Origin of the sequence: Cohnella massiliensis (assembly GCF_900169535.1) — a bacterium.
In the GTDB taxonomy this organism is placed as follows: domain Bacteria; phylum Bacillota; class Bacilli; order Paenibacillales; family Paenibacillaceae; genus Cohnella; species Cohnella algarum.
The window spans coordinates 794,919-852,589 of the sequence record NZ_LT821259.1 but is presented as its reverse complement, the minus strand read 5'-3'; the positions used below and the strand labels follow the sequence as shown (position 1 = coordinate 852,589).

Annotated in this window: 49 protein-coding genes, 2 tRNA genes and 1 pseudogene (2 of these 52 cut by a window edge); 8 read left to right on the top strand and 44 right to left on the bottom strand. The window is 59.5% G+C overall.

The window, feature by feature from the left end; genetic code table 11:
* From lon to B7E11_RS17625, 15 genes are all read right to left on the bottom strand, one after another.
* A protein-coding gene (gene lon / locus B7E11_RS17695) for an endopeptidase La (RefSeq protein ID WP_080836975.1) crosses the window boundary here: on the bottom strand, positions 1-1,082 show its start. It extends 1,354 nt beyond the left edge of the window; 1,082 of the gene's 2,436 nt are visible here — the first part of the coding sequence; the start codon lies at positions 1,080-1,082; its stop codon lies off the left edge, out of view.
* A 143-nt stretch (positions 1,083-1,225) separates the two neighbouring features.
* Positions 1,226-3,019, bottom strand: coding sequence for an ATP-dependent protease LonB (gene lonB, locus B7E11_RS17690; protein ID WP_080836973.1), 1,794 nt, complete (start codon positions 3,017-3,019; stop codon positions 1,226-1,228).
* A gap of 280 nt (positions 3,020-3,299) precedes the next feature.
* Positions 3,300-3,761 (bottom strand): DUF2269 family protein, encoded by a 462-nt coding sequence (locus B7E11_RS17685; protein ID WP_080836972.1) that lies wholly within the window; start codon positions 3,759-3,761, stop codon positions 3,300-3,302.
* The gene (locus tag B7E11_RS17680; protein WP_080836970.1) at positions 3,758-4,372 is read right to left on the bottom strand and encodes a TetR/AcrR family transcriptional regulator; all 615 of its coding nucleotides are present in this window, start codon (positions 4,370-4,372) and stop codon (positions 3,758-3,760) included. The genes B7E11_RS17685 and B7E11_RS17680 overlap by 4 nt, the downstream gene beginning before the upstream one ends.
* A gap of 182 nt (positions 4,373-4,554) precedes the next feature.
* Positions 4,555-5,118 (bottom strand): PCYCGC motif-containing (lipo)protein, encoded by a 564-nt coding sequence (locus B7E11_RS17675; protein ID WP_080836967.1) that lies wholly within the window; start codon positions 5,116-5,118, stop codon positions 4,555-4,557.
* 10 nt (positions 5,119-5,128) lie between these two features.
* Positions 5,129-6,226: a flavodoxin-dependent (E)-4-hydroxy-3-methylbut-2-enyl-diphosphate synthase gene (gene ispG / locus B7E11_RS17670; RefSeq protein WP_080836965.1), complete on the bottom strand. Its 1,098-nt coding sequence runs from the start codon at positions 6,224-6,226 to the stop codon at positions 5,129-5,131.
* 118 nt (positions 6,227-6,344) lie between these two features.
* Positions 6,345-7,601, bottom strand: coding sequence for an ATP-dependent protease ATP-binding subunit ClpX (clpX, locus tag B7E11_RS17665; protein ID WP_080836963.1), 1,257 nt, complete (start codon positions 7,599-7,601; stop codon positions 6,345-6,347).
* A 12-nt stretch (positions 7,602-7,613) separates the two neighbouring features.
* Positions 7,614-8,204, bottom strand: coding sequence for an ATP-dependent Clp endopeptidase proteolytic subunit ClpP (gene clpP, locus B7E11_RS17660; protein ID WP_080836960.1), 591 nt, complete (start codon positions 8,202-8,204; stop codon positions 7,614-7,616).
* Between the two features lie 191 nt (positions 8,205-8,395).
* Positions 8,396-9,685, bottom strand: a complete 1,290-nt coding sequence (gene tig / locus B7E11_RS17655; protein WP_080840874.1) for a trigger factor — start codon at positions 9,683-9,685, stop codon at positions 8,396-8,398.
* Between the two features lie 169 nt (positions 9,686-9,854).
* On the bottom strand, positions 9,855-10,763 hold the full coding sequence (locus tag B7E11_RS17650) for a hypothetical protein (RefSeq protein WP_080836958.1): 909 nt from the start codon (positions 10,761-10,763) through the stop codon (positions 9,855-9,857).
* Positions 10,764-10,926: 163 nt separating this feature from the next.
* Positions 10,927-11,000, bottom strand: a tRNA-Gly gene (locus B7E11_RS17645).
* Between the two features lie 234 nt (positions 11,001-11,234).
* Positions 11,235-11,459 (bottom strand): alpha/beta-type small acid-soluble spore protein, encoded by a 225-nt coding sequence (locus tag B7E11_RS17640; RefSeq protein ID WP_080836956.1) that lies wholly within the window; start codon positions 11,457-11,459, stop codon positions 11,235-11,237.
* Positions 11,460-11,565: 106 nt separating this feature from the next.
* The gene (locus tag B7E11_RS17635) at positions 11,566-13,434 is read right to left on the bottom strand and encodes an ABC transporter ATP-binding protein (RefSeq protein WP_080836954.1); all 1,869 of its coding nucleotides are present in this window, start codon (positions 13,432-13,434) and stop codon (positions 11,566-11,568) included.
* Positions 13,418-15,160 (bottom strand): ABC transporter ATP-binding protein, encoded by a 1,743-nt coding sequence (locus B7E11_RS17630; RefSeq protein ID WP_080836953.1) that lies wholly within the window; start codon positions 15,158-15,160, stop codon positions 13,418-13,420. The genes B7E11_RS17635 and B7E11_RS17630 overlap by 17 nt, the downstream gene beginning before the upstream one ends.
* Positions 15,161-15,300: 140 nt before the next feature.
* Positions 15,301-16,770, bottom strand: coding sequence for a cobyrinic acid a,c-diamide synthase CobB (locus B7E11_RS17625; protein ID WP_080836951.1), 1,470 nt, complete (start codon positions 16,768-16,770; stop codon positions 15,301-15,303).
* Positions 16,771-16,958: 188 nt separating this feature from the next.
* Between B7E11_RS17625 and B7E11_RS17615 the strand changes: the two genes are divergently transcribed.
* Positions 16,959-17,035: transfer RNA gene (locus B7E11_RS17615), tRNA-Arg, on the top strand.
* A 104-nt stretch (positions 17,036-17,139) separates the two neighbouring features.
* On the opposite strand, the gene B7E11_RS17610 is transcribed toward B7E11_RS17615, so the two are convergent.
* A complete protein-coding gene (locus B7E11_RS17610; RefSeq protein WP_080836948.1) occupies positions 17,140-17,337 on the bottom strand; it encodes a hypothetical protein in 198 nt (65 codons plus the stop codon).
* A gap of 175 nt (positions 17,338-17,512) precedes the next feature.
* On the opposite strand from B7E11_RS17610, the gene B7E11_RS17605 reads away from it, so the two are divergent.
* Positions 17,513-17,797, top strand: coding sequence for a hypothetical protein (locus B7E11_RS17605; RefSeq protein WP_080836946.1), 285 nt, complete (start codon positions 17,513-17,515; stop codon positions 17,795-17,797).
* 37 nt (positions 17,798-17,834) lie between these two features.
* Here B7E11_RS17605 and B7E11_RS30335 read toward each other — a convergent pair whose 3' ends face one another.
* Entirely contained in the window at positions 17,835-18,185 is a 351-nt protein-coding gene (locus B7E11_RS30335; RefSeq protein ID WP_139787237.1) for a copper amine oxidase N-terminal domain-containing protein, read from the bottom strand.
* Positions 18,186-18,284: 99 nt separating this feature from the next.
* A pseudogene (locus tag B7E11_RS30330) lies at positions 18,285-18,546 on the bottom strand (M23 family metallopeptidase); the annotation flags it as partial.
* A gap of 362 nt (positions 18,547-18,908) precedes the next feature.
* On the opposite strand from B7E11_RS30330, the gene B7E11_RS29060 reads away from it, so the two are divergent.
* Positions 18,909-19,013 carry a sporulation protein YjcZ gene (locus B7E11_RS29060; RefSeq protein ID WP_139787353.1) on the top strand — a complete coding sequence of 35 codons (105 nt, stop codon included), beginning with the start codon at positions 18,909-18,911 and terminating at the stop codon, positions 19,011-19,013.
* A gap of 499 nt (positions 19,014-19,512) precedes the next feature.
* On the opposite strand, the gene B7E11_RS17585 is transcribed toward B7E11_RS29060, so the two are convergent.
* From B7E11_RS17585 to B7E11_RS17550, 8 genes are all read right to left on the bottom strand, one after another.
* The gene (locus B7E11_RS17585; protein WP_080836939.1) at positions 19,513-20,502 is read right to left on the bottom strand and encodes a Gfo/Idh/MocA family protein; all 990 of its coding nucleotides are present in this window, start codon (positions 20,500-20,502) and stop codon (positions 19,513-19,515) included.
* 283 nt (positions 20,503-20,785) lie between these two features.
* Positions 20,786-22,423 (bottom strand): extracellular solute-binding protein, encoded by a 1,638-nt coding sequence (locus tag B7E11_RS17580; protein WP_080836937.1) that lies wholly within the window; start codon positions 22,421-22,423, stop codon positions 20,786-20,788.
* On the bottom strand, positions 22,420-23,817 hold the full coding sequence (locus B7E11_RS17575; protein WP_080836935.1) for a response regulator transcription factor: 1,398 nt from the start codon (positions 23,815-23,817) through the stop codon (positions 22,420-22,422). The genes B7E11_RS17580 and B7E11_RS17575 overlap by 4 nt, the downstream gene beginning before the upstream one ends.
* A complete protein-coding gene (locus tag B7E11_RS17570; protein ID WP_080836933.1) occupies positions 23,774-25,558 on the bottom strand; it encodes a cache domain-containing sensor histidine kinase in 1,785 nt (594 codons plus the stop codon). Before B7E11_RS17570 ends, B7E11_RS17575 begins: the two co-directional genes overlap by 44 nt.
* Before the next feature lie 121 nt (positions 25,559-25,679).
* The gene (locus B7E11_RS17565) at positions 25,680-27,470 is read right to left on the bottom strand and encodes a type 2 periplasmic-binding domain-containing protein (protein ID WP_240353432.1); all 1,791 of its coding nucleotides are present in this window, start codon (positions 27,468-27,470) and stop codon (positions 25,680-25,682) included.
* A 101-nt stretch (positions 27,471-27,571) separates the two neighbouring features.
* On the bottom strand, positions 27,572-28,465 hold the full coding sequence (locus B7E11_RS17560; RefSeq protein WP_080836930.1) for a carbohydrate ABC transporter permease: 894 nt from the start codon (positions 28,463-28,465) through the stop codon (positions 27,572-27,574).
* A 22-nt stretch (positions 28,466-28,487) separates the two neighbouring features.
* Positions 28,488-29,444 carry an ABC transporter permease gene (locus tag B7E11_RS17555; protein WP_080840872.1) on the bottom strand — a complete coding sequence of 319 codons (957 nt, stop codon included), beginning with the start codon at positions 29,442-29,444 and terminating at the stop codon, positions 28,488-28,490.
* Positions 29,445-29,621: 177 nt separating this feature from the next.
* A complete protein-coding gene (locus B7E11_RS17550) occupies positions 29,622-30,479 on the bottom strand; it encodes a serine/threonine protein kinase (protein ID WP_080836928.1) in 858 nt (285 codons plus the stop codon).
* Between the two features lie 142 nt (positions 30,480-30,621).
* On the opposite strand from B7E11_RS17550, the gene B7E11_RS17545 reads away from it, so the two are divergent.
* Positions 30,622-30,897 (top strand): hypothetical protein, encoded by a 276-nt coding sequence (locus tag B7E11_RS17545; RefSeq protein ID WP_080836926.1) that lies wholly within the window; start codon positions 30,622-30,624, stop codon positions 30,895-30,897.
* 175 nt (positions 30,898-31,072) lie between these two features.
* On the opposite strand, the gene B7E11_RS17540 is transcribed toward B7E11_RS17545, so the two are convergent.
* From B7E11_RS17540 to B7E11_RS17505, 8 genes are all read right to left on the bottom strand, one after another.
* Positions 31,073-31,966 carry a fumarylacetoacetate hydrolase family protein gene (locus B7E11_RS17540; protein WP_080836925.1) on the bottom strand — a complete coding sequence of 298 codons (894 nt, stop codon included), beginning with the start codon at positions 31,964-31,966 and terminating at the stop codon, positions 31,073-31,075.
* A gap of 36 nt (positions 31,967-32,002) precedes the next feature.
* Positions 32,003-32,773: an SDR family NAD(P)-dependent oxidoreductase gene (locus tag B7E11_RS17535; protein ID WP_080836923.1), complete on the bottom strand. Its 771-nt coding sequence runs from the start codon at positions 32,771-32,773 to the stop codon at positions 32,003-32,005.
* A 39-nt stretch (positions 32,774-32,812) separates the two neighbouring features.
* Positions 32,813-33,577 carry an SDR family NAD(P)-dependent oxidoreductase gene (locus tag B7E11_RS17530; RefSeq protein ID WP_080836921.1) on the bottom strand — a complete coding sequence of 255 codons (765 nt, stop codon included), beginning with the start codon at positions 33,575-33,577 and terminating at the stop codon, positions 32,813-32,815.
* A 68-nt stretch (positions 33,578-33,645) separates the two neighbouring features.
* On the bottom strand, positions 33,646-34,302 hold the full coding sequence (locus B7E11_RS17525) for an RraA family protein (RefSeq protein WP_080836918.1): 657 nt from the start codon (positions 34,300-34,302) through the stop codon (positions 33,646-33,648).
* Positions 34,303-34,339: 37 nt separating this feature from the next.
* Complete coding sequence (locus B7E11_RS17520; RefSeq protein WP_080836916.1) at positions 34,340-35,338, bottom strand: Gfo/Idh/MocA family protein; 999 nt, start codon at positions 35,336-35,338, stop codon at positions 34,340-34,342.
* On the bottom strand, positions 35,335-36,336 hold the full coding sequence (locus B7E11_RS17515) for a Gfo/Idh/MocA family protein (protein WP_245809756.1): 1,002 nt from the start codon (positions 36,334-36,336) through the stop codon (positions 35,335-35,337). The genes B7E11_RS17520 and B7E11_RS17515 overlap by 4 nt, the downstream gene beginning before the upstream one ends.
* A gap of 74 nt (positions 36,337-36,410) precedes the next feature.
* Positions 36,411-37,403: a zinc-dependent alcohol dehydrogenase gene (locus B7E11_RS17510; RefSeq protein WP_080836915.1), complete on the bottom strand. Its 993-nt coding sequence runs from the start codon at positions 37,401-37,403 to the stop codon at positions 36,411-36,413.
* A 1,308-nt stretch (positions 37,404-38,711) separates the two neighbouring features.
* Positions 38,712-40,145, bottom strand: a complete 1,434-nt coding sequence (locus B7E11_RS17505; protein WP_080836914.1) for an extracellular solute-binding protein — start codon at positions 40,143-40,145, stop codon at positions 38,712-38,714.
* A 178-nt stretch (positions 40,146-40,323) separates the two neighbouring features.
* Here B7E11_RS17505 and B7E11_RS17500 point away from each other — a divergent pair, with 178 nt between their 5' ends.
* Together B7E11_RS17500 and B7E11_RS17495 are read left to right on the top strand one after the other, a co-directional pair.
* Positions 40,324-41,301, top strand: coding sequence for an aromatic ring-hydroxylating oxygenase subunit alpha (locus tag B7E11_RS17500; protein WP_080836913.1), 978 nt, complete (start codon positions 40,324-40,326; stop codon positions 41,299-41,301).
* Positions 41,298-41,522, top strand: coding sequence for a hypothetical protein (locus B7E11_RS17495; RefSeq protein ID WP_080836912.1), 225 nt, complete (start codon positions 41,298-41,300; stop codon positions 41,520-41,522). The genes B7E11_RS17500 and B7E11_RS17495 overlap by 4 nt, the downstream gene beginning before the upstream one ends.
* A 106-nt stretch (positions 41,523-41,628) precedes the next feature.
* Here B7E11_RS17495 and ggt read toward each other — a convergent pair whose 3' ends face one another.
* The 6 genes from ggt to B7E11_RS17465 all read right to left on the bottom strand — a co-directional run bounded on the left by ggt (position 41,629) and on the right by B7E11_RS17465 (position 51,178).
* Positions 41,629-43,179 carry a gamma-glutamyltransferase gene (gene ggt, locus B7E11_RS17490; protein WP_080836911.1) on the bottom strand — a complete coding sequence of 517 codons (1,551 nt, stop codon included), beginning with the start codon at positions 43,177-43,179 and terminating at the stop codon, positions 41,629-41,631.
* A gap of 838 nt (positions 43,180-44,017) precedes the next feature.
* Positions 44,018-45,139 (bottom strand): glycoside hydrolase family 88/105 protein, encoded by a 1,122-nt coding sequence (locus tag B7E11_RS17485; protein ID WP_139787236.1) that lies wholly within the window; start codon positions 45,137-45,139, stop codon positions 44,018-44,020.
* A 107-nt stretch (positions 45,140-45,246) separates the two neighbouring features.
* Positions 45,247-46,749 (bottom strand): extracellular solute-binding protein, encoded by a 1,503-nt coding sequence (locus tag B7E11_RS17480; protein ID WP_080836909.1) that lies wholly within the window; start codon positions 46,747-46,749, stop codon positions 45,247-45,249.
* Positions 46,750-46,781: 32 nt separating this feature from the next.
* On the bottom strand, positions 46,782-47,654 hold the full coding sequence (locus B7E11_RS17475; RefSeq protein WP_080836908.1) for a carbohydrate ABC transporter permease: 873 nt from the start codon (positions 47,652-47,654) through the stop codon (positions 46,782-46,784).
* Positions 47,655-47,690: 36 nt separating this feature from the next.
* Positions 47,691-48,611, bottom strand: coding sequence for an ABC transporter permease (locus tag B7E11_RS17470; RefSeq protein ID WP_245809850.1), 921 nt, complete (start codon positions 48,609-48,611; stop codon positions 47,691-47,693).
* Between the two features lie 209 nt (positions 48,612-48,820).
* Positions 48,821-51,178: a helix-turn-helix domain-containing protein gene (locus B7E11_RS17465; RefSeq protein ID WP_080836906.1), complete on the bottom strand. Its 2,358-nt coding sequence runs from the start codon at positions 51,176-51,178 to the stop codon at positions 48,821-48,823.
* Between the two features lie 161 nt (positions 51,179-51,339).
* Between B7E11_RS17465 and B7E11_RS17460 the strand changes: the two genes are divergently transcribed.
* Entirely contained in the window at positions 51,340-52,788 is a 1,449-nt protein-coding gene (locus B7E11_RS17460; protein WP_080836905.1) for a transposase, read from the top strand.
* 131 nt (positions 52,789-52,919) lie between these two features.
* Here the strand turns inward: B7E11_RS17460 and B7E11_RS30325 are convergent, their stop codons facing one another.
* Positions 52,920-53,477: a hypothetical protein gene (locus B7E11_RS30325; protein ID WP_240353433.1), complete on the bottom strand. Its 558-nt coding sequence runs from the start codon at positions 53,475-53,477 to the stop codon at positions 52,920-52,922.
* A 160-nt stretch (positions 53,478-53,637) separates the two neighbouring features.
* On the opposite strand from B7E11_RS30325, the gene asnB reads away from it, so the two are divergent.
* Positions 53,638-55,491 (top strand): asparagine synthase (glutamine-hydrolyzing), encoded by a 1,854-nt coding sequence (gene asnB, locus B7E11_RS17450; RefSeq protein WP_080836903.1) that lies wholly within the window; start codon positions 53,638-53,640, stop codon positions 55,489-55,491.
* Positions 55,492-55,539: 48 nt separating this feature from the next.
* Here asnB and B7E11_RS17445 read toward each other — a convergent pair whose 3' ends face one another.
* From B7E11_RS17445 to B7E11_RS17435, 3 genes are all read right to left on the bottom strand, one after another.
* Complete coding sequence (locus B7E11_RS17445; protein WP_080836902.1) at positions 55,540-56,229, bottom strand: non-canonical purine NTP pyrophosphatase; 690 nt, start codon at positions 56,227-56,229, stop codon at positions 55,540-55,542.
* Positions 56,226-56,972 carry a ribonuclease PH gene (gene rph / locus B7E11_RS17440; protein WP_080836901.1) on the bottom strand — a complete coding sequence of 249 codons (747 nt, stop codon included), beginning with the start codon at positions 56,970-56,972 and terminating at the stop codon, positions 56,226-56,228. Before rph ends, B7E11_RS17445 begins: the two co-directional genes overlap by 4 nt.
* Positions 56,973-57,291: 319 nt before the next feature.
* On the bottom strand, positions 57,292-57,671 hold the final stretch of the coding sequence (locus B7E11_RS17435) for a GerMN domain-containing protein (protein WP_080836897.1). It continues 853 nt past the right edge of the window; only the last 380 of its 1,233 coding nucleotides appear in the window; its start codon lies off the right edge, out of view; the stop codon is at positions 57,292-57,294.

The following is a 57,671-nucleotide window of genomic DNA, read 5'->3' as shown; positions in this document are numbered from 1 at the left end:
CCGACGCCGGGAGGGCCGACCAGGCACAGGATCGGGCCTTTCAGCTTTTTGACGAGTTGCTGGACCGCCAAATACTCGAGCACCCGCTCCTTCGGCTTCTCGAGGCCGAAATGCTCCTCGTCGAGCAGCTCCTCCGCTTTGGCCAAATCGAGGTCGTCTTCGGTGCTCTTGCTCCACGGAAGCGCCAGCAGCCACTCGACATAAGTGCGGATAACGGCGCCTTCGGCCGACGAGGCGGGCATTTTCTCCAGGCGGTCGATTTCCTTCGCGACCCGGGCCGCGATTTTCTCCGGGAGCTCCGCCTCCTTCATCTGATTGCGAAGCTCCTCGGCTTCTCCCGCCCGGCCTTCCTTCTCGCCGAGCTCCTTCTGGATCGCCTTCATCTGCTCGCGAAGGTAATACTCCTTCTGGGTCTTCTCCATTTGCTTCTTGACTCGCTGGCTGATTTTCCGTTCGAGCTCGAGCACCTCGCGCTCGTTGTTCAGGAAATCGAGCAGCTTCTCGAGCCGCTCGCGCACGTCGACCGTTTCGAGAATTTCCTGTTTGTCCTTGATCTTGAGCGACAGATGGCTCGTGATGACGTCCGCGAGCCGCCCGGGCTCCTCGATGTCCGAGACCGCGGCCAGCGTCTCTGGGGTCACCTTTTTCGACAGATTGATGTAGTTCTCGAATTGGCTGAGCACGGCCCGCATGAGCGCGTCCAGCTCCGAATCCTCGGCGGGCGGCTCGTGCAGCTCGCGGGCCACGACTTCGTAAAAGCGGTCGTTCGGCAAATATTGCTCGATTTCCGCGCGGACGACGCCTTCGACGAGCACGCGTATCGTTCCGTTGGGGAGCTTGAGCATTTGCCGGACTTTCGCGATCGTGCCAACCCGGTATATATCTTCTTCAGTCGGCTCCTCGATGTTGATTTCCGACTGCGAGCAAAGCAAAATCATGTGATCGTCGACCATGCATTGTTCCAGCGCCTTGACCGACTTCTCGCGGCCTACGTCCAGATGGAGCACCATACTGGGGTAGACGAGAAGCCCGCGCAAGGGCAGCAGGGGCAGGGAACGGCTTCTGGATTTGTTCAAACCCATGTCCGGCACCTCCTGGGTTGTAGTGAACCGCTAAATTGAATACTCCGTCATTGTATCAAATGTTACCGCCCGCCGCAAAATGGACACAAAAACATCGCCGCCCCGATGAAGGTCGGCGATGCGCGACAGCGGCCGGAACCCGGTTATCCCGAAACCGGCCTCGAGATCGATCCGGACGGCGGAACGTGTCCTTCCCTTTGGCTCTGCGGGCGCGGCGATTCCGGATGGACGGGGTTCGCGTGCAGCACCGAAACGGGCGCGGCGGCAAAAGGCGTTTCGGCGGCGACCAGGCGATCCGCCGCCTCCGTTTCGTCCGCGGCGGACGGCCGCTCGCCGAACACGCGCGAGAACACCTCGTCGACCGTTTCGACCGGGACGACGGCGACGCCTTGCAGGCCCTCGAAGATCGCCTGCCAGTTCTCCTTCGGAATGAGCACCGTTTCCGCCCCGGCCTGCAGCGCGGCCTCCACCTTGGCGATGACGCCCCCGACGGGCTTGACGCGGCCGTGGATGCTGACCTCGCCGGTCATCGCCAGCTTGTTGTCGACCGGCCGGTTCAACATGGCGGATGCGATGGCGACCATCATCGCCACTCCCGCCGACGGCCCGTCGACCGGCGTGCCGCCCGGGAAATTGATATGCAGGTCGAAATTTTCCGGCTTCAGGCCGAGCCGCCTCAGCACGGTAAACGCATTTTCGACCGAGCCTTTGGCCATGCTTTTGCGGCGCAGCGTGCGCGCGCCTCCGCCCAGCTCTTCCTCGTCCACGACGCCGGTAATCGTAAACTGCCCTTTGCCGGGCGCCGCGGGAATCGCCGTCACCTCGATTTCCAGCAGCGCGCCCATGCTGGGGCCGTACACGGCCAGCCCGTTGACCAGCCCGACTTGCGGCTGCCCCGGAATTTTGCGGTCCGGACGCGGCGGCAGCTGGCTGCTGTTGACGACCCATTCCACGTCGGCCGCGGAAATGCTGTCGCGGCTTTCCGAGAGCGCAAGCCCGGCCGCCAGCTGAATGATGTTGACGGCTTCGCGGCCGTTCGTCGCATACTGCTTGACGACCCCGACCGCTTCGGGCTGCGGCGGAAACCCGATTTTGGCGATCGCGTTCTCGGCGATCTGGCCGATTTCGTCGGGAAGCAGCGGCCGGAAATAAATTTCCATGCAGCGGCTTCTCAGCGCCGGCGGCAGTTCGTTCGGCGAGCGCGTCGTCGCCCCGACGAGGCGGAAATCGGCGGGCAGGCCGTTTTGAAAAATGTCGTGAATGTACAGCGGGATGTTCGGGTCCTCCGCATGGTAGTACGCGCTCTCCAGAAACACTTTGCGGTCCTCGAGCACCTTGAGCAGCTTGTTCAGCTGCACCGGATGAAGCTCTCCGATCTCGTCGATGAACAAGATGCCCCCGTGCGCCTTCGTCACCGCGCCGGGCTTCGGCTGAGGAATGCCGGCCACTCCCATCGCTCCCGCGCCCTGGTAGATCGGGTCGTGAACCGAGCCGATCAGCGGATCGGCGATGCCGCGCTCGTCAAATCGCGCGGTCGTCGCGTCGATCTCGGTAAACTTGGCGTCTAGCCGGAACGGGGAGGACGGGTTTTTTTTCGCTTCCTCCAGCACGACGCGGGCGGCGGCCGTTTTGCCGACTCCCGGCGGCCCGTAGACGATGACGTGCTGCGGGTTGCCGCTGCACAGAGCGGCTTTGAGCGCCCTGAGGCCTTCCTTCTGGCCGACGATATCGGCCATCGACACCGGCCGCGTCTTCTCCGCGAGCGGCTTCGTCAGCGTAACCGATCGCAGCTTGCGCAGTTTGTCCATCTCTTTGCGGGACTCGCGGTCGACCGCCGTCCGGTTGCTCTTCTGATTGCGCAGCAGATTCCAGAAATAGATGCCGATCACGATGGCGAAAAATACTTGAACGAGCATTAAAACCGAGCTTAACGTCATATGCTCCCTTCCTCTCCGTCCGAACCTAGCCTTTTGGACAACGTATTAAAGGCTTATACTGGATAGTATTGCCCGGTTTGCCTTCGGCGTAGTCATCCGAAATCGGAAAGTTGCAGGGCCCTATGCGTTTCCGAACCCCGCGGCCAGAGTCGCCCCCAAAAAAACGATTTGCAAAACCGTCCGTGGAAAAACCGGCATGACCGGCTTGCCCGCGAGCTTGAGCCTGTTGCGGGCTGCGTAGACGTTGGCCGGGAACATCGCCACGAGTAGTTGTTTTCGTTCAGACTTTTTTAAAAACCATCAAATATAAAATGACGACCGGCAGCAGCGTCGCCGCGATGCCGAAAACGGCCCAGCAGCGGGACGCCTTCCGATAGGCCGGGGTAACGGCGCCTTCGCGCAGCGCTTCCGCGCTCGCGCGAATCATCTTTTTTTGCAGCGGAATGAGCGCCACGAGCCAGATGATGCCGGTAAGCGCGAACAGCAGCAGCGAAAACGTCAGCCAATTCAAGCCTGCAAGCGAATAACCTCCCCGTTCGGCCATCAGCGCTCCCGACACGACGAGCAGCGCGAGACCCGGAATCGTGAAGGCGTAATCCGCCAGCATCACGTTCCTTGCCGTCAGATGGATCGCGCGCACATCTCCGCTCGCGTCCGCCCTCACCTTCCAAAAAGCCGCGGTCACGATATTTCCGACGAACAGAATCGCGCCGAGCACATGCAAAAACAAATAAACGTTCATCCTTGTCGTTCTCCTTTCGTCTGGCCGGGCTGCAGCACCGAGCGAATGAACGCCGCGACATCCTCCGGCGCGAGGACTCCTTCTTTCGTCGGGAGTCCGCTGCGCATGCGAAGGCCGTTCGACAGCAGCACGAACGTTTCCGCGGCGCGCCGGGCGTCGATCGAAGCCGGAATGACGCCGTGGCTTTGTCCGGCTTCGATCCACGAGACGGACGTTCGAACGGTTTTATCGTAAAACCGAGCGACCAATTCCCCGACTTCCGGCTCGTCGCTGCGGCCGAGCAAATAACGGAAAATCCGGTTGGCGACGTTGTTCTCCGCGACGGCCGGCAAGCCGCTCGCGATTTCGCCCATCGGTCCTTCGAACGTCGGTCCGCCTTTCTCGATCGCCTCGCGAAACCGACGGTCCGTTTCGGCCATCTGCTGCTCCAGCACCATCGACAGCAGCTCGTCCTTGCTTTTGACGTAGTGGAAAATCGCGCCCTTGGACAGTCCCGAATGCCGCATGATTTCGCTCATCGTCGTCTTGACGCAGCCTTTCTCCTCCACCAGCCGGCTGGTCGTGTCCAGCAGAAGCCGGAGCGTCTGCTCCCGTTTCCATTCCCTTTTCATGCCCTTCCTCCCCCGGTTCAGCTTGCAAATGAAACCTCGCTCGATTCCCCTCCAATGTTTGCCAAACGCCTTTGACACCGATATAATAACAGACCGATGGTCGGTTTGTAAACAGACAAAAAAACACCCTGCGGAAAATTTCCGCAAGGCGCTGTGCGCTGCAAAAAAATGAAGCGACGGCTTCAAGCGGACGGCGGCAACGGCGTGTCCGTCGCTTTGCCCAGACCTTGGCCGTACGTTTCGTCGACAAAGCGGCGGATTTCGGCATCCGCGGCGCCCTCGCTCTTCAGCTTGGCGGCCTGGAGCGCGATTTGCTGGCAAACGCCGCAGCGCGTGCCGTGATCGTCCCACAGGACGGTCCCGTCCTCCCGGACGGCTGCGATAAAGCAGTCGAGATTGCTCTTATGGCCCGCGCTCTCGCCGCAGCCGCAATAACACGGCATATATTGCAGCGTATCCCGAAGCTTCGCGGCGGCCGTATAAGAAAGCTTCACCTGCGCGCCCTGCCCGTCCAGAAAAGACGGCATGTCCGCCAGGGAGGCGGTTTCCTCCCGCAAATCGCCGTTCTCCGTCTTCGCGGCATGCTCCGCATGGTCATGTTCGCTCGCCGGGGCCGAGCCCTGCGATTCGCCGCCGCCCCCGCATGCGGCCAGCAGCAGGGCAAAAACTCCCGCCATCAGCAGCGCGTACAGCGGGAGCGCGCGTTTGCCGGCCTTGAATGCATCTTCCGTCGACCGATTCGTCATGGCCGCTCCCTCAATGCTTTCGGCCGGGGATAACGCCGGTTTCGCCGTATACCCGGGCGATTTCGTCGATCTCCCGCTTCAGTTCGCTGACGAGTTCGCTCTCCGGCACTTTGCGGACCATTTCGCCGTAGCGGAACAGCATGCCTTCGCCGCGGGCTCCCGCGATGCCGATATCGGCTTCGCGCGCTTCGCCCGGCCCGTTGACCGCGCAGCCGAGCACCGAAACCTTGATCGGAACTTTCAGCTTGGACAAATACTCCTCGACCTCGTTCGCCACCGAAAACAAATCGATATCGAGGCGGCCGCAGGTCGGGCACGAAACGAGCGTCGGCGCGTCGGTAATGAGGCCGAACGTTTTAAGCAGTTCGCGGGCGACTTTGATCTCTTCCACCGGGTCGGCGCTCAGGCTGATGCGCATCGTGTTGCCGATTCCCGCGTTCAGCAGAACGCCGAGGCCGGCCGAGCTTTTGACCGTGCCGGAAAACAGCGTCCCCGCTTCCGTAATCCCCAGGTGAAGCGGATATTTGATCACTTCCGCCGCTTTCATGTAGGCGGAGATGGCCATCGGAACGTCCGACGCTTTCAAGGAAACGATAATGTCGTGAAAATCGAGTTCTTCCAAAATGCCGATATGAAAAAGGGCGCTCTCCACCATCGCTTCCGCCGTCGGGTAGCCGTACTTTTCGAGGAGGTGATTTTCCAGCGAACCGGCGTTCACGCCGATCCGGATCGGAATGCCCCGCTCTTTGCAGGCTTTGACTACGGCCTCGACCTTCTCGCGGCGTCCGATATTGCCCGGATTGATCCGGACCTTGTCGATGCCGTTCTCGATGGCCGCCAGCGCCAAACGGTAATCGAAATGAATATCCGCGACGAGCGGAATGGAGATTTCCCGTTTGATCGCTTTGATCGCTTCGGCGGCTTCCTTGTTGTTGACGGTTACGCGCACCAATTGACAGCCGGCTTCCTCCAGCCGCTTGATTTCCGCTACGGTCGCCTTGACGTCCGCCGTCTTCGTCGTGCACATGCTTTGCAGAAGAACTTGATTGTTTCCGCCGATCGTCAGGTTCCCCACGCGAACGGGCACCGTCTCGGTTCGTAAGAACATATTCTCCAATCTCCCCGTATACGCCGAATCCACCCTCCGCCCGCGCCGTGGCGTAGGTAAAGGGTGGATACGGCAAACTTAAAGCCGTAAGCGGACTGTGCTCGCTTCTGAGACAACCTTACGCGCTTTCTTCTTTTTTCTTGCCTTTCTTGAGCGTCAGCTCGGGAGCGATTTTTTCCTGGACGACCTTTTCGGTAATGACGCAGCTCGTCACGTCGTCGCGGGACGGCACTTCGTACATCACCTCAAGCATAATGCTCTCGATAATGGCGCGAAGTCCCCGAGCTCCCGTGTTGCGCTTGATCGCTTCCTTCGCGATTTCCTCGAGCGCCCCGGTTTCGAATTCGAGCTTGACGTTATCCATTTCCAGCAGCTTTTGATATTGTTTGACCAAAGCGTTTTTCGGTTCGGACAAAATGCGCACGAGCGCGGCTTCGTCCAGCGGCTCCAGCGAAGAAATGACCGGCAGGCGGCCGACGAATTCCGGAATCAGGCCGAATTTCAGCAAATCCTCCGGCTGCACAAGCGACAAATATTCGCCCGGCTTCAGCTCGCGCTGTCCGTCGGATCCGGCGTTGAAGCCGATGACCTTCTTGCCGATGCGGCGCTTGATGATCGATTCCAGACCGTCGAATGCCCCGCCGCAAAGGAACAGGATGTTCGTCGTGTCGATCTGGATGAATTCCTGATGCGGGTGCTTGCGTCCGCCTTGAGGAGGAACGGAAGCGACCGTGCCCTCCAAAATTTTCAGCAGCGCCTGCTGCACGCCTTCGCCGGAAACGTCGCGGGTGATGGACGGGTTTTCCGACTTGCGCGCCACCTTGTCGATTTCGTCGATGTAGATGATGCCGCGCTCGGCCTTTTCCACGTCGTAGTCCGCTGCCTGAATGAGCTTGAGCAAAATATTTTCGACGTCTTCGCCCACGTACCCGGCTTCCGTCAAGGAAGTCGCGTCGGCAATCGCAAACGGAACGTTGAGAATTTTCGCCATCGTCTGGGCGAGCAGCGTCTTGCCGGAACCGGTCGGACCGACAAGCATGATGTTGCTCTTGGACAGCTCGACGTCTTCGATCTTGCTGTGGGAGTTGATCCGCTTGTAGTGATTGTACACGGCAACGGACAACGATTTTTTCGCTTGTTCCTGGCCGATGATATATTGATCCAGAATCGCGCAGATTTCTTTCGGCTTCGGAATGTCCTTCAGATCGAGCTCTTCCTCGTGGCCGAGCTCCTCCTCGACGATTTCCGTGCACAATTCGATGCATTCGTCACATATATAGACGCCGGGACCGGCGACCAATTTGCGTACCTGCTCTTGGGACTTGCCGCAGAACGAACATTTCAGCTGGCCTTTCTCATCGTTGTACTTAAACATGGTTACCCTCCTTTATCCGCTGACGGGAGCGGAAATGACCTTGTCGACCAATCCGTACGCAAGCGCTTCTTCGGCGCTCATAAAGTTGTCCCTGTCCGTATCCTTCTCGATTTTCTCGTACGGTTGACCGGTACGGTCGACGTAGATACGATTCAGTTTCTCCTTTGTCTTGATAATCCAATCCGCGTGGATTTTGATGTCCGACGCCTGGCCTCTTACGCCGCCGAGCGGCTGGTGAATCATGATTTCGCTGTTCGGCAGGGCGAAGCGCTTGCCTTTGGCTCCGGCCGTGAGCAGGAGGGAGCCCATGCTCGCGGCCATGCCGACGCAGATCGTGCTGACATCCGGTTTGATATACTGCATCGTATCATATATACCCATCCCGGCCGTTACCGATCCGCCGGGCGAATTAATGTAAAGACTGATATCCTTCTCCGGATCCTCCGCCGCCAAAAACAGCATTTGGGCGATGATGAGGTTGGCGACATCGTCATCAATCGCGCTGCCCAGAAAAATAATTCTGTCCTTCAGCAGCCGGGAATAGATGTCGTACGAGCGTTCCCCCCGATTGGTTTGTTCGATGACCATTGGCACCAGGTTCATGATATCCAACCTCTTTTCTTTAGTGGACTTCGAGCATCGGTAATATTCTAACACGTTACCATTCGAATGTCATGTTGGCGGGTTTGCCGCGGCCGCAAAGGCCTCGCGCCTTTATTATGTATTATATGCAAGGTGAAAAACAAGGCACGCGTCGAGCACGTGCCTTGTCGGGTATGCGGGTAAACCGTTTCTTAAGCTGTTTTGCTGTTCTCTACGACGAACTTAACCGCTTTGCGCACTTTCAAATCGCTTTGCAGCGTTTCGATGTAGCCGTTGGAGGTAAAGATCGCCCGAAGCTCGTCCGCGGGGCGGTTGTACATCTTCGACAGGTTTTCCAGTTCTTCGTTCAGCTCTTCGTCGGACACTTCGAGATTTTCGGCTTCCGCTACCGCTTCGAGCACCAGGTTGTTGCGAACCCGCTTTTGGGCATCGGCTTTCATCTGGGCTTTGAGCGCCTCTTCGTCCTGTCCGCTGAACTGGTAGTACAGGTCGAGATTCATGCCTTGCATTTTCAGGCGGTTTTCGAAATCCTTCAGCATGTTTTCGACTTCGTTGTCGATCATGACTTCCGGGATATCGATTTCCGCGGCTTCGGAAGCTTTGGAGATGACTTCGTTTTCCTTCTCCGCTTCGGCGTCTTTGGCTTTGCGTTCTTTCAGCTTGCTCGCCAAATCGGCTTTGTATTCGTCCAGCGTTTCGAATTCGCTAACGTCCTTGGCGAATTCGTCATCCAGCGCCGGCAGGTTTTTGCGCTTGATTTCGTGCAGCTTCACCTTGAAGACGACCGCTTTGCCGGCCAGATTCTCCGCGTGGTATTCTTCCGGGAACGTGACGTTTACGTCTTTCTCTTCGGCGATGTTCAGGCCGACCACTTGCTCTTCGAAGCCGGGGATGAACGTTCCCGAGCCGAGCTCGAGCGAATGGCGCTCGCCTTTGCCGCCTTCGAACGGCTCGCCGTCCATGAAGCCTTCGAAATCGATAACGGCGATATCGCCTTGCTGGGCGGGACCTTCGTCCACGACGACCAGCTCGGCATGGCGCTGCTGCAGGCGCTCCAGTTCCTGCGCGATTTCTTCGTCCGACACTTCAAAGTCGGGAGCGGAAACTTCGATGCCCTTGTACTCGCCGAGCTTCACTTCCGGCTTGACGGTCACTTTCGCTTTGAACTTGAACGGCTGGCCTTTCGCGAATTGCTCGACGTCGACATCCGGACGATCTACCGGGTAAATGCCGGTTTGTTCGACCGCTTCGCTGTAAGCGCTCGGCAGCAAGATGTCGATCGCATCCTGATACAGGCTTTCGACGCCGAAACGGGCTTCGAAAATCGTGCGCGGCACTTTGCCTTTGCGGAAGCCCGGAACGTTGATTTTGCTGACGACTTTCTTGAACGCCTTGTTAAGGGCCTCGGCTACCTGTTCCGCTTCGACTTCTACCTCAAGGACGCCTACGTTCTTCTCTATTTTTTCCCAGTTTGTTTTCAACATTTCTGCTTTCCCCTCCGAAGGTACTTGCCGCTCCAATGCGACCGATTTACATAAACCATTCTATTATATACAACTATTTGAAGCATATCAAGACCGGCTTGACTTCTACCATTGTCCGCAACCCGCGCGAGCGCCGATCGCGGCGAAGCCGCCCCCGTCTCGACCCCTACGAAACGGGGCCGGGTTCGCCCGCGAACTGCCGCATCCAGCGAAGCGACTGCTCGTATTGAAAGCGGAGCTCGTCCGTAATTCCGTACTGTTCCCGGATATCCTCGTCGTTCTGCCGTCCGTGAAGCTTCTCGATCAAAAACTGGTGCAAAGCCGCCGCCCACAGATCGCACGAAGTATCGTCATCGCTTGCCATACGGGCGTATGCGGACGTTCCGTAGGCAACCTGCACGCATTCCTTCCACATCTCCTCGGCAAAGTAGGAAAGCGTCGGGTCGGAAACTTCCGCGGCCATCCGGACCCGCTCGAGCACCCGCTGAACGGAGGCCGGAAATTCCTCGTAGGACAGCGGCGTCGTTTCGACCTCGACGGTCAGCCATTCGCCGTCCCTTCCGATCCGCACCGGCCCCGTCAAGCCCGATTTGCGCAACAGCTGCAGCGCTTTGAACTGGACGGACGGGTAACGTTCGTCCGATTCCAGAAAACGCAGCAGGCTCGGCTCGACGTCCGGGTGGTCCAAATGCGACAATTGGCCGAGCATCAGCATCTGCTGCTCCGGATCGTCCGTTTCGATCAGCGTTCGCAGCAGCCGCGGAACGTAATCCGCATCCGCTTCCGCCCGCTCGTTCAGTCGGCGGCGCAAGTCGTCCTCGGCCTCCTCGAAACCGTCCAGGCCGTCCGGCAGCCGTCCTTCCCCCGCTTCGGGAAAAGCCGCCTCGAGCCAGCCGAGCAGCGCCTGCCATTCGACGTGGTGCTTCTCCGCTTCTCCGCCGCACTGCAGAAGAAATTCGAGCAGCGCCTTGGCATCGCCGTACCGTTCCGTTTCCAGCATGCGGGTCAATTGGATTTGATAATAATCCAACGTCTTGGGGAATAAGACCAGGTTGTCTTTGTGGGAGTCGGTCACGAAGCGCCCCTTCCTGCCGGCCGCCCGGCGTTCTACCGATTCACCCGCATTATAACACGAACGCCCACCAAAATGGAAAATCCGCTCATGCCTTGCCGGGTTGGTCGATTTTTGTCCATGAAAAAGAAAAAACCTTGCAAGCAAGGCTTCACAGGTGCAATATTGGAGCGGGTGAAGGGAATCGAACCCTCGCCTCAAGCTTGGGAAGCTGGCGTTCTACCATTGAACTACACCCGCAAATCGGACTGCAAAGAAAATAATAGCACAGCCTGGAGCGAGAACGCAATATCGTTCGTTCCGACGCCATTCTTTTTTTCTACTATTTAAATAGTATTAGTCCTTTTGCATTACGAGCCATACGGACTCATGGCGCGGGCGTTCCGGCGAAAGCGGATTAACAAAAAAGGAAAGGAGCTCTCCCGCCGGCGAACGATCAGCCGGCAGGCCAAGCTCCTTGTCGTTAGGTACGGATTAGAAACGGCTGCCGCCAGCAAGCTGCTGTTCAGCCATTTCCACCAGGCGGCGGGTGATGTTGCCCCCGATGCGACCGGTGTCCTTCGTCAGCATGTTGCCGTAGTATCCGTCTTGCGGAATTTGGATGCCGAGTTGTTGGGCGATTTCGAATTTCATTTGGTCCAGTGCCGCCCGCGCTTGTTGAATCACGAGTTGATTCGAATTGCGGTTGTTATCAGCCATGATTATCACCTCCATGTTGTACAGGTTATTATGCTGCATCTTAATTCCTGCTATGCAAACTTTTTGCGAACTTTTCGATTTTTCGCCGGCCCGGGTTCGCGCGGTTTCAACCGGCCGGCGGCTTCGCGAGGTTGAACTGGCTCGCGAACATGCCGGCGTAGATGCCGTCCTCCTTGCGGACAAGATCGTCATGTGAGCCCTGCTCGACGATCCGGCCGTTGTCGACGACCAGGATCCGGTCCGCGTCGCGAATCGTGCTGAGCCGGTGGGCGATGATAAACGCCGTCCGCCCTTTCATCATTTCCAGCAGCGCGTTCTGAATATGCAGTTCGGTTCGGGTGTCGATGCTGCTGGTCGCTTCGTCCAAAATCAAAATCGAAGGCTCGGCCAGCATCACCCTCGCGATCGCGAGCAGCTGCCGCTCGCCCTGGCTCAAATTGCTGCCGTTTTCGGAGAGCTCCGTATCGTAACCGAGCGGCAGGCGGCGGATGAACCCGTCCGCATTCGCCGCCGCGGCGGCTCTTTTCATTTCGTCGTCCGACGCCTCGGGCTTCCCGTACTTGATATTGTCGCGAATCGTTCCCGAAAACAGGTACGTATCCTGGAGAACGATGCCGAACGTTCGCCGCAAGCTGTCCCGGGTATAGTCGCGAATATCGCGCCCGTCGATTTGAATGCGTCCTTCCGTCGCTTCGTAAAACCTTGTCAGCAATTGAACGATCGTCGTTTTCCCCGCTCCCGTGGGCCCGACCAGGGCGACGCTCGTGCCCGCCGGAACCTCGAACGAAATTTCGCCGAGAATCCGGGCTTCCGGACGGTAACCGAACGAGACGTTTTCAAAAACGACGCGTCCTTCCGCCTCCTCCAATTGTCGGGCGCCTTCCTTGTCTTCCGGCTCCTCCCGCTCGTCCATGACCTCAAGCACCCGCTCCGCTCCGGCAATGCCGGCTTGCAGCGTGTTGTAGACGCTCGCGATTTCGTTCAGCGGACGGACGAATTGCCGGGAATAGCTCAAAAAGCTGGCGATGACCCCGACCGACACGTCGCCCCCGACCGCAAGAGCGCCCCCGACGATCGCGACCGCCGCAAACCCGATATTGTTGATAACGCCGAGCAGCGGCATCAGAAAGCCCGACCAGATTTGCGCCTTGATGCCGGTTTCGGCCAATTTCGCGTTCGCCTGATCGAACCGGCGAACGGCGTCTTCCTCCCGGTTGAACGCCTTGACCGCCAGCATCCCGGAGACGGTCTCCTCGATATGCCCGTTCAAGGCGCCAAGCTGCGCCTGCTGTTCTTTAAACAGGATCTTCGTCCGTTTGGCGATCGTCCCGGCAAGCAAAAAAACGAGCGGCACGGTAACGAGCGTCGCGAGCGTCAGGAGCGGGCTGAGCGCCAGCATCATGACGAGAGACCCGGCGATCGCGAAGACGCCGGACATGAGCTGCGCGGTCGTTTGGGAAACGGTCGTGCTCACGTTGTCGATGTCGTTGGACAGCCGGCTCATCACTTCGCCGTGGCTGCGGGTATCGAAAAAGGCGAGCGGCAGCTTGTGCATTTTGGCAAAGAGAGCGCCCCGCAGCCGTTCCACGACCCGCTGGGAAACGCCGGACATCAGCCAGCCCTGAAGAAAAGAGAATCCGGCATCCGCCACGTAGGAAACGATCAACGCGATCAGCGCCAGATCCAGCAGCCGGAAATCGACGCCTCCCTCTTTCGCGATCGCGTCTACGGCAACGCCGACGAGGTACGGCCCGAGCAGCCCCAGCGCCGAGCCGGACAGCACGAACGCCAGCACGGCCGCCAGCCGTTTCCGCTCGCCGGAGAAATAGCTCCATAGCCGGCCGACCGTCGCTTTGAAGTTTTTCGGTTTTTGCACGGGGCCTCCCCGCAACCCGCCGTGGCCCCTGGGACCGCCAGGGACGGCCGCGTTCGCGGCGGGCGGCTCTCTCCTCCCCGATTCATTCGCCGGAGGCATGGGCGTCCATCTCCTTGTCGATCTGGGAGCGGTAAATTTCCCGATAGATCCGATTTTGCGCAAGCAGTCCGGCGTGCGTGCCGATGCCGGCGATTTCCCCGTTTTCCAAGACGACGATCCGGTCCGCGTCCATGACGGAGGCGATTCGCTGGGCGATGACGAAACAGGCGATGCTCTTCGAGTACGCCCGCAAAGCCTCCTTCAGCCGCTCTTCCGTCGCCGCGTCGAGCGCGCTCGTGCAATCGTCCAATATTAAAATATCCGGCTTGCGGACGAGCGCCCTCGCGATCGAGATCCGCTGCTTCTGGCCGCCCGACAGGTTGACGCCGCCTTGGCCGAGACGGGTCCGGTAGCCGTCGGGGGTTCCGACGATGAAATCGTGCGCTTGCGCGATCCGCGCCGCCGCTTCGACTTCTTCCATGGACGCCTTGTCGTTGCCGAACCGGATATTGTCCAGAATCGTCCCCGAAAAAAGGACGGTCCGCTGCGGCACGATGGCCACCTTTTCCCGAATCAGCCCGGGATCGAGCTCCTTGACGTCGACGCCGCCCAGCCTTACTGCCCCTTCCGCCGAATCGTAAAAACGCGGAATCAAATGAACGAGCGTCGTCTTGCCGGCGCCGGTGGAACCGATGATGCCCACGGTTTCGCCGGGCGAGCACGCAAGCGATACGTTTTTCAGAACGGGCTCGCCGTCATTTTCGCCATAATGAAAGCTGACGCCGTCGAATTCGACCTTCCCCATTCCGTCCTTCGGCCGCTTGCCTTCCCGCCATTTCATCGGGTTGGACTCGGCCAGCACTTCGCCAATGCGGGACGCGGAAGCTTTCGCGCGCACGAACATCGCGAACACCATCGAAATCATCATCAGCGAAAACAAAATTTGCGTCATGTAGTTGACGAAAGCGACGATATGTCCGACTTGCATGCCGCCTTCGCCCACGCCGACTCCCCCGAGCCAAATGACCGCCACGATGCCGAAGTTGACCGTCAGCGCGATAAGCGGATTGAATACCGCCATCGTTCGCAGAGCCGTTTCCGATTTCCGGCGATAGTCGGCGTTGACGCCGCCGAACTTCTCCGATTCGTAGCCGAAGCGGTTGAACGCCTTCACGACCCGGACGCCGGCCAAATATTCCCGCATCATGCCGTTCAGACGGTCCAGAGCTCCTTGAACCTTCGCGAACAGGGGAAAGCCGACTTTTAAATTCACCGCGATCAAAAGGCCGACGACAGGCACGACGACCGCGAACACCCAGGACAGCGACGGGCTGAGCCGGACGGCCATGATCAGACTGCCGATTCCGAGAATCGGGGCTTTGGCGAAAATCCGCATCATGCCGTTGGCGAAATTTTGCACCTGCGTCACATCGTTCGTCAGCCTTGTCACGAGCGAAGCTTTGTCGAAGCGATCGAGGTTGGAAAATGAAAGCGTTTGAATTTTGCGAAACAAATCGCCGCGCAGCTCCGCCGAGAACCGCTGGGACACGTGGCTCGCCACGATGTTGCGTCCCGAAGCGAAAACGGCTCCCGCCGCCGTGACGAGAAGCATCCATCCGCCCAGCCGCAGAACGGCGCCCATGTCCCGGTTCGCGACGCCTTCGTCGATTACCCGGGAAATGAGGGCGGGCTGCAGCAGGTCGCACAGCGCCTCGCAAGAGACGAACAGAAGGGCGAGGCTGAACGGCTTGCCGTATTTGCGTATGTATTTTGCCAAAAAAACCATGCGATCGTCTCCTCACACGGAAAATGCGCGCCTAACGATCAGTATACATCCGCGGGCGGAAGCCGGACAATCCGCATCGGCCGCGCTTGGAAGTTTCTTCGTTATTCCGTCGCCCGGGGAGGCATGGCGCGCATCGCCGCTCAAAGCGGCCGCTCCCTGCTCGCGCGATAAGAACCGCATGCCCGCACGAAACGGCGGGCTATGTCCGGATTGGACGCGAAATGCAGATGCGTATATCCCGCGACCAGATGGGGCAGCCGATAGCCTTCGCGCTTCGTTCCGCGCATCCCCGTCGTTTCGTAGGCGTAGGGGAGCTCCCGCTCCGCCGGCGCCTCGTAGACGGAATAGTGGAACTCGTGACCTCGCGCCCGCTCGTTGGGCGCAAGCAGGAAATTCCCTTGCGAGCCGGCCGCCTCGCGGTAGCCGAGCGCCGCAAGCCGGGGCTGCATTCGAACCCGTCCGGGAACGACGCCGACCATCGGGTATCGTTCGCCTCTCGTATTTTCGATGCTTTCCGTCAGGAACATATAGCCCCCGCATTCCGCCAGCGTCGGAAGGCCGCCTTCGATCCGGGCGCGGACCGATTCCTTCGCCGCATGCCGCTCGGCCAGTTGCGCCGCGAATTCCTCCGGAAAGCCGCCTCCGATGTAAAGTCCGTCGGCCTCTTCCGGCACGCCCTCTCCCGCGAGCGGCGAAAAATAAACGAGCCTGGCTCCGAAGCGCTCCAGCAGCTCGAGATTTTCCGGGTAGTAAAAATGAAAAGCCGAATCCAAAGCGATCGCGAGCGCCGGCGCCGCTGATGCGGCGGCGGCACGGACGTCGGGCGGCGCGACTTGGGCGGACTCCGCGGCCGTCGGTTGAACGGAGGCGGCATAGCCTGCGGGCGGCGCGAACAAATCCGGCGCAACGTCCAGCTCGGGCGCGGTCGCGAGTTCGACGAGGCGATCCAGGTCGGCGTTTGCGGCGATCCGCCCGGACAAACGCTCGATCAACGGCTCCAGCTCGCCGCGCTCGATGGCCGGAACCAGCCCGAGATGCCGCTCCGGCATCTCGATTCCTTCCTCCCGCAGCATGTAGCCCAGCACCGGAATGCCGCACTCCTGCTCGACGGCTTCCTTGACGAGCCTGAAATGATGTTCGCTCCCGACCTTGTTCGCGAACACGCCGACGATCCGGCTTCCTTCCTCGCTCATCAGCTGGAAGCCTTTCACGATCGCCGCCGCGCTGCGCGCGACGCTTTGGCAGCCGACCACGAGCAGCACCGGCGCATTGAGCAGCCGGCTGATATGAGCGGCGCTGCCTTCGTTCGAGCGCGGGTCTTTGCCGTCGTACAATCCCATGACGCCTTCGATGATCGAAATGTCCGCGCCCGCGCGCCCGCGAACGTAAATTTCCTTCACCGCTTCCGGACCGCACATCCAGCTGTCCAGATTTCGGGATTTCCTGCCCGTCACGTATGTATGATAGGTCGGATCGATATAATCGGGCCCGCATTTAAAGCCTTGAACCGTAAGCCCGATGCGGCGCAGCGCCGCCATTAGCCCGATCGTGACGGTCGTCTTGCCGACGCTGCTGCCGGTTCCGGCCACGACCAATCGTTTTGCCGGCATCCCGCGGCCTCCTTTTTTATACCAATTGTCTCATGGCAATTGTGTCGTTTTTCCAACAGGGCTACATTGTACCATCGGGTTCTTTTGGTTGTCCATTTCCATTATAAGAGGGCCGAAGCTCATTTTGAGCACTTTTTTTGCAAAAGCCCTTGAGAAGATGAACGACAGTATGTTAAAATAATCAAGCTGTCCCAGTAGCTCAGTTGGATAGAGCACTCGCCTTCTAAGCGAGTTGTCGGGGGTTCGAATCCCTCCTGGGACGCCAGTTTTACTTAAATAACGCCGATAAAACGCAAAATCCCGAACCCCTCCGCATCGAGGGTTTCGGGATTTTTTTCGTCAGCGGCCCATTTTATCGGATCGCCGCGTTCACGAAGCTCGTCCCTCGATCGCAGGAACAGCCGCCAAAATCCGATTGACGCTAAGCGTCCGGAACGATTTCTTGCCCCAGTCCAAAACTCGGGCCTTCCCGTTGCGGATCGAATAAATCGTCACCAGCCGTTTCGTGGTCGTTCCCTTGCTGTCTTCGTATATAATTTCGACTCGACGACCGATGTATTTGTCCATTACGCTTACCTCCATATAGAACGTTTGTTCTTATTATAAGAGAACAAACGTTCCTTTTCAAGAATAAAAAAACGCCCGCGCCCGAGGGAAAGATAGCCGACTATCGCGAAAACGGGAAGTTTCATGTAAAATGTGAGGACATGATTTCTCCGGCAAGGGAAATGGAGGGAGCGTTTTGGACAGCATTCTGAAAGGGCTTTCGGTTGCGACGGTTATTCTTGCCGTCATCGTCGGCGTCGTGCAGGCGGATCACTACGGCTGGGGGATCGGTTTCTTTTGGTGGGCGGGCGGCATGATGGGCGGAATTGTCCTTTTTGCCTTTGGCGTTGCCATCGAGCATTTGCAAAATATTTCTCACAACCTGCATGTGTTGGCCAGCCATCTGGCGCCTTCCAAGCCTCAACCTAGACTGGGCAACTCCAAAGCCGACATTTCCAAACTGAAGGATTTTAAAATTTGACGCGTTCCCGCCCGGCCCAGGCCAGGCGGGGATTTTTCTACAAATAAACGAACACCTTCTCCGCTCCGGGGTGCCACGACACGACGGCCCCGAGCAGCTCCGCGGCCGCCCGAACGCCGACGAAGGCCATTCCGTCCGCGATCCTAAACGCAGCAACCGCCTTTCCGTCGACATAAGGCTTTTTGGCCTCATGGTCCCAATGGACGGCCTTTCCCAGCGCTGCTCCGAGCTCGCGCAGCGGCAAATAGACATGACCGTCGATAACTCGGCCGTAGCCGGCGAGTTTATCGTTAACGACGACTTTGACGCCCTCCTCTTCCGGCTCCTCCCGCTCGTCCGGTCTCGGCTCCCGGGCGTAATAATCGGCCAAGTATTGCGCCGGCTCCACCACTCCCGCTTCCGTAGGCGTATAGCCGTAAGACGGGCCGGACGTTTTCCTGATTTCATAATGAAGATGAGCGCCGGTGCCGACGCCCGTATTGCCCTGATTCCCGATCCGCTGGCCTTGCTTGACCTGCTGTCCCGACGACCGCTGCCGACGAAAGATGAGCGTAGCAATGCAAATACCCGTATTTGTCGCGAATCGCCACCACGATGCCGTAATTTCCGAAACCGCTGCCGGGAACGCCCATCTGCGCATGCAGGACTTCGCCGGGAGTAAAGGCATGGATCGGCCCGTTTGCGGGCGCCACGACCAGATCGACGCCGCGATGGAACCTGGGAACGCCGTAAACCGGGTGCAGCCGCATCCCGAACGGGCTGGTCAGCGTAAAACGAGAATCGAACGGCCATTTTGACATTTCCGGTCCCTCCGCAACGGATAATAGACTGTATCCTATTGTGGCAACCGTACTACGTCATGCCTGCGCCGCGCTAGCTCCTTGTGGATTAATCGCCGCAATCGGCGGAGAACCGTTAAAGACAACGGCGTTCCGGCCGAACGCGTCAATCGCCCGCACGGGCAATACCGCAGGACGCCATGCCGCAACGCGACCGCTTGGGCATGCGCGGATTTGCGGATGCGGTAGGCATGCGTACTTGCCATGCAAGGCTGCCGACATATATTGACAAGGTGGCGGAAGTCACAAAAACGGTTCCGGTGGTGATATCGATGAGTTATGCTGGTGGAGCTGGGTACGGCGGCGGTGCTGCATTCGCTCTTGTTCTGTTTATCCTCCTTGTCATTATCCTGAAAGCCGGTTGGGGCGGCTACTAAAAATCAGGGCCTCATTCCTCCTTCAATCCGACTTGCTTAGCCGAGCATGGCAGGATGAATGACTTTCCGCTTTCCGCTTGACGGAAGCGGATTTTTTTATGCGGTTTGGCCCGCCCGCATCCTCATCCTCCAATGGAGAACGTTCAGACCTGTGGATTAGCGAATGACGGAACAAGAAAAACGCCTGTTGGCGTCCGGAATGGCAGCTCTCCCGGGGATCATGGACATAGGCGGCACTCAAGAACGTATGGCCGGTCAAGATGAGCAGCCGAAACTCGGGCGGCCCCCATGAAGGCCGAGCCGACTTCCCGAGGGGAGGGGGAGATATCGCAGGAAAAATGCTTCGCACGGCCCGAACGGCGCACCCATGCCCGAAACGCCGAAAAAAAGCCGGAACCGCGTATGCAGCGGCTCCGGCGTCTGCCCGGCTTTTCCTCAGGCTATCTCCCGATTCTTTCGTCTCTCGCCAGGCGATCCCCTTATCCCCGGGCTATTCCCCTTACTCGAACGGATATTTCAAGCCCCACTGCGCGCGAATGCGGTCGAGCGTCCGCATGATCGCCAGCGTCTCGTCGAGCGGCATCGCGGCGCTTTCCGTCCGCCCTTCGCGCAGGCAGGCCATCGCCTCCCGGGCCTCGAACGCGTAGCCGATCGACGTCCGGTCGTCGGCAAACGCGACCGGTTCCTCCCCGTTGACGTGCAAGGTTGCGGAACGGGTGTTCAGAAACAGCGACGGAATATGGATATGGCCTTTCGTTCCGGATATGTACGCTTCGTTCGGCAGCGCCAACTGCACGGCCCCGCCGAGCGACGCGCTTCGGCCGCCCTCGTATTCGAACAGCAAGGCGAACCGTTCGTCCACGCCCGTCTCGCCGATATGAACGGAGCTGGCGATTTTGTCCGGCTGGGCGCCGAAGACGAACGACGCGAACGAAATCGGATAAATGCCCGCGTCGAGCAGCGCTCCCCCGCCAAGCGCGGGATCGAGCAGGCGATGTCCGGGGTTCCAGCCGAAATCGAACCCGAAATCCGCGCGCAGCGCCCGGACCTCGCCGATCCTCCCTTCGTCCAGCCATTCCCTTACTTTGCGGATCGCCGGCAAATACCGCGTCCACATCGCCTCCATCAAAAACACCTTATGCTCCTTCGCACAGGCGATGATTTCTTCGGCTTCCGCCGCGTTCATCGTGAACGGTTTTTCGCAGAGGACGGCCTTGCCGGCGCGAAGGAACGCAAGCGCGTTCTCCTTATGGGCGGGATGGAGCGTTCCGACATAAACGATTTCCACCTCGGGATCGTTCGCAAGCTCCTCGTAGCTCCCATACGCGCGCGCGGCCCCGAATTCGCTGGCGAACTTTTGCGCCCTTTCCGCAGACCTGGAACCGACGGCGACCAGCTTTGCATCGCTCAGCCCGGCCAAGTCCTTGGCGAAGGAAGAAGAAATGCCCCCGGGTCCGGCGATTCCCCATTTAATCGTGCGCTCTGACATCGAACATCATCCTTTACATTAGAATGAGTCATTCTTCGAAAAACCTGACTTTCCCGCTATATTATCTCATAAATTTCCAGACGTTTGAACCCGTATCGGCAGAGCATTCGTTTTTTTCGCGCGTTCGCGATTCGCGGCTTCTCGGGCCGACTCCCCGCCTCCTTTGCGGCTTCTCGGCCGCGTCTTCCCCGCCTCTTGCGGCTTCTCGAGTTGATTCCCGCTTCCTTGGCGGCTTCTCGGCCGCGAACATCCCCGCCCCGGCCAATCACGCGGCGGATGCCCGCTACCTTGCGCCCACCGCCTCCGCTACTTCCTGCGTGATTTGCTCGCCGCCTTCCCGCTCCCACTGCAGGACGAACAAGTCGAACGCTTCCGGCGGAAGCTCCCCCGTGATGAGCTTCAAATAGGTGTCCTTCTCCAGCTTCTGCAGCCGCTCCCATTTTTGTTCCATCGCGGGCGTCGTCCCGTAGAACAAGCCCGGAACGTACGCCTTGTCCGCCTTGCTCACCTCGCCGCCCTGCAGGTAGGCTTGCGTCATGCTCCACGCCTCCATGTTTTTGAGCGGCGCTTCCCGCTCTTGCATGGCGCTGTCGTACAACCGCTTCGTCTCGGGATCGAGATCCTCCGGGTCGACTTCCCCGTTCAGCGCCTTGACCAGCCATTCGTGCCGTTTGACGACCGCATCCGGGTAGTCCAGCAGCAGGTTGAACGGATAGTAATTGCGCAGCTGTACACCGGTTTGCTGCGAAATATCGCGCAGCGGCTTGTCTTCGGGAAGCAGGCTGCGCTCGAGCCGGGTCATCGCATTAAGCAGCTTGACCGCCGCCTCCGGATTCGGAAAGCCTTTGCGCACGACGAGATACCGGTCCGTGGCGGGCGCCGGGTTCGCGACGAAAACGCCCTGCGCATCGACGGGAGCCGCGTACACTTTCCATTCGGCTTTCGTGTCATTGGATACCGACTTGCTTAACGGGTAGTAAGGCGCCCACCACGGGCCGAAAAACAAGCCGGCCCGATTCGTCGCAATGAGCTCCTGCGCATCTTTGCGGAGCGCGAAATCCCGGTCCAGGATGCCTTCCCGGTACCAGTCGGCCAGCTTGGCGAGCGCGGCTCCCGCTTCCGGCTGGACGGAGCCGTAAACGACGTTGCCTTCCTTATCCCGAATCCACTCCTTGGGGAAGGCGCGAAACGAAGCGAACACCCCGTTCAGTCCGTTCACTCCCGTCTTTTCCCCGTACACAAGCTCCTGATCGACCGGAATGCCGACGGTGTCCGCTTCCCCGTTGCCGTCCGGGTCGGACGCGACGAACGCCCGGGCGATCCGCCCGATGTCGCCAAGCGTCCTCGGAGCCGGCAGCCGAAGCCGGTCCAGCCAATCCTGGCGCACCCACACATAGGTCGGCGCGTCCGCTTCGATCGCGATGTTCGGCAGACCGTACAGCCGATCCCCCACCGACGCGTCCTCCAGCGCCTTGCCGCCGGTAGAGTCGTAGAGCGACTTTACGAGGTCGGAGGCGTGCGCTTCGTACGTTTCCGTCAAATCCTCGAGGCTCCCGCTTTCCGTCAGCAGCCGGAACTGCTCCCGGTTCGCCACGAAGGCGTCCGGCAGATCGTTGCTGCGAATCGCGAGATCCAATTTCGTCCAATATTGCACTTCGTCGATCGCTTCCCACGCGTAGCGTACGGTGACCCCTGTTTGCTCCGTCAAATACCGGGTGAGAAAATGGTCCTCGTTCGTATCGCCTTCGGGAAGCTGGGCGTCCGAATACAGATGCGCGATGTTCAGCGTGACGGGCGGACCGGCGGCTTCGGCGCGCGTTGCCGGGTCCCCGCCTTGCGGACCGCTTCCGAGCGAACAGGCGCATAATGCGGCCAGCAGCGCGCAGCCGGCCAGGCCCCGAACAGCCCGTCTTCCGCTCATCGGTCTCGCCCTCCCGCGCCTCGTCCCGCCCGGTATTCGGTCGGGTAGACGCCCGCATGCTCGCGGAACACTCGGCTGAAATGCTTCTCGTCCTCGAAGCCGATGCGGTTCGCGATGACGCTTACCTGCAGATCGGACGACCGCAGCAGCTCGGCCGCCCGTTCGAGCCGCAGCTTCCGCAGCACGTCGCCGAACGGCAGTCCCGCGAATTTTTTGAAGCATTGGCTGAAATAGCTTCGGCTCATGCCGGCATGGCGGGCGGCCTCCTCCTGGTTGAGCGAAGCGCAGGCCCGACTTTTCATGAACAGCAGCGATTTGACGAGGCTGGCGAACACTTCCCGGGAAAAACCGAGCTCGGCCATCCGCTGGCTGACGCCAAGCGCGGCGTCCGCCAGCCAGCTTTTGCCTTCCTTCCAGCTCCGCATGTTCGACAGCGCTTCGAGCCTCGCGCCGCGGTCCGCTTCCCAGCCGAAATACGGCGCCCAATCCGCGACAAGCCGCCGGCCAAACGCCCTGATCCGCTCCGGATCCGGCCTCCATTCCTCGATCCTGCGGATGAGGCGCTTGAACTCCTCTCCGTAAACGAGCCACCTCAGCTCCAGCCATTCGTCGAACGCTTCGTTCAGCGCTTGCTCCGAAGGCTCGGCGACGGGCTGCAAATCCTCCAGCCGGACGGGAACGTTCGCCTCCCTTTCCTGTCCGTAAAACAGGTAGGAAAGCAAATGGCGGCCGATGACGGCTTCCGCCTCCTTGACGGAAGGCCGGCCGGCGGACACGATGCGAACCGCGCGCCATTCCTCGGCGAGATGGGCCGGAAGCTCCCTCAGCCAGTCCCCGGCATCGCGATCCTCCAGCGGCAGCAGCCAAATCCGGTCGAACGCCCGCTCCGGCTTTCGGCCGGGAGCAAGCCACTGAAGCAGCTCTTCCGCCTTCGCCTCCGCCCGGAACGACACGAAAGCCGCAGCCGACCGAAAAACGCCGGCTTGCTCGTCCGAAGCCGCCTGTTCCCTCCGTTCCCAGGAAAACCGTTTGACGATCCGCTGCAGCGTTTCGTTGACGTTGCTTTTGTTCAGCAGCGTCTTGACGATGTAATCGATCGCTCCGAGCCGAAGCGCCTCCTGAACGTAATCGAACTCGTGATGGCAAGTGAGCACGACCGAACGGGTGCGCGGGTGCCGGACGCGAACCTGCTCGATCAGCTCGAAGCCCGACATGCCGGGCATGCTGATGTCGACGAACATCAGATCGATGTCCTGCTTCCCGAGCGCTTCCAACGCTCCGTTGCCGTCCCGGGCTTCCCCCACGATCTGAATGTCGTACGCCTGCCAATCCGCAAGCGAGATGAAGCCTTTACGCACCCGCTTCTCGTCGTCCACGACCAATGCCTTGATCATGCAGCTTCCCTCCGTTCCGAATCGGAATTTCGACCGACAGCACCGTTCCTTCCCCCATCCGGCTCCGGATACGTATGGCGTCTTTCGCTCCGTAAAAGCTGTCCAACAGCCGCTTGACGTATTGAAGGCCGATGCCCATGCCCCGCTTCGGCCTTCCCTCGCCGCCGGCTTCGAGCAGCGCCCCGATCGTCGCCTCGTCCATGCCCGGACCGTTGTCCGTGACGGTCAGCAGCAGCGTTTCCTTCTCCGTTCGGCGGATGGCGATCGCGATAACGCCGTGTTCCTCGTTTTTGCCGTGATAGATCGCGTTTTCCACGAGGGGCTGAAGCAGAAAACGGGGAATTTCGACCGCCTCCGCCTCCGGATCGACGTCCAGCACGAAATCCAGCTCGTCCTCGTACCGGTACCGCTGCAGCTCGATGTAATTGCGCAGCGCATCCATTTCTTCCCTGACCGTCACGATCAGGCTGTGTTTTCCCATATTGTAGTGCAGCACCTGGACGAGCAGCGTCAGGATCCGGTCGATCTCGTCCTGCCCGTTCGACCGGGCCACCCATTGCACCGTGTTCAGCGTGTTATGGAGAAAATGGGGATTGATCTGGCTGAGCACCTTCTCCGTCTCGAGCCGGCTCTTCATCCTTTCGCTTTCTCCGATTTCCGCAATCAGCTCGTTGACGGTGTTTTTCATCGTTTGAAAATTGTTGAGCAAAAAATCGAACTCCTCGACCTGCAGCCGCTGGACGGGCGCTTCCCGGTCTCCGGTCATCCGCACGATCTCGCGGTTGACCTTGCGGATCGAGCCGTATACCTTGCGCCAGATCAGCATGGCCAGCACGATCGCGAACACGATCGATCCCGCGAACAGCAGCACCATCCGGCCGATCCACACGTCGATCTCATGATTGAAAACGCTTTTATCGACGGCGGTCACAAGCTTCCAGCCTTGCTCGCTTTCGTAGCCGAACAGGTAATGGCCGAAAAACGTCTTCCGCTCGGATCGCGTTTGCTCGAACGAAAGCGCTTGCGGGTCGAAGGGCGCTTCGCCCTCGTCGACGTACAGCGCCTCCCCGCGCTCGTTCACGAGAAAGTGCGATACTTTCATCCCGTACCATTCGCTGTTCAAAATATGGCGGAACGAGTTGTAATTCGACTCCAGGTAAATGTACACCGTATGCCGTTCCGTATTGACTTCGCGCACCGAGGAAAACACCATGTTTTCGCTGTTTTTGTACTGGGTTCGATGCGGGCCGTAAATCGCCGCCCCCTTGTACGGAACGAACAGCGGCAGCCGCTCGATCCCGAACTCCGCGCGGACGCCCAAATTGTTGAACACGATCGGCTCGTCGGCTTCCGGCATGTAATAAACGGTCAGGCCCAAATCCGGATTCGTAAAATTGACGACGTTGAAGCTGTCCTCGATATCCTTCATCAGCTCGGCGCGTTCGGAATTTTTGGACGTTTGCAGGTAGGCGTTCATCAGGTCGTAAATGCGGCCGTCCAGCGCGAACTGCTTGGAAACGAAGTCCAGGTTGTCGAGCACGTTTTCGAGGCCCGTCGCCTCCTGCTCGAGGCTCGCCTGGATGCCGCTTCGGATTTTGTTCGTCAGCACCGAGTGCAGCGAAGAATACGTAAAGAGCGAAAAAAAGACCGGCGGAAACAAGCAGGCGATCAGCAAATAGACGACCAGCGTGCGCCGCAGCGTGCCTTTTTTGAAAGGATGCGGAATTCGTAAAACCGCCATGTCGTCCTGCCGCACTCCCTTCGACCGATGGCGCTGTCTTGCATCTGCCTATCATTCTACCAGTACGGACAAAGGTATGAAAGACCTTTGTAAGCGCCTTCCATACCTTTGCGGCCCCGGCCTATTGCTTCCGGTATTCGAATACTTTCTTGTTCTGTTCGATGTTCCAGTTCAGCACTTCGTCGTAGCCGAGCCCTTTCGCCTTGTCGATCATTTCCTGCTTCAGCTTTTCGAATTCCTGCTCGTTTTTGGCGAAAATCATTTGCCACGAATATTGCTTGATGACCGTCGCCACCTGGCCTTTCTTCTGCTCCAGCTCCGGGCTCATCACCGCCGGCGCCGTGCCGGTAAAGATCGGCTTCACGACGGCGAGCATATCGTTTTTCTCCAAATATTCCTTCGCCGTCTGCGCTCCCATCGCCGCGCGCCAGCTTTCCTCCATTTTGTCCGGAGCCTTGGCCAGCGTCGAGCTCCACAGCATCCAGTCGTAAGGTTCGCCGGTTTCCGGATTGGTCGCCGTAATTTTAAACGTCGTGTTGTTGATCTGGTTGCGCCCGTCCTTCCAGTTGCCGCCGCCGAATTCCTCCGGGATCGGCGTTTCGTTGGAAGGCATCGCCGCGGCGCCCAGCTCCGTTAGCGCCGGCTTCCCGTCCTTGAGCTCCCAGGCCATGCCTTCCGGCCCGTAGTTCGACAGCATATAGCCTTCCGGACTGTACATCCAATCGAGGAACTCCATGACCCGTTCCGGGTGCTCGGCTTTCGCGCCGATCGCCCAGACGCGCGAGCCGCCGTACGGATCGAAGCCGTAGGAATACGTCCGCTCCTCCTTGAACGGCACGAGGTGGAAGCCTTTTCCTTCCGCGAGCCGCTCCGGCGTGTTATACGTGTCGTCGAGCCACGGGAACCAGGAGAACAGAATTTGCCCGTCTTTGATTTTGTTGACGACGTCGTCGAATTTTTGCGTCGGAGAGTCCGGATCGACCAGCCCCAATTGATTCGCGTCGAAGTACAGCTTCAACGCGCGCAGATAGTACCCGTCCTCGTCCAGGATGCCCTGCACCTCGTCGGTGTCGGCCGAAATGAGCGAGAAGCCTCCCGGGTTGAAGCCGTCGGTTTCCTCGAAGCCGTGCAGCCCCGCCCACGCCTTGGCGTTCATCATCATGTTGCCGTCCCAGTCCGCCCACATCGAGAACGCGTACGTCGGGCGGCCGGATTCGCTTTTCGGCTCGAGCTCCTGCATCTGCTTCAGCACCGGCAAATAATCTTCCATCGTTGCAATTTCCGGGCGGCCGATTTTGTCGTACAGATCCCACCTCAGGTTCGGATGGTACGTCAGCTCCTTCGCCTCGGAAGGACCGTCCTTGTCTTCGCCGACGTCGAAGCCGATGCCGTACACGCCGGTGCCGCCGCCGAAGTTCGCTTTGTTTTTCTCGATCGCTTTCGGGGCGTATTTCAGCATGTTCTGCCCGTATTTGTCGAGCAGGCCGTCCTTTGTCCAGTCGAGCAGCATGCCCGTTTGGATCGCGTCCAAATATTTCTGGCCGTCGTCGCCGAACACGACCAGGTCGCCCAAATCGCCGGACGCCATCATCGCCGCGAACTTGACGTCTCCGCCCCCTTCGAGGTTGGAGGAAATGATATTCAGGTTCAGGTTGAACTTGTCTTTGACGAGCTTGGCGAACCAGCCCTGCTGCTCGCCCGAGAAGTTCGCCAGCATCGAGAAGACGTCGATCGTATACTCTTCCCTCTCCGGTTCGGCCGACGCCTCTGCCGACCCGGAAGCGGCGGGGGACGACGAAGACGGGGACGAAGGCGACGGCGATGCCCCGTTGTTTCCGTTCGAACAAGCGGCGAGAGCCGCGGCGAGCAGCATGACGATCAGCAAATGCAGCGGTTTACGAATCGATTTCAAAGCGGATTGCCTCCCTTTTTTAGAAACGTTTTTACAAAACGCGGCTTGCGAGAGTCCGTTCCTCACCTCCCTTAAAGCGGAACGCGCCGGCAGGCGGCCGATCAGCCTTTTACCGCTCCGATCATGATGCCTTTGACGAAATACCGCTGAAAAAACGGGTAAACGAGCAAAATCGGGAGCACGACGATCATCGACACCGTCGTCCGGATCGAGTTGGCCGTCTGCATGTTCGACAGATCCATGTTTTGCGCGCCGGAGCTGCGAATGATGGCGGCCAGCGAGTTGCTTTCGTTCAAATATTTGTACAGAACGAACTGCAGCGTGTAATAGGTTTTGTCCGTCATCAGAAACACCGTGTCGATAAACGAGTTCCACTGGGCGACGGCCGCGAAAATCGCGATGGTCGCGGAAATCGGAACGATTAGCGGAAGGATGATCCGGAAAAAGAGCGTCAAATAGCCGGCCCCGTCGATTTCCGCCGATTCCTGCAGCACTTCCGGGATCGACTCCACGAACGTTTTGACCAAAATGACGTAAAAAGGCGACACGACGGCCGGCAAGACGTACGCCCAGAAATTGTTGGTCATTCCCAGCCTCAGCATGACGACATACCAAGGAATGATGCCCGCGTTGAAATACATCGTGACGACGAGAAAACGGTACCAGAACCGGCGTCCCCACATTTTTTGCTTCGTAAAAATAAACCCGAGAAACGCCGAGCCGAGCACGGTGGCGATCGTTCCGACGACGGTCCGCAGCACGGATATGAGGAACGCCTGGGACAACCCGTCGAGCTGCAGCACCTTGCGGTAGTTTTCGAAGTGGATGCCTTTCGGGTAAAACGTCACGAGCCCCCTGGCGCTCAGATCGTTGTCGCTGATCGTCTGGATGAACAAGTAGTAAAACGGCAAAATGCAGATGAGCGTGAACAGGCCGAATATGGCATAATTGGTCACGTTAAACGCGATTTCGCCGGCCGATCTTCGCTTGAGCATGGTCGAACCTCGCTTCCTGAAATCAGATGATGGATTCTCCGCGAACGATTTTGGACATTCGGTTGGCGATAAAGAGCAGCGCGATGCTGACGAGCGATTTCAGCATGCTGACGGCGGTGGCGAAGGAGAAGTTCGTGCCCAGCATCCCGATGTTGTACACGTACAGATCGAGCACTTCGATATGGCTCTTGTTCATCGGATTTTGGAAGACGAAATATTGCTCCAGCCCGTTGTTGATAAAATTGGCGATCGACAGCAGCAGCAGCACGAAGTACGTCGGCATAATGCCCGGCACCGTAATGTGCCAGATCATCCGAAACCGCCCCGCTCCGTCCACTTTCGCCGCGTCGTACAGCTCCTGGTCGATCGACGTGATAGCCGCGATGTACATGATGGCGCCCCAGCCGAGCCCTTTCCACGTCGCCCAGGCGATCATCGAAAGCCAGGTATGGTTGTTCGTCGCCAAATAATTGACGCCCTGCTCCTGAAAGCCGAGCCCGATCATGATTTTGTTGATCAGCCCGTTGTCCACGTTGAACATCATGAAAGCGATTGCGTAAACGAGCACCCAACTGATGAAGTTCGGCAGCGTCGTCAGAACCTGAACCGTTTTCTTGTACCATTGCGACTTGATTTCGGACAAAAAGACGGCGAACAGCACCGGCAAAATCGAGGTCGCGATGCCGAGCAGGCTCATGACCATCGTGTTGCGCATGACGCGCATCACTTCCTGCGTCTGCGTCGGATTGGAAAAAATCGAGCGGAACCACTGCAGCCCGACGAACGGGGTATCCGAAAGCGCGAAGCCCGGCCGGTAATTATAGAACGCATAAATCCAGCCGTACAAAGGCAAATAGCTGAAAATAAATACTAAAAAAAGAAATGGAAGCGCGAACAAAAATAATCGGTAACGATCCGGGATGAGGCTCGAAGGACTTGATCTTATCCTTTTCGTTTGGCTTTGGGCAACCGGTTCCATAAAACTCCTCCCGTTATGTCCGCAGGAAATAAAAAAAGCGGAAAACGTTTTCGAAATGAATGCCGATCGGCCTTTCGGCCGTTCGGGCAATTCCATCGTAACGGATTTTCCGCCCGGGAGGGGATAGATGCGGGTTTCGCCTTCGGCCGTTTCCGTTCGATCTTTGCGAACGAAAATCTAACCCGAGCGGACGAAATTCCAACCTTCCAATATTCGGTCGAGCTCCCGCTCGCATTCCGCGGCCGACGGCCATTCGTGCTCCAGCAAGCCCCGAACGAAAGCCCGAACGTCCGGCTCGAGCGCAAGCTCCTCCTCCCAGCTTCGCTCCTCCCGATTTTCGCCGGGTTCGTATGAAGCGTACATCATGAACAGAAAGAGATGGCCGAGCCCGTACAAATCGCTCGTCGGACACGGAACGCGCATGCGCTGCTTCACCGGTCCCCAGCTGTCCGCAAAACCGGCGGGCTGGCCGTCCTTCGTTTCTTCCGGCCTTTCGTCCCTCGTCTGCTCGCCGATTCGGCACGCCAAACCGAAGTCGATGAGGCGAACGAGATCTCCGCATACGAGAACGTTCGGGATGCGCACGTCCCGGTGGACGTAGCCGGCTTCATGCAAGGATTTGAGCGGCCGCAGCAGCTCCCGCACGACGCGCAGCGCTTCCGGCTGCGCGTACGTTTTGCCGCGCTCCATGATCAGCTGTTCGACGGTGTCGCCTTCCGCGAATTCCATGACGAGCGCCGTTTCGTTCCGATGCACGGCTTCGCCCAGCCATTTCGGAATTTGGGGATGAACGAGCCGCCGCATCGTTTCGCTCTCCCGCTCCAGCATTCTCCGCGCGACTTCCCCCTTGCTCGGCTTGGCCCGCTTCAGCAGGACGGCGGAACCGGTCGCCGTATCCGTGCAGCGGTAAGCTTGCCCGTAGCTCCCCATGCCGACAAATTGCTCGATCCGATACGTCCCCGCCCATTTCAACCCTTGCCGCAGCGGATAATCCATCCAATTGCGTCTCCATTGCCGCCAAGTCGCGCCCTTCATCCGAATCCCTCCTCCCTTCACATACGGCGGTCGAAGGGGCGGGGTTCCCGTTCGGAAGCAAATTAGGCTGCGAATGGCGAAACCTGGCGGATTTCTTTTCGTATTAGTAACAAGCAACGATTAATCTGCGGGAGGTCCGAATATGATCAGACACTTGGTGAAACGGCTCCTCGGTTCGGTAACCGGGAAGCATTACGGGCATAACGGACATTACGGCCACAACGGGCCTTACGGTCATGGGCGTTACAGCAGCAGCGATTACAAGAAGGGCCATGCCTATTCTCCGCCGCGCCCGACTTACGGCCATGCGCATTACAGCAGCAGCGATTACAAGAAAGGCCCCTACTATCCGCCGCAGCGTCCGACCTACGGTCACGGACATTACAAGAGGAAACACAGCAGCTACTTCAGCAGCTAAGCGGATAAGGCTGCGCGCCCGAAATGGCGGAATGCCGATCTTCGAAAAAAAACCGCCGGAACGAGCCTTGAGTTGCGACTCGCAAGCAAGCGAGCGCACGATCGTGGCCGTTTCGGCGGTCTTTTTGCGTTTTTCGGGAAACACCGCGACGGCTCGGAGCGCCCGCGGCGCCGGATTAGTCCCGTTCCGCGACCATCCGGTTCGTGATGGCGCCCAGCTTCTCGATTTCGACCGTGACGACGTCGCCCGGCCGCAAATAAACCTGCTTGTCTTCGGGATATCCCATGACGACGCCCTCGGGCGTGCCGGTCAAGATGATATCGCCCGGAGACAGCGTCATGCATTGCGAAACGTAGCTGACGATTTGCTTGCAGTCGAAAATCATGTCCGACGTATGCGAGTTTTGCCGGAGCTCCCCGTTGACCGTGCAGCGAATGTAAAGGTCGTTCGGATCGCCGACCTCGTCGGCCGTCACCAGGTAAGGCCCGATCGGCGAAAAACCGTCGCACGATTTGCCGGCCAGCCATTGGCTCGTCCGCATCTGCAGGTCGCGTGCCGACAGATCGTTGGACGAGCAGTAGCCGAACACGTAATCGAGCGCTTCGTCTTCGCCGACGTATTTGGCCGTCTTGCCGATGACGATGCCCAGCTCCGCCTCGTAATCCACTTTGGCGCTCGTGCACGGAAGCGGCACGTCGTGCCCGTGGCCGTTCAGCGTATTGTTAAACTTGTTGAACAGGATCGGGTACGCCGGGATCGGCATGTTCGTCTCTTCCGCGTGCCGGCGGTAATTGAGCCCGATGCATATGATTTTGCCCGGATCGGTTACGCAAGGCCCGAAGCTCAAGTCGGCTTCGTCCTTGAGATAGGGCTTCGCGGCTTCGGGCGCAAGACCGGCTACGAACGACTCAAGAGCCGCCGCGCCGCCTTCCAGCGCTTCGCGCATCGAGACCGGCACCTTGGCGCCGGCGGCCGAAGCGGCCGCCGCGACGTCCAGCACGCCGTTTTCGGTGCGAACGCCAAGACGCGGCTTGCCGCTGCCGTTTTCGATATAATTCAAAAGCTTCATGTCGAATAACGAACCTCCTTTAGATAACTGGTGCCGTCAGGCATTTTTGCCGAAGACGAGCCCTCCGTCCACGTAAAGCGGCGAGCCGAGCACGAACGACGATTCGTCCGAAGCGAGAAACAGCGCCGCGCGGGCGACGTCTTCGGGCCGGCCGAGGTCGCCGCTCAACTGCCGTTTTTTGATCGAGGCGATCGCCGCTTCCGGGTCCGCCGATTGCTTCAGGTACCCTTCGACGAACGGCGTCAAAATCGTTCCCGGCAGCAGCGCGTTAACCCGGATGCCGAACGGCGCGTAATCCACCTGCATCGCCTTCGTCAACGCCAGCACCGCGCCTTTCGAGGCGGTGTAGGATGCCCGTTCCGCCACGCCGATTTCGGCGATGCTTGACGACATGTTGATAATCGAGCCGGATTTTTGCTCCAGCATTTGCGGAATGACCGCCCGGCAGCTTAAATACACTCCCCGCACGTTGACCTTCATGACCCGGTCCCACGCTTGCGGCTCCACCTCGTGCAGCTTGCCGACCCCGCTGATGCCCGCGTTGTTGAACAGCACGTCGATGCGCCCGTACGCCTCGACCGTCCGGCGGGCCATCTCCTCGGCTCCTTCCGGCTCGGCGATGTCGCCGTGAACGAGCAGCGCTTCGCCTCCGGCCGCCTTGACCGCCTCCACCGTCTCGCGGCCGCCGGCCTCGTTCGCGTCCGCGACGACGACGGTCGCGCCTTCGCCGGCGAACAGCAGCGCCGAGCTTCTGCCGATGCCGGAACCGGCGCCGGTAATGATCGCCACTTTATTTTTCAAACGCATCGCGATGTCCCTTTCCTTTTGAATTGGGCGCGGGCCGGCCTACAGCTCGCTTCCGTTCGCCAAATGCCCGCCGTCGATTCGAAGCGTCGTCCCCGTCACGTAGGACGCTTCGTCCGACGCCAGAAACAAAAACGCGTTCGCCACTTCCTCGACCGTCGCCGCGCGCTTCATCGGCGTATGCGCCGAAAAGGCGGGCAGGTTCGACTGCTCGCGCAGCTTGCGGTCGAGCGGCGTGTCGACGAAGCCCGGCGCGACGGCGTTCACGCGGATGCCGTGCGGCGCAAGCTCCACCGCCATCGATTCGGTCAGCAAGATGACGGCGGCTTTCGACGCGTTGTAATGCGCAAGCTCGGAGCTTGCCGCAAGCCCGTTTTTAGAGCTCATGTTGACGATCGCGCCTCCGGTCCCTTGCCGGATCATCCGCCTGGCCGCAAGCTGGCCGAGCCGAAAAACGGCCCGGACGTTAATGTCGAACACCGCGTTCCAATGCTCCGCCGGGATGTCGAGAAACGGCTCGCGAAACGCGATCCCCGCGTTGTTGACGACGATGTCGATGCCGCCGAGCCGCCCGAACGCGCGCTCGGCGGCCTCCTCCAGGTCCGCGTCGGCGCGGAGATCGCAGCGTTCGGCCGAAACCCGGTCCGCCGCGATCGTCCGGCACTCCGCAAGCGCTTCTTGCAGTTCCGCCTCGCTGCGGTCGAGAAGCGCGACGGCCGCGCCCTCCTCCAAAAACCTGCGGGCGATGCCGAGCCCGATACCGCGGGCCGCGCCGGTGACAAGCGCCCGCTTTCCCTGCAGCCTCATGCCTTTCGCCTCCTGTTCAGCAGGATCAGATGCCGCCGATCGAATGTTGATGCCAGCCGTTTTCCTTGCTACAGCACGCCGTACTTGTCGTATACCTCGCGGAGGGTGCGGCCCTCCAGCAGCTCGTTGCGCGTATGGTTTTCCCTTGTCGCCTTGTCCAGCGCGCGCCGGAACACTTCGTCCGCCAGGGCGGACGGAATGACGACGATGCCGTCGCGGTCGCCGAACACGATATCTCCCGGGTGGACGAGCACGCCGCCGCAGAGCACCGGGATATCGTAATCGATGACCAGCCCGCGCCCTTGGGAATCGACCGGCTTCGTGCCCGTGGCGAATACGGGGAAGCCGAGCTCGAGAATTTTTTTCGTGTCGCGGATCAGTCCGTCGACGATCGCTCCCCTCGCCCCCCGCATTTTCGAAGCGGTCGAGAGCAGCTCGCCCCACAGGCCGTTCTGGCGCGACTCGTTCGTGCAGCCGATGACGACTTCATTCGGCTTCACGCTGTCGACCGCCGCGATTTCCTTCTCGTACGGATCGGCCGGCAAGTAGTGCACGTCGACCGACAGAATCGTTTTGGCGCGCCCCGCCACGACCCAGTTCGGATCGATCGGGTTGATGTTTTCGCGCATGACCTGGTTGCGGTAGCCAAGCTCGTCGAGCGTATCGGAAATGACCGCGGAATAGAGCGTTTCGCTCATGCGGTCGAACAATTGTTTATCGTTCATCGGATTTGCCTCCAGTTGTCGGAATGATTGCCCGCCTTCACAGCGCGACGGGAGCGCCTTGCGCCGCGGACTCGTAAGCCTTCAGCGCGACGATCGTCGAGCGGAGGCCGTCCTCGCCGGTAACGGGAACAGGTTCTCCGTTTCGCAGCGCCTTCGCGAAAGCTTCCAGCATGAGCGCGTTCATGTCGTCGCCCCAGAATTGCCAGTTGCCGCGAGCCGGGGACCGGCTGTAGACGCTGTTTTTCTGATTGAACGCGTCGATCGAAATGACGCCCTTCGTGCCGACGATTTCCATCGTTACGTCGCCCCAGGTCGGGAAGCCCGGGTTGCGGGACCAGCTCGGATCGAGCACCGCGAATACCCCGTTTTCGAATTCGACGTGCACCATGCCCGCGTCGTCGATCGTTCGCTTCCGTTCGGGGTCGAACAGCGTATCCGCGTAAGCGTAAACGCCGGACACCCGGGAGCCGGTAAACCAGTTCATCAGGTCCATCACGTGAACGGTATGGTCCAGCACCGCCCCGCCGCCTGCCAGCGCGGGGTCCGAAAACCATTCCGCGCCGGGGAAAGACCCCCGGTTCGTCGCCTTGAAGGCGAGAATCTCGCCGATGTCGCCCCGATCGAGCGCTTCCTTCGCGCGCACGACCGGCGTCAGAAACCGGCACGGAAACGCGGTCATCAGCTGGACGCCCGCATCGCGGCATTCCGCGATCATGCGCTCCATTTCGCCGACGGAGATGCCCAGCGGCTTCTCGCACAGCACATGCTTGCCCGCCCGCGCCGCCGCGATCGCAAGCTCGGCGTGCCGGGCGTTCTCGGAGCAAATGATTACGGCGTCGATCGCCCGATCGGCGAGCAGCTCGCGATAATCCTCGTAATACGGAATGCCGTGACGGGCGGCCAGCTCCCGCACCCGCTCCGGCTTGTCGTCGGCGATGGCCGCCACTTCGACGTCCTTCATGACGAGCAGCCCGTCCAAATAATCGAACGCATGGCCGTGCGCAAAGCTGATCATCCCGATCCGCAAGTTGCTCATGCCGGCTTCTCCTCCTTTCGCGGCTTGACCGGGCGCTTCTCTCTGGCCGACTCCAGCGCCGCTTCCGCCCAGCGGACGGCTTCGAGCGCGTCGAACGCGGTTACGAGCGGCGCCTCGCCGGTTTCGATGCAATGCAGAAAATGCGCGAGCTCCCGGTAATAAGGGTCTTCGAGCAGCACGCTTTGCGGCGTCTCCACGAAGCCCGAGCCGGACCCCGGGGGCGCGGACCGGCGAACCCGCAAGCTTTCGGAGCTGTCGCTCTCGCCGCGGACGATCCCGCCGGCGGCCGCGTATTCGAACGACGTATGGAACGCGCCCGGATACCCCCAGAACGCTTCGAGCTGGGCGATCGTCCCGTTCTTGAAACGGAACGTGGCCGAAGCGTAATCGATGTCGTTTGTCTTGCGGTTGAAGGCGAACACCTCGACCGCCTCGCCGAACGTTCCCAATATAAAATCGATATCGTGAATCATCAGATCGAGAATGACGCCCCCGCTTTTATCCGCGTCCTTGAACCAGGGCTGCACGAGCCCGGGATGGCTTCCGGCGCGTTTGGCGTGATACACGCCCCCCGCTTCGCCGCCAAGCGGACGGACCTGTTCGGCCAGCTTTTCATAGCTCGGAAAAAAACGCACCACATGGCCGACGAACAGCCGCACGCCGCGGTCGGCGCAGTATCGGACCGCTTCCTCCGCCTCTTCGGACGTCAAAGCCAGCGGCTTTTCGCAAATGACATGAACGCCGCGGTCGGCGACCTCTTTAATGAGCGCGGCGTGCAAATAAGTCGGGACCGCAATGCTCGCCGCATCGGGCTTCGTCGCTTCGAGCAATTCGGCCGCCGTGCGAAACCAGGGAACCCCCGCCGCCGCGCCGAGCGCGGACGCGGCCGCCTCGTTTACGTCGCAAACCCCGACCAGCTTGGCTCCCGGCATGGAGCGATAGCGGTCGGCATGAATGTTGCCCATGCCGCCGCAGCCGATGACCGCCACTTTCGTCACTTTCGCTATCCCCTCTCGTTTTCGTTTTCCGCTAATCCGTTTTCCGTTAAACACCCGTTTCCGAACAAGGCCGATCAGCCCCCGTAACGGACGACGACTCCCATCATGTCCTGCGGCGAACGCTCGTAACGGGGATAAATGCCGGGCAGCTCGTCGAACGCGATGCGGTCGGTCACGAGCGAATTCAGCTCGATCCGGTTTTCCTCCAGCATGCGGAGAAACGCCTGCACGTTGCGGCCTTCGGTCCAGCGGACGTAGCCGACCGGGTAATCGAAGCCGCGCTGCTCGTAATCGGCCTCGTAGCGTCCGGGACCTCCGGCCCGCGAAATATGCACGCTGGCCTCCTTCGCGAACAGCAAATCGCGGTCGAACTCGCAGCCCGTATCGCCGACGATGACGACTCTGCCGCGGTCCCTCAGCCAGCCGATGGCGGAATCGATCAGATTGTCCTTCCGGCTGCTTGCGCATACGAGCACGGCATCCGCTCCTTTTCCGTCGGTAAGCTTGCCGATCGTCTCCGTCATTTCGTCTGCATCCTTGCAGACGTGGCGGATTCCGCCGGCCCGCAGCCTGTCTCTCCGCGTCTGCAGCGGCTCCAGCCCGACGACCCGGTAGTTCGACGCATGGGCGACGCGGGCGATCAACTGGCCCAAAATGCCGGCGCCCACGACCGCGACCGATTCCCCGAACTGCAGGCCGGCTTGCCTGAGCGCATGGATCGCGATGGCGCCGAGTCCGCCGAAAGCCGCGTCTTCGGACGACACGCCGTCCGGGATCGGGACCGTCAGGTGCTTGGGCGACAGCATCGTTTCGCGGTGGGCGGGAGTCCCGTAGCACGCTACCCGGTCCCCCGGGCGAACGCCGGTCACGCCTTCGCCGACTTCGATCGCGACGCCGGATGCGCTGTAGCCTAGCGACGATTGCGAATTTTTCCGGATCATCAGAAGTTCCGTGCCGATGCTGACGGATGAAAAATCGTTTTTGACCTTTACGTACTGCGGCTTGATTTCGGGATCGGGCAGATCCGCGATGACCGCCGCGCCGTTTCGGGTTTGCAATGCTCGCATAGGCGCCTCCTGATTTATTTCTGATTTACAACTGATTTACCTTTTGTAGCCAAGCATAGATGATTCCGTAATTTTGATGTATTACTGATGTACTGATTATACACACCCTGCAAAAAAGGCGTCAACCATAAATGACGTATTCTTGAGGTTTTATTGATTTTTCCTATTTTATCGTCGTATCCGGGGGAGTGTAAGCGCTATTACTTATCGTCGAAAACGAACCCTATACCCTTTGACCGAAAGCCGCCGGGCTTCAGTCTGGGCGACGCAGGATTAGGCGAAGCTTGAAAAGGATGTATGCCAAACTTCCACTTTCTGAATCGCGAAGAAAAATGGACTCAACCGGATGTTTAACATACGTGCGGAGGCGATGAGATGAGTCACCATGACTCAAATGGATCGTTAGCGCGCGTGCGGTGGCGATGAGATGAGTCACCATGACTCAAATGAATCGTTAGCGCGCTCTGCGGTGGCGGCGAGATGAGTCACCACGACTCAAATGGATCGTTAGCGCGCGTGCGGTGGCGGCGAGATGAGTCACCACGACTCAAATGGATCGTTAGCGCGCGTGCGGTGGCGGCGAGATGAGTCACCACGACTCAAATGGATCGTTAGCGCGCGTGCGGTGGCGATGAGATGAGTCACCATGACTCAAATGAATCGTTAGCGCGCGTGCGGTGGCGATGAGATGAGTCACCATGACTCAAATGAATCGTTAGCGCGCTCTGCGGTGGCGGCGAGATGAGTCACCATGACTCAAATGAATCGTTAGCGCGCTCTGCGGTGGCGGCGAGATGAGTCACCACGACTCAAATGGATCGTTAGCGCGCGTGCGGTGGCGGCGAGATGAGTAACCACGACTCAAATGGATCCGCTGAGGGTCGAACCGACTATCGGCGTGGACGAGGAATATCGCTGGAGAAATGGTTTACGTCGTCCGAGCGTGCGCCCGCGCCCGCAAGCTTGCTCAGCGCTTTCGAACGGCGATGAATTTGAACATTCTTTTATACGAAGAAAACGTCAGGGTACATCGCCTGTGGCATTGGCTCAGAAGAGCGAACTCCAAAGCAGAAGAACTTTCAATGGATCGAATGCCTGTCACGCCGAGTTGCGGTACTTGGGCACAGAGGAACACGAACGGAGAATAGCCCCGCAAGCGGTCGGCTTGGCGAGCAACCCGGAAGACGTGCGCTTCGTTCGAAGACGCGCGCTCTCCCGAACCGCCGTTCAAGCCCGGCCTGCGGGGCGACGTTATCGTGCCTGATTGCATCTGACCGTATCCGATCGAATCTATCGGTCCGGAACCGATTATCCGCGTTCTCCCGACGGAACTTCCCGGCCTTCCCCGCCGGGAACGCTCGCGGGCGCGAACAGCGTCCTGAGCTTGCCGTGAAGCTCGGGTTCGTCGATCATGCCGGACCAGTATTCCTTCAAGCCTTTCGTCAGTTGCCGCAAGTCGTCGATTCGCAGCCCGATGTCCCGGTGGTAGGCAAACGAAGGAAACATCTCGCGAAACATGGAGTAGCGGGACGGACGTTTCAAGCCTTCGCCGAGCGGCCGTTCCGCCGACTCCTTCCGCGCGGGAATGCTCACCGTCCGGTCGCGGATCAGATTTTGCGCTTCGGCCGACGTCAGAAACTCGACGAACCGCCGGGCCGCTTCCTTCGCGTTGGAATGGCGCACGAGCGACACCCCGATCGACAGCAGCAGCGTCCGCTGCGGGTCGCCCCGCCGCAGGCTCGGGAGCGGACAAATATCGTATTCCAGCGGCAGGTGGGCGAATTCGTTCAAGTTGAAGTACGTGCACAAGATCACGGAAACTTGCCCGTCGGCGAACAGCTGCACCGTTTCGTCGTTACCGTGCGCCCAATAATTCGGAAACACGTCGCGGCTCGCGATGAGCCCGTTCAGCGTATCGAGCCCTTCGATCACTTTCGAATCGATCGGAACCGCCCCGCCCGGGGCGTTCGTCCGGTTGCCCATGCCTTGCAGCAGAAAGACCGAATACCGGTTTTCCGAAGTCGGCAAAAAGTAAATGCCGTGGCGGCCGCGGGTTTCGGCCAGCTTGGCGGCGGCGTTTTGCAAATCGTGCCACGTCCAGTAGCTGTCCGGCTCGTGCAGCCCCGCTTCGCGGAAATGGGCCTTGTTATAGCACAATACGACGGGCGAGAACGAGACCGGCTTGGCATAGGTCGCCCCCTCGAACTGAAACGCCTCCTCCGCGATCGGGTACAGCTCCCGGTCGGGCTCCAGCTCCTCGAGCAGCGGAGCAAGTCCGAGTTCGGTCCATTCCTGGAATTGCGGGCTGTTGAACGTAACGATGTCCAGCAGGCCGTTCGCGATCATTTCTTCGGCGGATTGCACGTAGCTTCCATGGTTAAGCGTAATCCGCCGGACGTGTATGCCCGGATTTCGGCGGCTGAATTCCGAAATCAACTCGTCGATGCGAAAATCCGTCGGCAGCGAAATCGGACAGCCGAAATTGAGCGTGATCGCCTCTTTCGCCCTGGGCGTTACCATGCTGCCGACCCTGTCGATCTTGACGATCAGCTGCTCTTCGACGAGCTGGTCGAGCCCTTTCCGGATCGATTTGTTGCTCAAGTTGAACTGCTTGGCCAGCGCGCTCTCCGAAGGCAGATAGGTTCCCTCCTGGCGGATGCCGTTCAAAATTTCCATCCGGAGCACGCTGACGAAATGGTCCAGCCGTTCCTGGAAGGACGGGCGGTCTGATTTATAACTCATGTATACTCCACCTATTTCTCGCATCATAAACATCAGAATTTATTTTTAAGCATTTCCTATCAAATGTCAACTCCTCGACCGCGTTCGGAAGAAGCCCCTTGACGCAGGCCTCTTATGTGATTTAAATTGACACAAACCGAACCTGTTTTTATATCGCGCGAATGAAGGAAGTGGTCGCATGCTTAAAGAAAAAAACGCTCTGTCGAACGACTGGCATCCGGTCATCATGTCGGCCGATCTGGCGGAACGCCCCGTGTCCGCCGTCGTCTTCGGCGAGAAAATCGTCGTGTTCCGGACGAGCGGCGGGGTTCATGCCTTCAAGGATTTATGCATCCATCGCGGCGTCCCGCTGTCGCTGGGCAAGGTGGAAAACGACGAACTCGTCTGCCCTTACCACGGCTGGCGGTACGACGGCTGCGGAGCCTGCGTGCGCATTCCGGCACTGCCGCCGGAGCAAAAAATTCCCGCCAAGGCGAAAGCGATCGCCTATTCGTGCGTCGAATCCCGGGGCATCGTCTGGGTATGCCTCGGAACGCCAAGCGGCGCCCATCCGCTGGTCGGCACGGAGCCGGAGCCCGGCTTCAAGGATTTGCCGATCGGCCCTTACGACCTTCAAGCGGCCGCGCCCCGTTCGGTGGAAAATTTTCTCGACGTCTCCCATTTGATGTTCGTTCACGAAGGCCTGCTCGGCGACAGCCAATTTCCCGAGATCAACGATTACCATGTGCATGAAATCGACGGCGTTCTCCGCTCGGACGAAATCGTCGTCTACCAGCCCGATCCCGACGGGCGCGGCAAGGGCGTAAACAGCATTTACGTTTACGAGGTGTTCGGGCCGTTCTGCGTCGCGTTTACGAAACGCAGCGACGACTCGGACGAAGTCATGCGGCTGTACATGATCGTCCTGCCGGAAAGCGAGAAGAGCAGCCGGGCGTTCATGCTCCAGCAGCGGAATTACTCGTTCGACGTGGACGACGAGGTGTTCATCCGCTTTCAGGACACGCTGCTCGAGCAGGACCGGGTCATGCTGGAGAACCAGAAGCCGGAGCTGCTTCCGCTGGATTTGCAAGCCGAGCTGCACCTGAAATCCGACCGAATGAGCATCGCCTACCGGAAGAAACTCAAGGAGTGGGGCGTCACGTTCGGAACCGAATGAATGCGGCCTCGATTGTTACGGCCGATCTCGCCCCCCGGACCGATTCCGGGAAAATCTTTACCTTTTTTATGTCTTCGCGGGAATCGGAATCAGCTTTGGCTTCATTTATTACGTGGCCAAAGGCATTCATTTCTCATCCGGCTCCAAAGGCAAAAAAACGCAAAAAGAAGCCTCCGGCCAAGGCGGCCGAAGGCGAGGTCGCGACCGAACGCGGCGAGTAACGGGTACTTCCATTGCGAGCAGCCGGGGGCCTCTCGCGCTCCCGGCTTTTCTCGCAAGGCGTCAAGCTCCGCGGCCGCAAAAGCCGGGCGATCGTCCCCGCTACGCTCACCACCCGATCGCCGCGCCGTCGCACCGGGGATCCGCGCCTCCGACCCGGAAGCCGTTGTCGTCGATTTGAATCGCATGGGCGTGGCCGACGACGCCGTCGTACGCTTCCACGGTCCGGACGAGATGGCCCGCCTCTGCGAGCGCCTGCCGGACCGGTTCGGATATCCGGCTTTCCAGCCGCAGCTCCCGAGTCGGTTCCCCCCACGAACGTCCCCATAACCATCGCGGCTCCGATACGGCCTGCTGCGGGTTCATTCCGTAGTCGATCATCCGGGTGAGCAGCGCCGTCTGCGTTTGCGGCTGACCCTCCCCGCCCTGCGTCCCGTACAGAATATAGGGCTTGCCGTCCCGGCACGCCATCGCCGGCATAAGCGTATGGAACGTCCGCTTGTTCGGCTCGAGCCGGTTGACGTGATTCGGATCGAGCGAGAAGAAGGAGCCCCGGTTTTGCAGCAAAATGCCCGTATCGCCGGCCGTAACCGCAGAGCCGAATTCGAAATACAGACTTTGGATAAAAGACACCGCATTCCCTTCTCCGTCGACGACCGCCGCGTAGGCCGTGTCGCTCCCGATCGGATTGGCGGCGTATTCCAGCGCTCGCGCCCGGTCGATTTGCCGGGCCAGTTCCTCGGCGTACGTTTTCGAGAGCAGCCGCTCGAGCGGAACTTCGGCAAACTCCGGATCGCTCAAATACCGGTCGCGATCCTTGAACGACAATTTCAGCGCCTCGATAAGAAGATGATAATAATCGTAGGAGCCGTGTTCGATGGACGGCAAATCGAAACGCTCCAGCATGTGCAGCGTCATAATGCCGGTAAAGCCCTGCGAATTGGGCGGCAGCTGGTACAGCTCGTGCCCGCGGTACGAGCCCTTCGCCGGCGCGACCCAGTTGCCGGCATGCCGCTCGAAATCCTCGAGCGTCAGCAGTCCGCCCCGATCCTTAAGCGAACCTGCGATGCGCTTCGCCAGATCGCCTTTGTAGAAAGCGTCGCGGCCTTTCGTCGCGAGCTCTTTGAGGCTCTTCGCCAGCTGCGGCTGCTTCCACTTCGCGCCGGCTGCCGGCACGCTCCCGCCCGGCAGGAAAATATCCGCCGTGAACGGCTCGGCGGCCAAAACGGCGAACCGGCTCACCGTATTTTCGTGCTGGTCCGGCGAAACCGGAAAGCCTTCCGCCGCATACTGGACGGCCGGCTCCAGCACCTCGCTCCAGGGCAATCTGCCGTATTCGCGGTGAACCGCATCCCAGCCGTCGACCATGCCGGGCACGGTGACGACGCTGCGGACGCCTCGCTGCGGAATGGCGTCTTCGCCGGCAAACGTATCCCGCGTGACGAGCCGCCCGGACCGTCCGCTTCCGTTGTACGCCCTGACGCCGCCTTCCCCGCTATCGTGCAACAGCCAAAAGGAGTCTCCGCCTAGCCCGGTCATATGCGGGTAAACGACGGCGAGACAGGCGCTGACCGCCACCGCCGCATCGAAGGCGTTGCCTCCTTTTTGCAGGATGCGCGCTCCGGCCGCGGAGGCCAGATGATGGGGGCTGACGACCATCGTTTTCGTTCCGGTTATCGGTTTAGGGATCAAGTTCGTTCGCTCCGTTCGTCGGTTAATAAAAATAACGGTCTTCCGAACCGTTTCGGTTGTCCCATGATGCTTGCTGAAACGATCATCGGGGCCTGACACTTGCTTTTCATCTTACCTTCTTTTTTTCGCAAAGTCATGACCCCCGAAACGTCCTTGTACAGGTTCCTAAAAAACGGGAACCCGTTTGTGGCGCATGCATAAAGGACGTACTCCGTTCGCATGACCCGGTGTGGGATTCCGTGGGGCAGGGTGAGGGGGGGTGGGGTAGTCGGCGGCGGTAGATGGGAATAAGTGACGGGGGTGCGGGGGGTGCGGGGGGTGCGGAACGACGCTGATTCGACGATGCTTGGTTGGAATTTATCCAACCCAAATCGGCTTTTTCGCAAACCTTTTTGGCTTGATTGGATTTTGTCCAATCTGGCGAGACCTTTACCGCGTTTTCGCCCCAATTTCAGGCTCCTCGTTGGATAAAATCCACTCTAGATCACGATTTCCCCGTTTTCCGCTCCCTTGATTGGACAAAATCCAACATAGGCCTCTATCCGCTTGAGCGATCCCACTCCGCCTCCCCTTATTTTTCATAAAACTCTTTGGCAAGGCGAAGAACTTGAACGTTCCAATATGCCAAGCAAAACGCTTGGCATATTGGAACGGCAGCGCCTTCGTAGCGGGACGAAGCGCTAGAGGGGGAGACCGGATGAGCAAGTTGCGCGGCGAACGAGCCGATGAAGGCGAAATTTTCGGGTACATTCGAGGGTTGCGCGGATTCAAAACCGGGCATGCGCCCGGCATCGCAAGAACCGATTTAAAAAGCAAGCTCCATCGCGGCCAGCAGGAAAGGCGCGACCCCTTTCGGATCGTCGCAGACGACGGGCTCCCCGACGTAGTAGGCGAAGGAGCCGTCCCGATACGGATGGCCGCCCAGCCCGGCGACCCGGTTGATGCGGCAGAGGCGGAACGTTCCATCCGCATCGGCGCGCGCCGCATGCCGGAGCAAGCCCGCGAAGCCCCGCTCGGCCGTCCCTTCGAAGACGGAAGGAACAACGCCAAGCCGGATTCCTTTCAATATGGCGTAGACGAACATGGCGGTCCCGGAAGTTTCGGCGTAATTGCCTTCGCGGCCGCCCGCGTCCGTAATTTGATGCCACATGCCGGTTTCGGCATCCTGGTAAACCGTTACCGCCGACACGAGCCGCTCCAAAATCGCGGCAAGTCGGCTCTTTCCGGCGTGCCCGGCCGGAAACCGCTCGAGCGAATCCGCGAGCGCCATCATGTACCAGCCGATCGAGCGGCTCCAGAAATGCGGCGAGCAGCCGGTGATGCGGTCGGCCCACGCCTGCTCCCTCGATTCGTCCCAGCCGTGGTAAAGCAGGCCCGTCTTCGGGTCGCGCGCATGACGCTCCATCAGCTCGAACTGGATCGCGATATCGTCGAACTCCTCCGGCCGGCCCGATCCGAACGCGGCCGCGAGCATGCAGCGGAACGGACCTGCCATGTACAGCCCGTCCAGCCACATTTGCCGCGGATAAATCCGCTTGTGCCAGTACCCGCCCTCCGTCGTCCGGGGCTGCTTCTCAAGCTGAAGCGCCAGCAGCCGAATCGCCTTCGCGTACTTCTCCCGGCCGGTCCGCTCGTACAGCGGAAACAGCAGCCGGCCCATGTTGATCTGATCCAGATTGTAATCGGTCCGTTCGTACGTGCGGATCGCGCCGTCTTCCGTCACGTAACGGTCGACCTGCTCCCGGACCAGCCCGAAATGCCGTTCGTCTCCCGTTAGCCGGTATAGCCGGTAGATCGCATGCAGCATCGTGCCGTTCTCGTAATTCCAGGTGTCGGCGTACGGCGGCTTCCGGCCGGCACGATAGATTCGCCCGGCATAGGCATCCGTCCACTCCGCAACCTTCTCGCGCAATTCGGCCCGGTTCACATCGCTTCCCTCCCGTCCGCAGCTTTCCGCCGCGCGTCTTCCGCGAACGCGTGCCGGTGCGGCGCCGGGCGTCTTTTCCCGGCGCCGGTCGGCTCGCCCGCTCTCCGTCACTTATGGATGCTGTCGTAGGATTCCTGGAACTCCCGGATGACCTCGTCGCCGCCCGCTTTGCGCCAGTTCTCGATTTCCTTCTGCCAGCCGGCTTCGTCGATCTCGCCCATGATGTACTTGGTCATGGCGTCGCCGATCATCGTCTCCAGCTCGTTGCCCCGCTCCGAGTACATCGCCGACGTCAGCGTCAGCGCCTCGTTCGGCACCGCGTACTGCAGGTTCTCTTTGGCCATTCTCGTCCCTTTTTCGCCCTGCGGCGTATCTTTGAGCGGCTTCGTGTTATACCCTTCCACGTACAGCAGGTTGTCGCGGTACGGCTTGACCTCCAGCTGGAACGCGTCGAAATCGGTTATTTCCGTCTTTCCGTCGTCCGTGTCGGCGTAGTGCACGTCCTTGATTCCGCGGACGAGCAAATTCGCCGCGTCCTCGTTCATCATATCGTCAAGGAAGGCCAAAATCCGTTTCAGCTCGTCTTCCGTCTTGACCGACGACTTCGGTATCGCCAGGAAGCCGTTATGCCCCGGCTCGCCCGCCAGGCGAATGCCTTCCGGGCCGATAAAGCCCGAGTTGTCGACGACGGCGTCCGGATCCGCTTTCGTCAGCCGCTCATGCTGGCTTTTCAAAGCTCCGGCGACGGAATTGCCGAAGCCGGCCGTTCCCGCATCGAACTTCAGGCCGACCTCGGACCCGTCCAGAACGGCGAAATCCTGATTGATCAGCTTCTCCTCGTACATGCAGCGGAACATGCTCAGCACCTCGAAAAACTCCGGCTGCGTAAAATCCGGCGTCATCTTGCCGTCGACGATCCCCCACTTGTTGACGCTGCCGTTCGCGACCGCAAGCCTTGTGAGCAGCGCGGAAATGCCCGTGTTGTACTGTTTGTCTAGCATCCAACCGTACGTGTCGTCCTTGCCGTTGCCGTCCGGATCGCCGGTGACGAACGCCTTCTGCGCCTCGTACCACTCGTCCGGATTGGTCGGAATGTCGAGCCCGAGCTTGTCCAGCCAATCCTTTCGGTAGTTGAAGGTAGCCCTGCCCATGTCGCGAAACAGCGGCACGCCGTAAATTTTTCCTTCTACCGAGATGTTTTTGTAATGCTGCTCGTCCTGCGCGGACAAATTCGGATACTCCGGCAAGTACGGGCCGATCTCCCAAAAATCGCCCGACCGGATCGCGTTGATGACGAGCGGCACGTAGTTCAGCTTGATGATTTTCGGCATTTCCTTGGACGCCATCATGACGCTGACTTTCTCGTCGTAGGCGGACTGCGGGATCCACTGGATGTCGAGCTCCGTTTCGGTATACTCCTCGAGCAGCTTTTCGACGGCGTTGTCCTTGGCCGGAATTTCCCCGACCTGCGTAAGCGCCATGCTGACCGCCAGCGGGCCGCCGTCTTCCGCCTCTCCGGCCCCCCCGGTTTCGCTTCGGGCGCAGCCCGCGAGCACTCCCGCGGCGAGCACGGCCGCGCTCACGCCCATCCACCAACGTTTTGCTGTCATTTCGCAATCCCCCTATTCGAATTGTAGGCCGGTCAGCCTTTGACCGAACCGAGCATAACGCCTTTGACGAAATGCTTCTGCAAAAAAGGATAAACGAGCATAATCGGCAGCGTCGCGAAGACGACGACCGCCATCCGGATCGTCAGCGGCTGGATGTTCATCTCCTCTAGCCGGGACGAATCGCCGATATTGCTTTGCGCCAAAATGACGATTTCGCGCAGGTATACCTGAATCGTCCACTTCGAGCTGTCGTTCAAGTACAGGACCGCGTTGAAAAACGTGTTCCAGTGATCGACGGAATAAAACAGCGCGAACGTCGCGATCGCCGGCCCGGACAGCGGAAGAGCGATGCGGAAAAACACCTCGACATCGTTGCAGCCGTCGATTTTCGCCGAATCCTCCACCTCGGACGGAATTTGCTGAAAAAAGTTTTTGAGCACGATCAGATTGAACGCGCTGATGGCGCTCGGGATCATAAGCGACCATAACGTATTCGTCAGGCCGAGCCCGCTGACAACGAAATAAGTCGGGATCATGCCGCCGCTGAACAGCATCGTAATGAGCACGCCCAGCAGGACGCCCTGCCGGCCGCGAAGCCTCGTTCTCGACAAGGGATACGCCATCGTCGTCGTAAAAATCAGGTTGATGAGCGTGCCGACGACGGTCACGTAGACGGTGATCAGCAGGCTGTTCGTCAAGGTGCCGGTCGAGAAAATATATTCGTAGGCGGCAAGCGACCATTCCCGGGGAAACAGGATCAGCCCCCCGCGGGCCACTTCCTCGGGACTCGTGAACGAGACGGCCAATACGTAAATAAACGGCAGAATGCAAACGCAAGCGACGACGGACAAAATCGCATAGTTGACGGCGTCGAACAGGCGCCCCCCCGGCGTCCGGTCCCGCATAACGGCGAATGCCTCCTTTCGGCCGCGACACGCGGCTTAATATACGCCTTCCTGGCCGAACTTTTTGGCGGTCCAGTTGGCGCCCAGGACGAGCGCGAGAGCCACGACGGATTTGAACATCCCGACGGCGGCGCTGTAGCTGTACTGGCCCTGCGTCAGGCCCTTCGTATAGACGAACGTGTCGAACACTTCGCCGACTTCGCGGTTGGTCGCGGTCAGCATCAGGAAAATTTGCTCGAAGCCCGTGTCCAGAAAGTTGCCCAGCCGCAGAATGAGCAGGATGACGATCGTGCTGCGGATGGCCGGCAGCGTCACGTGCCAGATTTGGCGCAGCCGGCTCGCGCCGTCGATCCGGGCCGCTTCGTACAGCTGCATGTCGACTCCGGTCAGCGCCGCCAGAAAAATAATCGTGCCCCAGCCGACTTCCTTCCAGATTTGCTGCGAAACGATGACGGTGCGGAACCACTCCGGACTTAGCAGAAACGGGATTTTTTCGCCGGTAAGCCGGTACAGAAGCTCGTTGACGACCCCGTTTTCCGTCGTAAACAGGATGTAGCAGATGCCGACGACGACGACCCATGAAACGAAGTGCGGAATGTAAACGAGCGTTTGCACGAAGCGCTTGAATTTTTCCCGGCGGACCTCGTTCAGCATGAGCGCAAGCAAAATCGGAGCGGGAAAGAAAAAGACGAGATTGTAAATCGCAAGCAGCAGCGTGTTGCGGAACAGCCGCCAAAATTGCGGCTCTCCGAACAGACGCTCGAAATGCTTCAAGCCGACCCACGGGCTGTTCGCAAACCCGAGCCCGGGCCTGAAATCCTGAAACGCCATGACGAGACCGTACATCGGAACGTACTTGAAAATCAGGAAATACAGCACTCCCGGCAGCAGCATCATGTAGAGCCATTTGTCCCGGACGACGTCCTTGAACAGCTTCCCCGCGCTCTCCTTGCGGATGGCGGCAGCCGTTCCCGCTTGACCGGCCACGGTCGTTCCCTCCCTTCGTCTTGTCTGTCCCGATTATGGCCCGGAGCCGGATGCCAATAAATCCTCCGCTCTTAACCTCTTGGCCCCGGGGCGTTGTTGTAAGCGAATACAAAGAGGGATGCGCAGCTTTTAACCGCCCGATATGCCGCTTTGAACCTCGAAGCTCCGAATTCCGAACCTTAAAGCTGCTGCCGGCTTTCCCGGTATTTGCCCGGCGTCGTTCCCGTCGTCTTGCTGAACGTGCGAATGAACGCGCTCGTGTTTTTGTACTGCAGCTTTTCCCCGATTTCGGCGATTTTCATTTTCGTGTTTTCCAGCATGTCCTTCGCCTTGTTCATCCGGTATTCCGTCAAATACTCGCTGAACGTGACGCCGACTTCTTTTTTGAACACGCGGCTCAAATAGACCGGATGATAGCTCAAAAGCGCCGCGCACGATTCCAGCGAAATTTCGCTGTCGTAGCCTTCGTGCACGAACTTCAGCATAAGGCTTGCGATGCTCTGGTATTGCGATTCGGCTTGCTGGCTCAGCATTTCCGACACGGGCCCGAACAATCGCTCCCGGAACCACAGCACGACCTCGGCACGGGTGCCGAGCGTGAGCAGCTTTCGCGCGATTTGCTCGCCGTTCAGCCAATTTCCGGCGGCGATGCCTTGTTCCTGAACGAGCTGGACGATTTTTCCTACCAGCTGGAGCAGGAGCAGCACATGCTCTTTGAAAAACACTTCCTTTTCGAAAACGGCGGCCAAATATTCGTCGAACGCCTCGTCGCGTTTTTCCGCGTCTCCGGCTTTCAAATAATGGACGATCCGCTCCTCCATCACCTTCAAGTGCGAATAAACCGCGGTTTCTTCCCTGCTTCGCTTGCCGCTGTCGTCGAACCCGGCGATAATGCCGTTGCCGAGGCTCATCCTTCCTTTCAGCGCGGCCAGGCTTTCGCCGTAAGCTTTGACCGTGTCCGCCAGATCGGCGAACGGACGGCTGATGCCGATGCTGACGGTAAGCTTCAAATAATGCTCGACCTGCTTTTGCACCGATTCCGCGGTCCGGTACGCCCGCTCCTTGCCCTCCTGCGGCGAATCGGAGCGGTCGGCGAGCAGCGTCGACTGGGACTGGTCGAGCAGCACCGGATCGAACCTTTCGGAGGAGGGGATCATTTCCGAGACGATATTGCTGACGGCAAACAGCAGAAGCTCCCGGTCGTGTTCCCCGTATTGCGTATTTTGCAGCGTATCGATTTGCACCGTCATGACGAAAAGCCGGTTCCACGCCTCCGGAAACGCGAACGTCTTCGACTGGGCAAGGAAATGCTGGGCCTTGATTTGCCCCGTAAACAGCTTCAGGACGAGCAGCTCCTTCAAATGGCCGAATTGACTGTGGACCTGGCGCTGAAGCTCGCTTTTCGTCGTCCACAGGGAACGAATGCTGTCCTCGATGCGGAGCATTTCGTTTTGGCGCCGGGATTCCCCCGGCGCCTCCGGCTCCGCTCCGAGTTGGCGGGTCAGGTCCAGCAGTTTCTGAATCGGCATGTACATCCGCCGGCTCCCGTAAAACGCAAGTCCGAATACGAGCGCGAAAATTAGCAGGCAGACCCCGATCGTCAGCAGCGCGATCGCCTTCGTCTGCTTCGTCATTTCGGACACGGAAGAAACGGAAACGTAAGCCCAATCCCCGCCGGGCGAGGACCGGTACGTGACGATGACGGGATCGCCCCCGAGACGGGCGTCGAACGTTCCTTCGGCCATCTGCCCGTCGCGAATGCGGGACCAAATATCGCGATGGATGGCGCGATAGGTTTCCGCCAGCATCTCCTTTTTCGGCTCCTTAATTGGAAGCGTTTGCAATAAATCGTTGCCTTCGCCGTCGATCATATAATGCAGGCCGAGCGTATCGGTGTCGGCAAGCAGGCTTTCGACGTCTTTTTTGAGCAATTGGACAACGAGCAGCCCTCTTGGCGGGGCGTTCGAAATGAGCGGTATTTTTTGCACCATCGCAAGCGTTTCCGAATTCGTTTCCGGCCGGCCGGCCGTTTCGGGGAATTCTCCGGTTTCGAAGCTCGCGCCCGTCTCTCCGATCGATTCGCCCGACGCAAAGAAGAGGCTGTTCGGATGCGCGGCGAACGACTCGATCGCCTTCCGGTCCTCATATTCGTCCAGCGGCTTGAACTGGTTGTAGCCGACCAGCCACTCCCGCTCCAGGTTGACGAAATACGCCTGGTGCACCATGACCGACGTCTGCAAATTGCTCAGTCCCTTTGCCATTTCCCGAACCTTGACGAAGTCGCGGGGCGTCCAGGTTTCGTCCAGCGCCTGTTTGACGAGCGAAGTTTGGGAAAATTGCAGCGCTCCGGTTTGCAGCGTTTTGACCATTTGTTCGACGCGCATTTGCGTCTGCAGCAGCAACTGCATGTTGCTGTCCTTCACCTTGTTTTCGATATCGGACGAAGCTATGTAATAGGAAAACAATCCGATGACGATGACGGGAATCGCTCCGATCATAAAGCTGAACCGCAGCAGCCCGATCAAGTAAGTCCGCATGCTCCGAATCCTCCCCCGGTAGAACGATGCCGGACGTATGCCGAATTTAACCTGTACGCCCGTTTGTTTAGAAGTCCGGTGATAAAGTCCGCGTAAGCAGGCTTTTATCACGGTTTTGTCGAATTAATATCGTAACACGACTATCGAAAGAGTGATTAGGTATGAAAGCCCGCAAGTCATCGGCTATCCAGCCTCAGATGTTCCAATTCGTGGATATGGATGAACTCGTGCCGAAAAAGCACATCCTGCGCCAACTGAACGAAGCGCTTGATTTTTCCATCGTTCATGATTGGGTGGCGCCTCTATATACGGAACGTACCGGCCGCCCGGCGGCTGACCCGGAGCGGATGGTTCGACTGATGCTGCTTTCGTATTTGTTCAACCATTCCGAACGGGAATTGTATCAACTGTTGCCCATGCATGCGGGCTATTTGTGGTTTTGCGGACTGGATTTCGAATCCGTCGTGCGCCCGGACTCATCGCGGCCGTCCCTGCCGGATCGGACGACCTTGGTGAAGACCCGGAAATTGTGGCGAACGCACGGTGTTTTTGAGAAGCTGATGAAACATGTCGTCGATCAGTGCATCGCCGCGGGACTGGTCCAACCCGATGTGCATGTCGGCGTCGACGGCACCCAGGTACGGGCCAACGCATCCATTCACAGCTTGAAAGAAATCACCCTGGCCCCGGTGGAGTCGATTGAAGACTATTTGGCTCGCATGGCCCGGCAAGATGAAGAGACCGGTGGTGTCGCCCATGATTCCGATGATGACCGACAGCCGCCCGCACCGCCCGCGCAAAAAGAGCGGCTGCTGGAAGACGAAGCGACGCATGAAGATTTTCATGGCAAAACGTTCTCGAACAAGACCCACCGCAGCGTAACGGATCCGGATGCCCGCTTATACCAAAAGAGCACCGGTCAGGAAGCGCACTTGCGGTATCGGGTGCACGAGGGGACGGATCTCAAATCCGGCGCCATTCGGTCTACGCAAGCGAGCATCGCGTCCGGAACGGCTGAGCGTGAAACGAGCTTGCGGCAGCTCTTCGCGATCCGATTTGACCATCTGCAAATCCGGATTCGGACGCTTTCTGCCGATAAATCCTATGGTACGATAGATTATCTGCAAGCGTTGGTCGAGCAAGGGTTTGTTCCCCTGGTTTCGCTTCGCAACCTTACACTGGACGATGTACCTGCTTGGAAACGTCAAACGAACGATCCGGAGAAACAACGCAAACGGCTGGCCAAAATCCGGGAAATCCAAATTCGAAACAAAGCCAAACGAATTCAGCTTATGGGTTCTTACCGTCATCTGCAAAAGTTGCGGACGCGGTGCGAGCATGTGTTTGCCGAAAGCAAAGTCGCGCATGGCCTGGGCCGCGCACGGAGCCGTGGATTGGACTGCATGCAAGAGCAGGCGGTGCTCACGGCCATCGTTCAAAATCTGAAAAGACTGTGCCGGTTTAAGAAAAAGCGACCACAAACCGGTGTTTTGGCATGTCCAAAACCGAAATCCGTGATGATGGAGGCAGTGTCGGACCTGCTCATTTCGGCGCTGGTTGGGTTGTTTTCCTCTTTTTTTATGCCGAAGAGACGGTTACAACTGACCTAAATCACCGGACTTTTAGAATCGCATACGAACGCCGTTTCCGTCTATATGCAGGGATTAACCAAATCGGGAAAAACGAAAAGAAGCGAAGCCCTCGCGGCCCGCTTCGTCTTTGTCCCGCCTGCTCTTGTCTTTTACCGGTTATGCGGCGTGGCCGGCGCGTTTTGCGCCGGATGCGGAGCGTCGTTCGTGCCGCGAATCGTTTGCTCGGCGAATTCTTCCCCGCGCTTGGCATATTGATTGCCTTTGTTTTTCTTGTACTTGTCTCCCACGAAGCTTCCTCCTCCCGTTTCATGTCGCGTTTCCAAAATGCCCATCGACTCGATATGCCGCTTCGTTTCCTCCGTGCCGAGACGATGCAGCAAACCGTAAATATTTTGCAGCTGCGAATCGTAGAATTCGTTTCGGCGTTCGTCGCTTACGCTGAGCGCCGACGGAAAATGAAACGCCGCCGCCTCGTCCGCGCTCGACAGCTCGCCGAACAGTTCCTGCAGCTCGTTCACTTCCTCGTCGCTTGCCCGGATCTCGAATTCGAAAGCGGCCGCTTCTTTATCCTCCAGCACCTGACCGGCTCCCACCGCCACGTAATACGTTTTCCGGTTTGCGTCCGCGGGCGGGTCCGCGTTTTCGACAGCTCCGGTTGCACCGCCCGTTTCCTTGCCGATTGTTTCGTCGTTTTGCTCGATTGCCAACGCGACAGCCTCCTTTCACTTCCCTATGGTAACCAACGCGTCGGCTTTCATGCTTGTCGAGAGTCAAAACGGGCCCCCGCGGAATACAGTGTAATCGGGATGTTTGACTAGAGCTTTACCGTCCGTGCCCGGATGGACGAAACGGGGAGGATGAATGTTTATGTGCGGAATTACCGGTTGGATCGATTGGAAGGTCGATTTGACGAAACAAGCGAACATCGTGGAAAAAATGACGGAGACGCTGCAGCTGCGCGGACCCGACGCGTCCGGCACGTGGCTGTCGCGAAGCTGCGCGTTCGGCCATCGGCGGCTGAGCGTCATGGACCCGCTGAACGGCGCCCAGCCGATGATTCGCCCGACCCGAACGGCGGACGATCACGACTGCGTCATCGTCTATAACGGAGAGCTGTACAATGCGCCGGAGCTGAGAAAGGAACTCGAGCTGCGGGGACATTCCTTTCGCACGACTTGCGATACGGAAGTGCTGCTGCTCTCCTACGTCGAGTGGGGGCCGGCCTGCGTGGACAAATTGAACGGCATTTTCGCGTTCGCGATTTGGCGGACCGACGAGGAAAAGCTGTTTATGGCGAGGGACCGGCTTGGCGTCAAGCCGCTTTTTTATCGGCGGGAAGAAGGCAGGCTGCTGTTCGGATCGGAGCCGAAAGCGATTTTGGCGCATCCGGACGTGCCGGCCGAAGTGGACGGCGAGGGGCTTGCCGAGCTGTTCGCCCTCGGCCCGGCGCGCACGCCGGGAGTCGGCGTCTGGCGCGGCATGTCCGAGCTGAAGCCGGGACATTGCCTGACGTACGACCGCGACGGCATGAAAATAGCCGCGTATTGGCGGCTATCCAGCCGGCCGCATGAGGAAGACGAGCGGGCGACGGCCGAGCGGGTCGGCGAACTGCTCGACGATACGGTGCGGCGGCAGCTCGTCTCCGACGTGCCCGTCTGCACCCTGCTCTCGGGCGGACTCGATTCGAGCGCCCTGACGGCGCTGGCCGTCCGCTATTACGGGGAAACGGAGCAAGGCCAGGTCCATACGTACTCGATCGACTACGTGGATAACGACAAGCATTTTACCGCCCACGACTTCCAGCCGAATTCGGACGCTCCCTGGATCAAGAGAATGAACGAGTTTCTCGGCACGAACCACCATTACGTCCAGTTCGACACGCCCGAACTCGTCGAAGCGCTGGAAGCGGCCGTCCTCGCGAAAGACGTGCCCGGCATGGCGGACATCGACGCGTCGCTGTATTTGTTTTGCCGGGAAATCAAAAAGGACGCCACCGTCGCCATTTCCGGCGAAGCGGCCGACGAGGTGTTCGGCGGCTATCCGTGGTTCCACCGGCAGGAGGCGCTGACCGCCTCGACCTTCCCGTGGTCGCTGTCGGCCGGGCTTCGGGAAAGCGTCCTGTCGCCCGAGCTTAAAGCCCACATACGTCCGCTCGACTACATCGCAGACCGGTACGCCCAGGCGCTGGGCGAAGTGCCTAAGCTGCCGGGGGAAGACGAAGCGGCGGCAAGGATGCGCGTCATGTCGTACTTGAACATTACCCGCTTCATGCCGACGCTGCTCGACCGCAAAGACCGGATGAGCATGGCCGCCGGCCTGGAGGTGCGGGTTCCCTTCTGCGACCATCGGCTCGTCGAATACGTGTTCAACATCCCATGGGAACTCAAAATGGCGGGACAGCGCGAAAAAGGCATTTTGCGCCGTTCGCTGGAAGGCGTGATTCCGGACGACGTGCTGTACCGGAAAAAAAGCCCCTATCCGAAAACCCATAACCCGGCCTACCTCGAAGCGGTTCGCTCGCTCCTGACGGAGCGGCTGAACGACCCGTCGTCGCCGCTGCTGCCGCTCATCGACGCGGAGCATATCCGCGGCCTGGTCCGGACGGCCGACGCGCGCTCCCATCTGCCGTGGTTCGGCCAGCTGATGTCGGCGCCGCAGCTGTTCGCCTATTTGCTGCAATTCGATTTCTGGCTGCGGAAATACAACGTGTCGATCGTGTAAAAACGCGCGCGAAAAGCCGGAAATGGCCATGGCGGCGGCCGTCCCGGTTTACCCGTTCCGGCCCGAGTCCGGCTGCAGCTGCCCGAGAAGCTTGCGCAGGGCGTGGCCGCGGTGGCTCAGCGCGTTTTTTTCCTCGACGGTCACTTCGGCCATCGTCTTGCCCAGCTCCGGCAGCCAGAAAAGCGGATCGTAGCCGAATCCTCCGGCGCCCGCCGGCCGGTCGACGATAAACCCGCGGACCTCGCCTTCCGCCGCCGCCCGAACCCGGCCGTCCGGATATGCCAGCACGAGCGAGCTGACGAAGCGCGCCGGACTTAGCAGCCTCGCCCCTTCCGGCAATGACGCGCCGGCCTCCGCGGCGATAACGGCGGAATCCGCCGAGCGTTCGCCGACGGCCGCCGCCAGTTCCCGCAGCAGCTTCGCGTTGTTGTCGGCGTCGCCGGCGCCTTCCCCCGCGTAGCGCGCCGAGTAAACGCCCGGCGCGCCTTGGAGCGCGTCGACGCAAAGACCCGAGTCGTCGGCCAGCGCCGGCAGTCCGGTCGCTTTCGCGACGGCTTGGGCCTTGATCAGCGCGTTATCGTAAAAGGTCGCGCCCGTCTCCTCGATCTCCGGAATGTCCTGCTCGAGCTCGTTCAAATCTTTCGTCTCGAGCCCCAGCTGCGCAAAGGCGGCGCGAAACTCCCGCGTCTTGCCCCGGTTGCGGGTCGCGACGATGACCGTTCCGCCGGCGCCGATCATAGGTGCACCGTCCCGATTCTCGCGCCCGCTTCGCCGAGCGAATCGCGCTGCATCGCGATCAGCTGCCGGATGCCTTCTTCGGCCGCTTCGAGCAAATCGTCAAGTTCCTCCCGCGAGAAAGGCGCCTCCTCGCCGGTCCCCTGCACCTCCACGAACGAACCGTTGCCGGTCATGACCACGTTCATGTCCACCTTGGCCTTGGAGTCCTCTTCGTAATTCAGGTCCAGCAGCGTCTGCCCTTGAAGCTGTCCGACGCTGATCGAAGCCAAATAGTCGGAAACCGGATAGGTCGCAAACGAAACCGTCTTGGATAGCTTATGTACGGCGAGAGCGAGCGCGATAAACGCTCCCGTAATCGAGGTCGTCCGGGTTCCGCCGTCCGCCTGCAGCACGTCGCAGTCCAGCGTAATCGTTCGTTCGCCGAGCGCGTCAAGGCGAACGACGGAGCGCAGCGCCCGGCCGATCAATCGCTGGATTTCCATCGTGCGGCCGGTCAATTTCCCCCGGCTCGCTTCCCGCGGGTTCCGCGTTTGCGTCGCGCGGGGCAGCATCGAATATTCGGCCGTCACCCAGCCCTTGCCCTGCCCTTTCATGAAGGGCGGCACTTTCTCGTCTACCGTGGCGGTGCAGAGCACCTTCGTATCGCCCATCTCGATGAGCACCGAGCCCTCGGCAAATTTATTCGGATGTAGCGTTACGGCAAACGGCCGCAGCTCGCGGGGTTGCCTTCCGTCGGATCGCATATCGGTTATTCCTCCTGATTCTCGTCAAATCTCTCCCATTTTACCAAAGTCCCCGGTCAAAAGCACACCGCCGGAAGGCAAACGCGGGAAGCGGCTTCAAACGTATGGCTTTCCGGCCGGCGGGCAATCTAGGGAAACCGCGTTCCGCGGCGAACGCCCGGCCGGAGCGTTTCGAGGGCAAAAGACAGACTGCGCCTCCTCCTTGAATCGGAAAAGGCGCAGCCGTTCGGCGCGGCGGAAAACGGCTTTTCGAAATCCGAAATCCCTTTTCCGCGAGGGCGTTTTTCGTTCGATGCTCTTCCAAGCTTCGGGCGGTACGTTAGCGGGTCAGCGCGTTGATTCGCTCGGGGCGGCCGACCGGTTCCGAATAGGACGTCTTGGCGGAATCGACCAGCGATTCCTCGCCGTTGATGGAAATATGGACTTTCCGCGAGCCCGCGGATTCCGTAATCGTAAGCACGACGGCCTGCATCATGTCCGCAGATACCGTTTGTTCGGGCTCCCACCCCGCATCCTTAAGCGAAACGTCGATCCGGTCGGACGCCGTCGCGAGTTCCTCCACGGTAACGGACGGGGCTACGACGGGCAGCAGATGGTCGCGGTCGCCCGGCCCTTTGATCAGCTCCTCCAAGGCGGCCCGGCCTTTGTCCGCGGTGCGTTCGACCAGGCGAGTAACCGGAATGAAGTAGCCTTCTCCCT

What these genes read in the sequence shown, in the direction of transcription:
- B7E11_RS17685 (WP_080836972.1), bottom strand. Translation starts at nt 3,761, where the DNA reads ATGAACGTTTATTTGTTTTTGCATGTGCTCGGCGCGATTCTGTTCGTC.
- B7E11_RS17445 (WP_080836902.1), bottom strand. Translation starts at nt 56,229, where the DNA reads ATGATCGGCGCCGGCGGAACGGTCATCGTCGCGACCCGCAACCGGGGC.
- B7E11_RS17535 (WP_080836923.1), bottom strand. Translation starts at nt 32,773, where the DNA reads ATGCGTTTGAAAAATAAAGTGGCGATCATTACCGGCGCCGGTTCCGGC.
- B7E11_RS17510 (WP_080836915.1), bottom strand. Translation starts at nt 37,403, where the DNA reads ATGCGAGCATTGCAAACCCGAAACGGCGCGGCGGTCATCGCGGATCTG.
- B7E11_RS17505 (WP_080836914.1), bottom strand. Translation starts at nt 40,145, where the DNA reads ATGAGTTATAAATCAGACCGCCCGTCCTTCCAGGAACGGCTGGACCAT.
- B7E11_RS29060 (WP_139787353.1), top strand. Translation starts at nt 18,909, where the DNA reads ATGAGTTATGCTGGTGGAGCTGGGTACGGCGGCGGTGCTGCATTCGCT.
- B7E11_RS17550 (WP_080836928.1), bottom strand. Translation starts at nt 30,479, where the DNA reads ATGAAGGGCGCGACTTGGCGGCAATGGAGACGCAATTGGATGGATTAT.
- B7E11_RS17570 (WP_080836933.1), bottom strand. Translation starts at nt 25,558, where the DNA reads ATGGCGGTTTTACGAATTCCGCATCCTTTCAAAAAAGGCACGCTGCGG.
- B7E11_RS17525 (WP_080836918.1), bottom strand. Translation starts at nt 34,302, where the DNA reads ATGAACGATAAACAATTGTTCGACCGCATGAGCGAAACGCTCTATTCC.
- ispG (WP_080836965.1), bottom strand. Translation starts at nt 6,226, where the DNA reads ATGTTCTTACGAACCGAGACGGTGCCCGTTCGCGTGGGGAACCTGACG.
- B7E11_RS17555 (WP_080840872.1), bottom strand. Translation starts at nt 29,444, where the DNA reads ATGGAACCGGTTGCCCAAAGCCAAACGAAAAGGATAAGATCAAGTCCT.
- B7E11_RS17480 (WP_080836909.1), bottom strand. Translation starts at nt 46,749, where the DNA reads ATGACAGCAAAACGTTGGTGGATGGGCGTGAGCGCGGCCGTGCTCGCC.
- lonB (WP_080836973.1), bottom strand. Translation starts at nt 3,019, where the DNA reads ATGACGTTAAGCTCGGTTTTAATGCTCGTTCAAGTATTTTTCGCCATC.
- B7E11_RS17540 (WP_080836925.1), bottom strand. Translation starts at nt 31,966, where the DNA reads ATGAAGCTTTTGAATTATATCGAAAACGGCAGCGGCAAGCCGCGTCTT.
- B7E11_RS17575 (WP_080836935.1), bottom strand. Translation starts at nt 23,817, where the DNA reads ATGATCAAGGCATTGGTCGTGGACGACGAGAAGCGGGTGCGTAAAGGC.
- B7E11_RS17475 (WP_080836908.1), bottom strand. Translation starts at nt 47,654, where the DNA reads ATGCGGGACCGGACGCCGGGGGGGCGCCTGTTCGACGCCGTCAACTAT.
- B7E11_RS17500 (WP_080836913.1), top strand. Translation starts at nt 40,324, where the DNA reads ATGCTTAAAGAAAAAAACGCTCTGTCGAACGACTGGCATCCGGTCATC.
- B7E11_RS17635 (WP_080836954.1), bottom strand. Translation starts at nt 13,434, where the DNA reads ATGCCTCCGGCGAATGAATCGGGGAGGAGAGAGCCGCCCGCCGCGAAC.
- B7E11_RS17560 (WP_080836930.1), bottom strand. Translation starts at nt 28,465, where the DNA reads ATGCTCAAGCGAAGATCGGCCGGCGAAATCGCGTTTAACGTGACCAAT.
- B7E11_RS17680 (WP_080836970.1), bottom strand. Translation starts at nt 4,372, where the DNA reads ATGAAAAGGGAATGGAAACGGGAGCAGACGCTCCGGCTTCTGCTGGAC.
- B7E11_RS17530 (WP_080836921.1), bottom strand. Translation starts at nt 33,577, where the DNA reads ATGAGGCTGCAGGGAAAGCGGGCGCTTGTCACCGGCGCGGCCCGCGGT.
- B7E11_RS17495 (WP_080836912.1), top strand. Translation starts at nt 41,298, where the DNA reads ATGAATGCGGCCTCGATTGTTACGGCCGATCTCGCCCCCCGGACCGAT.
- B7E11_RS17520 (WP_080836916.1), bottom strand. Translation starts at nt 35,338, where the DNA reads ATGAGCAACTTGCGGATCGGGATGATCAGCTTTGCGCACGGCCATGCG.
- clpP (WP_080836960.1), bottom strand. Translation starts at nt 8,204, where the DNA reads ATGAACCTGGTGCCAATGGTCATCGAACAAACCAATCGGGGGGAACGC.
- B7E11_RS17460 (WP_080836905.1), top strand. Translation starts at nt 51,340, where the DNA reads ATGAAAGCCCGCAAGTCATCGGCTATCCAGCCTCAGATGTTCCAATTC.
- B7E11_RS17630 (WP_080836953.1), bottom strand. Translation starts at nt 15,160, where the DNA reads ATGGTTTTTTTGGCAAAATACATACGCAAATACGGCAAGCCGTTCAGC.
- ggt (WP_080836911.1), bottom strand. Translation starts at nt 43,179, where the DNA reads ATGGTCGTCAGCCCCCATCATCTGGCCTCCGCGGCCGGAGCGCGCATC.
- B7E11_RS17545 (WP_080836926.1), top strand. Translation starts at nt 30,622, where the DNA reads ATGATCAGACACTTGGTGAAACGGCTCCTCGGTTCGGTAACCGGGAAG.
- B7E11_RS17625 (WP_080836951.1), bottom strand. Translation starts at nt 16,770, where the DNA reads ATGCCGGCAAAACGATTGGTCGTGGCCGGAACCGGCAGCAGCGTCGGC.
- B7E11_RS17640 (WP_080836956.1), bottom strand. Translation starts at nt 11,459, where the DNA reads ATGGCTGATAACAACCGCAATTCGAATCAACTCGTGATTCAACAAGCG.
- B7E11_RS17580 (WP_080836937.1), bottom strand. Translation starts at nt 22,423, where the DNA reads ATGAGCGGAAGACGGGCTGTTCGGGGCCTGGCCGGCTGCGCGCTGCTG.
- rph (WP_080836901.1), bottom strand. Translation starts at nt 56,972, where the DNA reads ATGCGATCCGACGGAAGGCAACCCCGCGAGCTGCGGCCGTTTGCCGTA.
- B7E11_RS17675 (WP_080836967.1), bottom strand. Translation starts at nt 5,118, where the DNA reads ATGACGAATCGGTCGACGGAAGATGCATTCAAGGCCGGCAAACGCGCG.
- B7E11_RS17585 (WP_080836939.1), bottom strand. Translation starts at nt 20,502, where the DNA reads ATGTCAGAGCGCACGATTAAATGGGGAATCGCCGGACCCGGGGGCATT.
- asnB (WP_080836903.1), top strand. Translation starts at nt 53,638, where the DNA reads ATGTGCGGAATTACCGGTTGGATCGATTGGAAGGTCGATTTGACGAAA.
- clpX (WP_080836963.1), bottom strand. Translation starts at nt 7,601, where the DNA reads ATGTTTAAGTACAACGATGAGAAAGGCCAGCTGAAATGTTCGTTCTGC.
- B7E11_RS17465 (WP_080836906.1), bottom strand. Translation starts at nt 51,178, where the DNA reads ATGCGGACTTACTTGATCGGGCTGCTGCGGTTCAGCTTTATGATCGGA.
- B7E11_RS17610 (WP_080836948.1), bottom strand. Translation starts at nt 17,337, where the DNA reads ATGGACAAATACATCGGTCGTCGAGTCGAAATTATATACGAAGACAGC.